Source organism: Pseudomonas sp. SWRI50, from assembly GCF_014269095.1.
In the GTDB taxonomy this organism is placed as follows: domain Bacteria; phylum Pseudomonadota; class Gammaproteobacteria; order Pseudomonadales; family Pseudomonadaceae; genus Aquipseudomonas; species Aquipseudomonas kermanshahensis.
This window is the reverse complement of sequence record NZ_JABWRW010000037.1, coordinates 1-41,908: the sequence shown is the minus strand read 5'-3', so window position 1 is coordinate 41,908 and position 41,908 is coordinate 1. Positions and strand designations below refer to the sequence as shown.

Sequence of the window (41,908 nt, the reverse complement as noted above, 5' to 3'; positions counted from 1 at the left end):
ATGCATCGCCGATGGTAGTGTGGGGTTTCCCCATGTGAGAGTAGGTCATCGTCAAGATTCATTTCGCAAAACCCCTATCTGCGCGAGCAGGTAGGGGTTTTGTCTTTTCCGGCTGGCAACTGGCCGTGATGATGAAACATGCGTCATCCATGCCTGATAAAACCTGAGGTAATGCTACCCTCGCGGAAATACTCAGCATGGATACCCATCATGGAAATGAACTGGCACCAGGCCTTGCAAGAGAGCCTGAGCTGGCTGGCAATCGCCTCGTTCATCACCCTGGTCTGCTTCACCGCAGCGGCGACACTCGCAGTGCGCTTCACACGCTGGGGCAGCCAATTCTGGCAGCTCGCCGGGTCGTATTTCAGCTTCAGGCGCAGCTGGCGGCCGCTGTTGGTGTTTGCCCTGTTATTGGTGATGACGCTGTTCTCGGTGCGCCTGAACGTGCTGTTCTCGTTCTGGTACAACGGTTTCTACAGCGCCCTGCAAGGCCTGGATCAGAGCGCCTTCTGGTACCTGCTAGGCGTATTTGCGGTGCTCGCCACCATCCACGTGCTGCGCTCGCTGTTCACGTTCTACGTGACCCAGGCCTTCAGCATTCACTGGCGAGTCTGGCTCACCAAGCGCCTGACGCGCGACTGGATGCACGGCGATGCTTACTACCGCGGCCAGTTCCTCGCCGAGCCCGTAGACAACCCCGACCAGCGTATCGAGCTGGACGTCAATGCTTTCGTCACCAACTCCGTGTCGCTTGCCCTGGGCGCAGTCAGTGCGCTGGTGTCGTTGGTGGCATTCACGGGCATCCTCTGGGGCTTGTCGGCACCGCTGGCAGTGGCCGGGTTCGAGGTCCCACGGGCGATGGTCTTTGCCGTGTACCTGTACGTAATCGTTGCCACTTGGATTGCCTTTCGCCTTGGGCGCCCGTTGATTCGTCTGAACTTCCTCAACGAGAAACTCACCGCTAACTTCCGTTACGCGCTGATGCGCCTGCGTGAAAATGCCGAGAACATCGCCTTCTATCAAGGCGCACGGGTAGAGCGGGGCACATTGTTGGGCCGCTTTGGCGCATTGATTGTCAACGCTTGGGCATTGGTCTTCCGAAACTTGAAGTTCAGCGGCTTCAACCTGGGTATCAGCCAGGTTGCCGTGGTGTTCCCCTTCATCCTTCAGGCGCCGCGTTTCTTCAGTGGCGCTATAAAGCTTGGCGACGTAATGCAGACCTCCCAGGCCTTTGGCCAGGTGCAGGATTCGTTGTCGTTCTTCCGCGAATCCTACGACGCATTCGCCCAGTACCGCGCCACCCTCGATCGTTTGACGGGCTTTCTCGATGCCAATGAACAGGCCAGTTTGCTGCCGCGCGTCACTACCGAGGAACAGGCGCATGCCTTGGACATTGCCGGTTTGCAGGTATTGCGCCCCGATGGCCATCCCCTTATTGCCGGCCTCAATCTGAGCCTACGCGCTGGCCAGGCGCTGTTGATCAAAGGGCCTTCAGGGAGTGGTAAAACCACCTTGTTGCGTGCACTGGCTGGGCTCTGGCCTTACGCTGAGGGTGAGGTCAGGCGCCCCGTGGGGCACCAGGCGCTGTTCCTGTCTCAGCGCCCGTACCTTCCACTAGGCGACCTGCGCACCGTTATCGCCTACCCATCGGCCAGCGCAGCCGAGCATGAAGTGCGCATGCAGCAAGCCCTGCGCCAGGTCAACCTGGCCCACCTTGTCGAACGCCTGGACGTCAGTTGCGACTGGTCGCACATCCTCTCGGTGGGTGAGCAACAGCGCTTGGCGTTTGCCCGGGTGCTGTTCAACCAGCCCCAAGTAGTGTTTCTCGACGAGTCCACCTCGGCCATGGACGAAGGGCTGGAGCATACGTTGTATGGGCTACTGCGCAGCGAGATGCCGCAGGCCCTGTTGGTGAGTGTTGGCCACCGCAGTACGTTGGCGGCGTTCCACACACATCGGCTCGAGGTGGATGGGCATGGGGGCTGGTCGGTCATGGAGCAGCAACCGGCGCACGTTCCGGTTTAGCGGAGGGGTAGGAGGGTAATGACAGCGCAGCGTCAGGGTTGATGCTCGGCATCCTGCATCACGATCAACTCGGCCCCGTCGTTGCGCACATTTCCGACAGCCTTGCTCACCGGGAACCACTCGAACGCCTCGACCGGCAGGCACCGCTCTCGTGCCAGGCGCTCGGCCTCCTCGGCGGGTACGTCAGCGTCAATCCATATGCGCGCATCTGCCGGCTCAAGCACCAGTGGCCGGCGGTCATGGATGTCGACCATGCCCTCGTCACTGGCAGCGGTGATGATCACGAAGCCATCGCCTTCGTTAGGCGCCATCCCCGAGTGCACTTCGGCCAACGCGGCCATGAACATCGGTGCCTGGGTTTTCAGGCGGATGTAGTACGGCTGCTTGCGTTTGGCGTCATGCGGGTCGGCCACCCATTCGTACCAACCATCCGCCATCACCAACGCCCGCCCCTGCGGCCACAGGGCTTTGAAAAACTTGCCGGTGGTAACCGTCTCTACCCGGGCGTTGATTGGGGCGGGGCGTTTGCCGGTGGCCCAGAACGGTGCCCAGCCCCAGTGGCAGGGGTCGACGCGCAGCCCGTCATCGACACGGTGCAGGATCAGCACCCGGCTGCCGGGGGCGACGTTGTAGCGACCGATCGGCAGGTTGTCATAGCCGCTGATCACGTCCTGTTCGGCGTTCAGTTCACGCAGGTAATCGGCCAAGCCTTGAGACTGGGCGAAGCGTCCACACATGGCATGTACCCCCACTTGTCGAAATGTCCTACGCCGAAATTGACCTGATGCTCGGTAGATCGATACTGTATCTATATACAGTTAAATTCAAGGCCGTGCCATGACTTCCATCCTGGGTCCCATCACCTGCGGTAGCGGTGCTGTTTCGCGTTATCTGTTCCGCATCCCGGCTGGCTTTCCGTCGCCGGCGGCGGACCACATGGAGCAGCCCATCTCGCTCGATGAACTGTTCAACCTGCGTGCCCCGCATATGTATCTGGTCAGGATAGACGGCGACAGCATGCAGGGCGCCGGGATCTTCGACGGCGACCTGGTGCTGGTCGACCGCTCTCTCGAAGCGCGGCATGGCCAGATCGTGATCGCAGCGGTCAATGGCGAACCGCTGTGCAAGCGGCTGCATAAGGTGGGTGGGCAGGTGGTGCTGCGCTCGGAGAATCCACGTTACCCCCCACGTTACATCCTTGAAGGCGATGAGTTGACGATCTGGGGTGTAGTGACCTTCAGCGTGCGCAGCCACGATCCGAAATAGCGGCCGTTCAGCGCAGCAAGCCAACCCCAGTCAGGGTAATCCCAGCGAACACTGCGCCCAGCAGAAAGGTGGCCTGGAACCCGACCCCATCCCACATCAGCCCGGCCACCACGCTGGCGACCAGCAGCGCAACGCCGGTCAGCAGGTGGAACAGGCCGAACGCGGTACCGCGCAGGTTGGCCGGGGCGCTGTCGGCGATCAGCGCGGCAAAGACGCCTTGGGTGAAACCCAGGTGCAGCCCCCAGGCCACTACCCCCAGCGCCAGCCCGGCCCAGCCGGGCCAAAACGCCAGCATCACGTCAGCCAGCAGCAGCAGCCCCAGCCCTGCCATCAGTACACCACGGCGGCCAAGCCTGTCCGACAGCACTCCGGCGGGGTAGGCCGACAGCGAATAGGCCAAGGCCATTACCACCAGAACCGCCGGTGCCCATAACGCGGCCAGGCCCATGTCCTGGGCGCGCAGCAACAAAAAGGCCTCACTGAAGCGTGCCAAGGTAAACACCATGGCCAATGCGATCAGTCGCCAGTAGCCGGCGCCAAGCCGCCTCAGTTGGTGCAGGGCCAGCGGCGAACGTACCGGTCGCGACGTGGCCGTGGCCTCGGGCTCGTGCACGAACACCACAAGCGTGCCGACCGCCACAAGCGCAGGGATCACCGCCACCCAGAACACCGTCTGGAAATGACTGGCCGTGAGCCACATCAGCAAGATCGCCAGCAACGGCCCAAGGAAGGCGCCGACAGTGTCCAGTGCCTGGCGCAGGCCGAAGGCGGCGCCGCGCAATTCGGGGGGCGTCACGTCGGCCACCAATGCATCCCGCGGCGCCCCGCGGATGCCCTTGCCGATACGGTCGACAAAGCGTGCCGCGATCAACCAGTCCAGGCCCGAAGCCAAGGGGAACACGGGCTTGGTCAGCGCGCCCAGGCCGTAGCCCACGACCGTGAGTAGCTTGCGCTTGCCCAGCCGGTCGCTCAGTGCGCCGGAAAACACCTTGGTGATCGATGCGGTCGCCTCGGCGATGCCTTCGATAAAGCCGACCGCCACCACCGAGGTGCCGAGCACGGTCACCATGTAAAGCGGCAGCAGGGCGTGGATCATCTCCGAGGAAATGTCCATGAACATCGACACGAAGCCCAGCGCCCAGACACTGCGCGGGATCTTTGGCAGGCCCTTGGCGGCAATCGTATGGCCGGTTTTTTCGGTGGTGCGCATTGGCCGTCTCGCGGGGGTTGCTACGTTCAGAACTGTAGGAGCCAGCGCGCAGGATGCAAATCGGATGAATGGGGGAGGCGACAGCGCGCTTATATGAGTTACTGTATGAATATACAGTCAATGTAAGCCTTCCAGATGAACCCACAGCCCGTTTATGCCCTGATCGACTGCAACAGTTTCTACGCCAGCTGCGAGCGCGTGTTCCGCCCCGATCTGCTGCGCACGCCCATCGTCGTGCTCAGCAACAACGATGGGTGCATCATCGCCCGCAGTGCCGAGGCCAAGCAGTGGGTGAAGATGGGCCAGCCGTATTACCAGGTGAAGGACCTGTTGCGCCGCCATGGCGTGGTGGCTTTTTCGTCCAACTATGCGTTGTACGGTGACATGAGCCAGCGGGTGATGGCGGTAATCGAAGGCATGGTCCCGGCACTGGAGGTGTATTCCATCGACGAAGCCTTCGCCGACCTGACCGGCGTACCCGGAGACCTCGACTACCTGGGCCGCTGCATACGCGAGCGGGTGCTCAAGCACACCGGCATCCCCGTCGGCGTCGGCATCGCGGGTACCAAGACCCTGGCCAAGCTGGCCAACCACGCGGCCAAACGCTGGGCCGTTCACAGCGGTGGGGTGGTCGACCTGCGCATCGCTTCGCAGTGTGAGTGGGTGTTGAAGAAGTGCGACGTGTCCGAGGTCTGGGGCATCGGCAAACGCCTCACCGCGCACCTGCAGGGCATGGGAATCCGCTCCGCCTGGGACTTATCACGCGCCGATCCAGGCCTGCTGCGCAAGACCTTCAGCGTGGTGGTGGAAAAGACCGCGCGCGAACTGGCGGGCACGCCGTGCCTGCAACTGCAGGACATCGACCCGCCACGCCAGGAAATCTGTTGCAGCCGCATGTTCGGCAAGCGCCTGACCGAGCTGGCACCCATCAAGGAAGCGGTGGCCACCTACGTGATGCGCGCCTCGGAGAAGTTGCGTAGCCAGCGCTCCCTGGCGAGCAAGATGCGCGTCAGCATCCGTACCGGTATGTTCAACCCGGACGAGGCCAAGTACGCCAACGGCGTGGTGGTGCAGTTGCCGTATCCGACAGATGACGTGCGGCTGCTCACACGCATGGCCCTGGAGGCGGTGGGGCGTATCTATCGGCAGGGCTTTCGCTACAGCAAGGCAGAAGTGTTGTTGCTGGAGCTGTGCCAGCGTGGGCAATTCACCGGCGACTTGTTTGCCCCGTCGCAGACGGTACAGGCGGAGCGGGTAATGGGTGTGATTGACGGTGTCAACGCACGTTGGGGCAGGGGCACGCTACGCAGTGCAGCGGTGCCGGCGGCAGCGGAATGGGCAATGCGGCGCGAGTTGATGAGCGCAGGCTTCACGACGCAGATGGCCGGGTTATGGCGGGTTAATCGCTGAACACGGATTGCAACGTACCTCCTGTAGGAGCGGGTTCACCCGCGAACCAGGGCGTAGCCCTGGCCAGGCACCCTGTCCAAATTATCGCAGGTCAACCCCACAGGCCTGGGCGCCTAGATACTCAACCGCACCGCCAAAGCCGCCAATGTCACCAGCAACACCGGCACCGTCAGCAACACCCCGACCTTGAAGTAATACCCCCAGCCGATGCTGACCCCTTTGCGCGCCAGCACATGCAGCCACAGCAGCGTGGCCAGGCTGCCAATCGGGGTGATCTTTGGCCCCAGGTCACAGCCAATGACGTTGGCGTAGATCATCGCTTCGCGCACCACGCCTTGGGCCTCGCTGGCATGGATCGACAGCGCACCGATCAGCACGCTGGGCAGGTTGTTCATCACCGACGACAACAGCGCGGCAATCAGCCCGGTACCGAGCGAAGCCGCCCACACCCCATGGCCGGCCAGCCAGTTCAGCACGCTGCCCAGCGAGTCGGTCAGGCCGGCATTGCGCAACCCGTAGACCACCAGGTACATCCCCAGCGAAAACACCACGATCTGCCACGGTGCTTCGCGCAGTACGCGGCGTGTGGAAATCACGTGACCACGGGCAGCGACGGCGAACAGTACGGCCGCGCAGGCCGCGGCCACGGCACTGACCGGAATACCCAACGGCTCGAGCACGAACAGGCTGGCCAGCAGCGCCAGCAGCACCACCCAACCGACACGAAACGTTGCGCGATCGCGGATGGCCATGGCTGGCAGCTTGAGCTCATCGGTGGCATAGCGCAGCGGGATGTCGCGGCCAAAGTAAACCCTCAGCACCAACAAGGTGGCTGCCACGGCCACCAGGTTCACCGGCACCATGACCGAGGCATAGGCGTTGAAACCCAGGCCGAAGTAGTCCGCCGAGACAATGTTCACCAGGTTCGACACCACCAGTGGCAGGCTCGCAGTATCGGCGATAAAGCCCGCACCCATGACGAAGGCCAGGGTGGCGGCTGGCGAGAAGCGCAGCGCCAGCAGCATCGACATGACGATGGGGGTAAGGATCAACGCCGCGCCGTCATTGGCGAACAGCGCCGAAACAGCGGCGCCCAGCAGCACCATGAAGGCGAACAGGCGGCGCCCGTCACCTCCCGCCCACCGCGCCACGTGCAGCGCCGCCCACTCGAAGAAGCCAGCTTCGTCCAGCAGCAGGCTGATGATGATGAGGGCGATGAACGTCGCCGTGGCGTTCCAGATGATGGCCCAGACCGTGGGGATGTCGTGCAGCGACACCACCCCGCACACCAGCGCGAGCACGGCGCCCAAGGTGGCGCTCCAGCCGACGCCCAGGCCTTTGGGCTGCCAGATAACCAGGGTCAGGGTGAACAGGAAAATCAACGCGGCTGGGAGCATGAACACAAGGTCTCGAAGGGCCAAAGAAGCCGCCACAGAGTAGGGCAAGCACGGGCGTTTCCGCAAAGTTCCGTTACAAACATGTAAGTTTCGTAAATAAGATTTAAACTCATTTGAGAATCACTATATTTACCACCCCTGTTGGCCTCCACTTTGTCGTTGCGAGGCCGGTGGGCGAGGGCTCGCCGGCTTCCTGGCAGGGATGCGCCTTTTCGCTCATGAATCGCAGGAGATGTACCGATGCAATCCAGACCTTCACCCAACAGCCTGGCCTTGGCGTTCGTTGCGTTGGCCTCGCCGGCCATGGTCGCGACTGCCGCCCAGGCCGACGAGCAGCGCGCCGGTGAAGTGCTGGAGGTGCCTGCTGCGCAAAGCGCGCTGGTCATTCAGGACACCCTGGTCACCGCCGAACGCGAAGCGCGGCAGGCACTGGGTTCGTCGATCATCACCGAAGAGGACATCAAGCGTCATCCCCCGGCCAATGACCTGTCCGAACTGATCCGCCGCGAACCTGGGGTCAACCTGACCGGCAACAGTGCCAGCGGTGCGCGCGGCAACAACCGGCAGATCGACCTGCGCGGCATGGGGCCGGAAAACACCTTGATCCTCATCGATGGCAAGCCTTCCAGCGCGCGCAATGCGGTGCGCTATGGCTGGAACGGCGACCGCGATACCCGTGGCGAAACCAACTGGGTGCCGGCCGAAGCGGTCGAGCGCATCGAGATCCTGCGGGGGCCGGCGGCGGCGCGTTACGGCTCTGGCGCCATGGGCGGGGTGGTCAACATCATCACCAAGCGCCCGACCGATGAGCTCAAAGGCAGCGTCAGCCTGTACACGCAGATGCCCGAAGACAGCGCCGAGGGGGCCAGCCGTCGTACCAACTTCAACCTGGGGGGTGGCCTCACCGAAAACTTGGGTTTCCGCCTATACGGTGGCCTGGCCAAGACCGACGCCGACGACCTGGACATCAACGCCAGCCATGCCAACAGTGCGCTGTCGGCCGGCCGCGAAGGCGTGCGCAACAAAGACATCAACGGGATGCTGAGCTGGAAACTCAACGACGAGCACCGCTTTGAAACCAGCGCCGGCTACAGCCGACAAGGCAACATTTATGCTGGCGACACCATGAACAGCAACGGCGGCAGCAATGTCGATCTGATCTCCAGCCTGTATGGCCACGAGACCAACGTGATGCAGCGCAACACCTACGACCTGACCCACCTGGGCGATTTCGCCTGGGGCACCAGCAAGACCACGCTGGCCTACGAGTACGTGCGCAACTGGCGCCTCAACGAAGGCCTGGCCGGGGGCCCGGAAGGCGCGATCAACGACAGCGGCGCCGCCATGTCGCGGCTGCGCAATACTCGTCTGAGCAGCGAAGTTAACCTGCCATTCGCCATGGGCAGCACCGAGCATGTACTGACCCTGGGTGGCGAATACCTGTACGAGTCGCTCAACGATCAGGGCTCGTTCCGCCCGCAGAGTTTTGATCCCAGTGGCGGTGGCGACGACGCGATCAGCGGCTTCGACCGCAGCAACTCGAAGCTGACCGCCAAGAGCTACGCGCTGTTCGTCGAAGACAACATCATTGTCGGCGACACCACCGTCACCCCAGGCCTGCGCTTTGACCACCACGAGACCTTCGGCGACAACTTCAGCCCCAGCCTTAACCTGTCGCACAAGCTGACCGAGGCGCTGTCGGTCAAGGGCGGTATCGCCCGCGCCTACAAGGTGCCGAACCTGTACCAGTCCAACCCCAACTACCTGCTCTACAGCCGTGGTAACGGTTGCAGCGTGCAGCAGACCAACTCGGGTGGTTGCTACCTACAGGGCAACGCCGACCTCAAGCCAGAAATCAGCGTCAACAAAGAGATCGGCCTGCTGTACGACCGTGGCACCTGGCGTACCAGCGCGACCTACTTCCGCAACGATTACAAGAACAAGATCATCGGCGACACCGATGTGCTCTACACCATCAACAGCGGCCGCCGCGTGACGCAGTGGGAGAACGCCGGCGAAGCGCGCGTGGAAGGGATCGAGGGCAACTTCTTCATCGCGCTGAGCCCGACCCTGGACTGGAACACCAACCTGACCTGGATGCTCGACAATGACAACCGCGAGACGGGCGAGCCGCTGTCTGTGATCCCGGAGTACACGGTCAATACCACCCTCGATTGGCGCGCCACCGACAAACTGTCGTTCCAGGTGGCAGGCACTTACTTCGGCAAACAGAAGTCGCCGACCTACAACTACCGCACCCAGGAAAGCTACGACCAGGAGGCGCAGCAGGATGTCGAAGCCTACGGCCTGGTGGACGTGAGCACAGGGTACAAGTTCAACGCCAACTATGACGTGCGGGTGGGGGTGAACAACGTGTTCGATAAGCAGATCCTGCGCGGTGGCAATGCCAGCAGCTCGGGGGCCAACACTTACAACCAGCCGGGTCGGGCGGTGTTTGCTTCGTTGAATATCACCTTCTGATCCCGGGGCCGCAGTGCGGCCCAATCCCCTGTAGGAGCAGCCTTGTGCTGCGAAGAGGCCGGTATTAGCAGCGAAGACTCTCGGGCTATCACCGGCCTCTTCGCAGCACAAGGCTGCTCCTACAGGGCGATTGGGTTGCGCAGCTCCCACCCAAGACCCTCGAGGAGCTTCCGATGATCCAAGCCCCCGCCTGGCTGCAGATCTTCTCCCGCAGCACCGCGGCGTTGCTGGGCGGTTATGCGTTCAGCTACGCCGCCAGTGCCTGCCTGGCCCGGTTGCTGCCGCTGTCGTCCGCCGACGCGGTCATTGTCGCGACCCTGCCAGCCTTCATCTTCTACACCGGCGCAATCCTCTGGGCCTTTGCCAGCCGTGATGCCGTGCGTGCCTGGGCGCCGCTGGTGCTTGCTGCACCGCTGGCACTGATCGGCTTCTGGCCGCAGGCACTGAGGTGGCTGGCATGAAGAATACCTTCACTCAATCGATGGCCTGGTTGCACACCTGGGCCGGGCTGATTTTCGGCTGGCTGCTGTTTGCCATCTTCGTCACCGGCACCCTGGCGGTGTTCGACAAGGAGCTCGATCACTGGATGCAGCCGGAGGTCCCGGCAACCGAGGTGTCCCAGGCCGATGCCGCGCGGCGGGCCGTTGCCTATCTGCAAGCCCACGAACCGAAGGCCGGCAACTGGGGCATCAGCCTGCCCACCGAGCGTTCGCCCGGGTTGCGGGTATCAACCGGCGAGCGTCGCCATGGCGGTGGCGTGCTGCTCGACCCGCGTACCGGCGAGGCCATCGAGGTGCGTGACAGTGTTGGCGGCAACTTCTTTTTCCGCTTCCATTTCACCCTCGACTTGCCGCGCAACTGGGGCATCTTCGTGGTCGGTGCGCTGGCGTTGGTGATGCTGGCGGCACTGGTCACGGGCATCGTGATCCACAAAAAGATCTTCAAGGAGTTCTTCACCTTCCGGCCCAACAAGGGCCAGCGCTCATGGCTGGACTTTCACAATGCCAGCGCCGTGCTGTTGCTGCCGTTCCACCTGATGATCACCTACACCGGTTTGGTGATCTTCATGCTCATCTACATCCCGGCAGGGGTCGATGCATTGTTCGAAGGCGACAGCCGCGCGTACTTCCAGGCGCAGGGCAATGCCCGCCTGGAGCAGCCACGGCAACTGGCCAGGCAGCCGGGCGAACTGGTTGATGTGGCGCCGTTGCTGGCTCAGGCCGAGGCGCGGCTGGGGCCGATTGGCGGCTTGAACATCCGCAACCCCAACACCGCAGGCGCGCGTATTGAAATCCGCCCCGAACTGGGCAACCGGATCGCCCTCGCCAAAGGCCAGGCGATGGTCTTCGATGGCGTCAGCGGCGAGCTGCTTAGCGATGTGCCTGAGTGGCGTGCGGCCCCGCTGACCCAGCGGGTGATGGTCGGTTTGCACTTTGCCCAGTTCGGCGGCTACCCGATGCGTTGGCTGTACTTCATTTGCGGGGTGGTCAGTTGCGTAATGATCGCCAGTGGGCTGGTGCTGTTTTGCGTCAAGCGTGGGCGCAAATATGCCAGCGCCACGGCGCAGCCTTCGGCGCGGCGCTGGTACCGGGTAGCCGAAGTGTGCAATGTCGGCTTCGTCAGCGGGTTGTTACTGGCCTGCGTGGCCCTGCTGTGGGCCAGCCGCTTGTTGCCGGTTGAGCTCGTGCAACGGGAAAGCTGGGAGGTGCGCGCGTTCTTTGGCACGTGGCTGCTGGCGCTGCTGCACGCGGGGGTGAGGCCGGCACGGCGCGCCTGGGTCGAGCAATTGCTGTTGGTGGCGCTGCTGTGCATCAGCTTGGCCGCGTTGGGTGGCATGGCTGACGCGATGCGCCTGGGTGTGGTGGCGTGTGCGATGGTGTTGGGCGTGTTGCTGGGGCTGGTGGCTTGGCGGGTACGTCAGGCTGCGTCGGCGCCGCAGAAGACCAGGGCAGGGCGAAGCGTGGAGGCGGGCGCATGATGATGTGGGTTACAGGCGGTATGTTGTTTGCCTACGTCGGGATGCTCGGGTTGTGCCAGGGCTTGGAGCGGCATTACAAGCATGTCTGGAATCGGCCCTGCCCACGTGGCCTACGCCTGGGGTTGCGTGGGGCAGGGTGGCTGGCGCTGCTGGTCAGCCTGCTGCTGTGCGCCCAGGCCTGGGGTTGGGCCATGGGGCCGGTGGCGTGGTTCGGGGCGCTGTCGCTGGCAGGGATGCTGCTGGTGATGCTATTGCCCTACTGGCCGCGGCTGGCCGTCGGCTTGTCGGCGGCAGTGCCGGTGTGGGGTGTGATGTTGCTGCTGGCTTGATCTGCACAGGCCAGGCGCATTTCGTCGCGCAAAAAAAGTGACGGCATGCTAAACCATCCGCTCCCGCCTGCCATGAAGAGAGCACCGGTGAAAGCCGTTCGCCTGACCCTCGTTTGCCATGCCCTGACCCACGCGCAGAAGACCGGCTGCCTGCCCCGGCCGGAGGACGGCATCCTGGCGCTTGAGCAACCGCCCGTGTCAGCTGGGCCTGCCGTGCAGGTGCTGAGTGCGCCGGAGCGGCGGGCCTGCGAGACGGCGGCATTTTTATCGGCGCAAGCACGGGTCGAACCGGCATTGGCGGATTGCGACCTGGGGTGTTGGCAAGGCTTGTCGCTCAAGCAGTTGCAGGCAGCTCATCCACAGGCGTTGTCCGAATGGCTGGAAAACCCCGACAGCACACCGCATGGCGGCGAATCGTTCGCCCAGCTGTGCCAGCGCGTAGCGGTTTGGCTGGCGGCGTTCGACACGCCGGGTGAATGGCTGGCGGTGACTCACCCCATGGTCATCCGCGCCGTACTGGTCCAGCTATTGGGGTGTCCGATGAGCGCCCATCAGCGCATTGATGTGCTGCCGCTATCGCGCCTTGAACTCAGCTTCGCCGGGCAGTGGCGTCTGCGTCTGGGTTGATAGCGGTGGCAGTCAGAAGGCCAGTTTGTAGCCGATCAGCAACAGCATCGCGGCCAGGCACGGGCGCAGCACGCGGTCGGAAATCCGCCCGGTAAGGTGGCTGCCCATGTAGATACCCGGCAACGAACCGAGCAGCAGGTAACCCAACAGCGACCAGTCCATGTTGCCCATGCCGGCGTGGCCCAGGCCCGCGACCAAGGTCAGCGGTACCGCGTGGGCGATTTCGGTGCCGACCAGGCGGCGGGTCACCAGGAACGGGTAAAGCAGGAACAAGGCCACGGTGCCCAATGCGCCAGCGCCGATGGAAGTCAGGGTGACCATGACGCCCAGCACGACGCCGGTGAGCACGGTCAGCGTGTTCAGGCTGCGGTCGCTGAGGTGATAGTGGTCACCGGCATGACGGCTGGCGAATGCCTGCAGGCGCGATTTGAACAGAATGGCCAGTGCGGTGAGGATCAACACCACGGCCAGGCCTTGTTTGATGATGGCGTTGAGCGCCGAGGTGTCGGTATGCAGGGTGCTGAGGAACCACAGGGTGAGTGCGGCGGCGGGCACGCTGCCCAGGCTCAGCAGGCCGGTGATTTTCCAGTCGATGTTCTTGTTGCGGGCATGCACCCAGACGCCACTGGCCTTGGTGATGGCGGCATAGAGCAGGTCGGTGCCGACAGCAGTGGCCGGGTTGATGCCAAACCACAAAAGAATAGGGGTCATCAGCGAGCCGCCACCTACGCCGGTCATACCGACGATGAAACCCACGACCAGCCCGGCAAGGGTGAAACCGAAAGAACCTACATCCATACGCTACTCGACTGCCCAACTTTGCCCGTTATCGGATGGAAGCCAGCATATAGAATTTTTAATAGCCAAATAGACTAGTTCGTTATTAGGTTATAACTGCGTGTTGCCTGTACGGCACCGCTCAGCGGTCCGTCATGACCACCATCACCTGCGCATCAGCGCCGTCTTCGCTTTCCGACAGGTAGATATGCCCCACCTGGCTATTGAAGTAGGCCGTCTCTTGCGGGCCGATGCTGACGGCTTCACCCGTCTCGAACTCGATGCGCACACGCCCGCTGAGCACCAGTGCGAACTCTTGGCCTGGGTGGCGGATAAAGTCGTCGAACTGCCCGCGCTCGCGGGCGATGATGCGGGCATAGGCGGGTGTCATGCGCCGCTCGGGGAATGCACCGGCGATCGGGTGGTAGTCGTAGGTACCCGTCGCGTAGCCTGCCACCGCGGCCAGTGAGTCCACCACCACGGTGACCGGCACCGGCGTATCGGCCGTGCCGCTGGCACGGAACAGCTGCGCGATATCGACATTCAGCGCGCGGGCAGCGGCGGCCAGTTTTTCGTAACTCACCGAGACCTGGGCAAGCTCCATTTTCGACAAGGTCGACACCGGCACGCCGCTGGCTTCGGACAATTGCTTGAGGGTCAATTGGCGCGCCTTGCGCACTTGGCGCAGGCGCCTGCCGACGGCGGCGCGGTCTAGCAAGGGCAGTGCATCGGGACGGTCATCGGGCATTCGGGGCACTCGGCATACGGCGTTGGTCGGGCATATTACCTTGGACCCTTGCGCATTTCTAAATTCTCATATATTAGAATTCTCATAAATGATAATTATCGAAGCAGGAGCGTGCATGACCCCGATCTACGACACCCTGATCATCGGCGCAGGCATTGCCGGCGCCTCCTTGGGTTATCGCCTGGCTGGCCAGCAACGGGTGCTGCTGCTCGAGCGCGAGTCACAGCCGGGCTATCACTCGACCGGGCGCTCGGCTGCCATGTTCATGGAGGCCTACGGCACGCCGCAGATTCAGGCACTGACCCGTGCCAGCCGAGCGTTTTACGAAGCGCCGCCCGCAGGCTTCTGCGAACACCCTTTGCTTGAGCCGCGCGGCTGCCTCTATGTCGCCAGCCATGAACAACAGCAACTGCTCGAACAGACCCATGCACAGAACCTGGCCAATGGCACCGAAGTCAGCCTGCTCGACCGCGACGCGGCGCTGGCGCTGGTGCCGAGCCTGCGGTCCGAGGTCGTGGCCGGCGCGGTGCTGGAGCCAGGCGCCATGGACCTGGACGTACACGCGCTGCACCAAGGGTTTTTGCGCGGCTATCGGGCTGCCGGGGGTGAACTGCGCTGCAACGCGGAATTGGCCAAGGCCCGCTTGCTCGATGGCGTGTGGCAGGTGGAATTGAGCGATGGCAGCTGTGTCCAGGCTCATCAACTGGTCAATGCGGCAGGTGCCTGGGCCGACCACGTCGCCGAGCAATGCGGCGTGGCGCCCATCGGCCTGCAGCCGTGCCGCCGCAGCGCGTTTACTTTCCCCGGCCCCGCCGAGCAGGACTTCGCCCGCTGGCCAGCGGTGATTGGCGTCGACGAGAGCTTCTATTTCAAGCCCGACGCCGGGCAACTGCTCGGCTCGCCCGCCAACGCCGACCCGGTCGAACCTCAAGATGCCGCGCCCGAAGAGCTCGATGTGGCGGTGGGCATCTACAACATCGAAGCCATGACCACGCTGACTATCCGCCGCCCAAGCCACAGTTGGGCCGGTTTGCGCTCGTTTGTTGCCGATGGCGACCTGGTGATTGGTTTCGATTCGCGCATGCCTGCGTTTTTCTGGCTGGCGGCGCAAGGTGGCTATGGCATCCAGTCGGCCGCAGGTGCTTCGCGCCTGGCAGCTGACCTGCTGCTGGGCCAGCCGCTGTGCCCTAGCCTTGTCAGTCAGGGGGTGGCGCCTGAACGCCTGTCCCCGGCACGTTTCCAGCAACCGTGAAAGGAGCTTTCCATGAGCAATGATATCCAGCGTTTTCCCAGCAGCCTGCCATTTCCGTTTTCCCGTGGGGTAAAAGCCGGCGGCTTTCTGTTTCTGTCTGGCCAAGTGCCGATGAGTGCCGGCGGCGAAGTGGTACGGGGTGACATCCAGACCCAGACCCGAGCGGCCTGCGAACGCATCGCCGAGAGCCTGGAGGCGTGCGGGGCACGCTTCGACCAGGTGGTGAAAGCCACGGTGTGGCTGTCGGACATGAGCCACTTCGCCGGCTTCAACGAGGTTTACAAGGAATTCTTCGGCGCCGCCTTGCCCGTTCGTTCAACGGTGGCCTCGGCGTTGGCGCTGGGGGTGGATGTGGAGATCGAGGTGCAGGCGTTTATCGGCCAAGCGTAACCGTTCACTGATCCAGCAGGAAATTGTAGGCGCAGCCTTGTGCTGCGTAAGGGCCCGGATTGCCCATGGCATTGCTGTGGTGCTGCTGGCCTCTTCGCAGCACAAGGCTGCTCCTACAGGGGTTCTTTGCCGCAGTGACACACAACAACAATAAAACCAGAGGTTCACATGCAAGAGCAGCTGAAAATCGCCGGCGCCTTCGTTGGCGTGATCGTGGGGGCGGGCTTTGCTTCGGGGCGGGAACTGTTGTTGTTCTTTGTCGATTTCGGGGTGTGGGGGCTGGTCGGCGCGCTGGTCAGCGCCGCCTTGTTCACCTTCCTCGGCATGGCCCTGGCGGGCTTGGGCAACCGGCTGCGGGCCACATCGCACAAGGATGTGATACAGGCCATCTGTGGCCGTCACCTGGGCCTGTTCGTCGACTGGCTGATCACCTTCTTCATGTTCGCCGTCACCGTGGTCATGCTGGCCGGTGGGGGGGCACTGCTGGAGCAGCAGTTCGGTATCCCGGCGTTGACCGGCAGCGTGCTGATGACGGTCGTAGTGGTCGGCATCGTGTGCCTGGACGTGCGCAAGGTGATCCTGGCCATCGGCGCGATCACCCCGTTGTTGATCCTGGTGGCGTCGGCGATTGCACTGTACGCAGTGTTCACCCGCGAGCAGAGCTTTGCCGACCTCGATCACCTGGCGAGCCAGCAGCAGGCCGGTACCCGTCATTGGCTGTTGGGCGCGTTCTTGTATGTGTCCTACAACATCGTTGCCGGTGCGCCGATCCTGGCCATTCTGGGGGGCTCGGCCAAGGGCGAGAAGACTGCGGTGTGGGGCGGGTTGCTGGGCGGTGCAGCGCTCGGTGGCCTGATGTTGGTGATGAGCGCCGGGCTGTTGTCGCGCCTGGACAGTGTTGCCGATCTGCCGATGCCGATGCTGTCGATTGCCAATGAGGTGTCGCCACTGTTGGGGCTGGTGATGTGCCTGATCATTTTCGGCATGATCGTGAACACGGCGGTGGGCACTATGTTCTCGTTCCTTTCGCGGCTGTTGCCGGCGGGCACGGCGACGTTTCGCTGGGGCTCGGTGGTGACCGGGGTGGTGGCGTTTGGCTGTAGCCTGGTGGGGTTCATCAGCCTGGTGGGCGAGGTGTATCCGCTGTTTGGCTACCTGGGTTTTGTGCTGATGGCGGCGGTGTTGCTGGCCTGGGTGCGGCGGGGTAAGGCGGTAAAAGCGGTGGTGGTTTAGGGGGGGGCTGTTGCGCAGCCCATTCGCCAGCAAGCCCGCTCCCACAGGGGGAGAGGGCTTGCTGGCGAACGTGACACTTAGATTCTGAAGCTGCCCACCAGCTGCTTCAATCGGCCAGCCTGTTGGGCCAACTGATCGCAGTGCAGCAGTGTCTCGTTCAGGTTCTCGACGCCTTGCTGGTTGAGGGCGTTGATCTGGGTGATGTCCAGGTTGAGGCTCTCGACCACGGCAGTCTGCTCTTCAGTGGCAGTGGCCACCGACTGGTTCATGCCATCGATCTCGCCAATGCGCTGGGTCACGCTGGCCAGGCGCACACCGGCCTGGTTGGCCACCTGCACGGTCTGTTCGCTGGAGACCTGGCTGGTGTTCATGGTGTGCACCGCCTCGCGCGAGCCCACTTGCAGGCTGGTGATCATGCGATGGATCTCTTCGGCCGACTCCTGGGTGCGGTGCGCCAGGTTGCGCACCTCGTCGGCGACCACGGCGAAGCCACGGCCGGCTTCACCGGCACGCGCGGCTTCAATGGCGGCGTTGAGCGCCAGCAGGTTGGTCTGCTGGGAAATGCCTTTGATCACATCGAGAATCTTGCCGATTTCGTCGGTGCTGGCGTTGAGCGTTTCAATCTGCGCGCACGATTCGCTGATGCGCTGCGACAGGGCGGTCATGGCACTGATCGCTTCCTCGACCACTTCGCGGCCACCGTGGGCCTGCTCGCTGGCGCCGCTGGCATGCTGCGAGGCGTCGGCGGCGTTGCGCGCGATCTCTTGGGTAGCAGCGCCCAGCTCGTTGATGGCTGCCGCCACACTGTTGGTGCGCATGCTCTGCTCTTCGGAGCCGATGATCGAAGCGTTGGAGGCGTTGACGACCTTTTCCGACAGGTCATGCACCAGCCGCGTAGCCGACGACACTTCACTGATCGAGGCATGGATGCGTTCAACGAACCGGTTGAACGACATCGCCAGTTCGCCGAACTCGTCCTTGTTCTGCACAGCCAGGCGGCGGGTGAGGTCACCTTCACCTTCAGCGATGTCGCGCATGGCACGGCCCATGGTGGTCAGCGGTTGCATCAGCACCGGGATCAACAAGCCCAGCAGGCCGGCGATGGCGGCCACGGCGATGAGCATGGCGATGATCGCCGAGGTGCGGAATTGGCTAAGGGCGGCGTAGGCCTTGTCCTTGTCGATCGACAGGCCGATGTACCACTGGGCCGACGGCAGGCCGTTGACCGGGGCAAAGGAGATCAGGCGGTCCTGGCCATTGAGGGTGACATCCTGCATGCCCGAGGCGACGCGCAGGCCACTGCCGGGGTAGATGTCCTTGAGGTTTTTCATCACCTGGTCTTTGTCCGGGCTGACGATGACCTGGCCATTGCTGTCAGCAAGGAAGGCATGGCCGATGCCGCCGAAATCGACCGAGTTGATGATTTCGACCAAGGTGTCGAGGGTCACGTCGCCGCCGACCACACCGATCAGTTCACCGTTGCCTTTGCCCTTCACGGGGGTGGCGATGGTGACCATCAGGCCGCCGACGGCGCCTTGGTAAGGTGCGGTCAAAACGGTCTGCCCGGCGCTTGCCGCGGTGCTGTACCACGGGCGTTGGCGGGGGTCGTAACCAGCGGGCATCTGCGCGTCTGGGCGCTGGGTGAATGCACCGTTGGCCTGGCCCAGGTAGGTGAACAGGAAATTGCGCGTATAGGACGGCTGCTCGACCAGGCCGTTCAGGGTATCACCGGCGCCTTGCTGGCCGATGTCCTGGGCCAGGTTTTCCAGCACCAGGATGCGCCCGCTCATCCAGTTCTGCACGCTGCTGGCGGTCAGTGCGCCGGATTGCTGCACCGAGGACTCGATATTCTGGCGAATGGTGTTGCGTTGCAGGTAGTCGTTGTAGAGGGTGAACAGGGCAAAAGCCAGGACCACGACGCCGCACGCGCTGAGCAGGATCTTGTGGCGAAATTTCAGGTTCATGTTTCGAGACCTTGAGCCAATCAGGGGGGAGGGCACAGCGCACTCATGACGCGCTGCGCCCTGTCGTCTGGCTATCGGCTTGAGGGGTAAAAAATTGAAACACTTAGCGAAATTTCTTTAGGCCGTTTCGACGAACGGCATTCAGCGTTTACACAGCTGCTCGATCAACAGCCGCGCTGCCTGGCGCAGCGGGTGCTGCTTGCGCCACAGGATGTGCACGGGCAACTGCAGTTCATTACGGGTATTGCGAAACTCTAGCTGCACCAGCCGCCCGGCCGCCAACAGCGGTGCAATGCGCGAAAGCGGCAGGTCACCCCAGCCCAGGCCGGCCTCGACCATCTGCAGGGCGACGTCAAAGCTGTCGGTGGACCAGTGCGTGGCCCCGATCAGGGCGCGCGGGTCGGTCAGCGGCAGGTCGCGGCTGCGCACCAGGATCTGGCGCACATTGATCAGGTCTTCAAGGTAGTGAATGCGTGCGTCGAGCAGCGCCGGATGGGTGGGTGACAGGGTAGCCACCAGCGACTCCATGCCGATGTACTGGAAGCCGCGACGGGCATCGACCTGCAGGCCGGCGAAGGCCACGCAGAGGTCGGCGCGGCCACTGTCGAGCAAGTGCAGGGCTTCTTCCTGGGGGGCGCTGAGCAGCGCGATGTCCAGCAGCGGGTAGCGCTCACCGAGCTGGGCGATGGCGCCTAACAGCGGGCGATGGTCGACGTCGGGGACCACCGCGATGGTCAGGCTGCTCTCAAGCCCCTGGGACAACTCCAGGGCATGCACCTGCAGCAGCCCGAGTTGTTCGGCGATCAACCTGGCGTGGGGTTCCAGGGCCAAGGCCTGGGCCGTCGCCCGCACTTCGCGCGGGCCGCGTTCGAACAGGCTGTAGCCAAGCTCTGCCTCAAGGTTACCGATGGCCATGCTCACGGCCGACGGCACCCGGTGCAGGGCGCGTGCGGCAGCGGAGAACGAACCGCGGTCGAGCACGGCGAGAAACAGTTGAATATTGTCGCTGGAAAAGTTCATGGCAGCCTCCTGTCAGTGGATCTGACAGCTGCTGACTTTTACTGTCAAGAAGATTGAAGCATGCTCGCCCCTTCGTTTTTTTTGACTTTGGAGGCAAACCCAGGTGCAAGGGCTCAAACGCAAACTGGTCTATGTGACTTTCTATGAACTGATCGGGTTGTGCATGTCCACCCTCGGGCTGGCGTATCTGTCAGACACCCAGGCTTCCCACACCGGGCCATTGGCCGTGATGATCACCACCATCGCGATGCTCTGGAACTTGATTTACAACACCCTGTTCGAGCGCTGGGAGGCCCGCCAGGCCAAACGCGGGCGCAGCGTGGCCCGGCGCGTGGCGCATGCCATCGGTTTTCAACTGACGTTGGTGGTGTACCTGATTCCGCTGATTGCCTGGTGGCTGGACATGAGCCTGGTCGAGGCGTTTCTGGTGGACCTGGCGTTCATCATCCTGGTGCCGTGCTACACCTTTGCCTACAACTGGGCATTCGACAGGCTCTTCGGCTTGCCCACCTCGGCGCTGGCCACTGCCTGACAGGTTGCTGAAACGCCCCTTGTAGGAGCAGCCTTGTGCTGCGAAGAGGCCCGCACAAGCAACCCCTAAGGCGGCAGGCGTATCAACAAAGGCGCCTGCCGCTGTTCCGCCTGCGGCGCTATCGGCTGCTCCACCGGCCGCGGCGCACTGGCCAGCAAACTGTCCTCGACCTGCCCCGACAGGTAATACACCCCCGCCATCGCCCCGCTCTGGCGGTTCTCCATCAACTCCTGCCATTCCTGGTTCAGCGCCACGTTGAGGATCACCCGCAACTGTTCGACCATCTGCGGTTGTTCACGGCCGTGGGTGATCATGCCGTACCCGGTTGCCGCCACCGAGATCATCGCCCCAGCCACCTTGCCCACCGCAGAGGCCACGGCACTGGCGATGCCGCGTGGGGCCAGGGTGGCGCCGAGCTTCTCGCTGGCGCGGGTGGCCACCGACGACAGGCCCACGTCGGTCTGCCCCGGGCCTTTGCTGGCTTGTTGGTGCAAATGCTCACGCATGGCTTGCCAGGCCGGTTGTTGGTCCAGCGACTTGGCCCGCAGCAGTTGGTAGAGGCTGGCGTTGCGTGCAGCGGGCGGGCCCAGAGCGATGGCAGGTATCCGGTTGAGGCGCTGGCTGAATTGCTCAGCCGGTGCGTTGTAGCGGGCGATGATGCCAGGCAGTTGCTGGCCGAACAGTTGCACGTACAGTTCACAGGCGCGGTCGCGAATACCCTCGGGGTTGATCTGCTCGGCCACGTGCTCGATCACCCGTTCGTGGTACTGCTCCTGCAGGTATAACGCCAGGCGTTTTTCTGCAGGCTCACGGCCCTCGCCACTGTCGATCTTGTACCAGGCGACCTTGAGGGTCAGCCATTGTTGGGTCCAGTAGCCGGTGAACCAGGGGATGAAGTCGCTCTCGGTGCGTTGCTGCACCTGCTCCTTCCACACCCGCATCGAGCGGCGGGCGTAGTCGTTGGCCGACCCGGCGGCACCGACCGAGGCCTCGATCAGGTCCTGGTCGATGCGCTGCCAGGCAGCGGGGGTGAGCACGGCGGGCGGTGGCGGGGCGGGCGGGCGCTTGCTCGCACAGCCGCCGAGGGCCAGCAACAGGCACAGTAGCAGTAAGGGGATACGCGAGCTCACGCGGCCGCCTCCCTGGGTAGAGGCTGGGGTGGTTTCTCGAGTATAGAGAGAAGGCTGCCAGTAGGAGCGGCCTTGCGTCGCGAAAGGGCTGCGAAGCAGCCCCAGGATTTCAGCCTCACCGAAACATTGCAGGGGGCCGCTTTGCAGCCCATTCGCGACGCAAGGCCGCTCCTACAACGACGAAAAACTCAGCCCAGGTCGAGCTTGTCTTGCAGCCGGTCCAGGTGCTCGTGCATCAACGCCAACGCTGCGGGGGCATCACCTGCCTCGACCGCATCGATGATCGCCGCATGTTCTTCCCAGGCACAGTGGTCGCAGCAGGGCGACTCATAGCGGGCGATGATCAGCGAGGTCATCGGCACCAAACCGTTGAGAAACCGCGCCAGCGGGGCGTTGGCGGCGACCTGCGCGAGCTTCAGGTGAAACTCGCCGCCCAGGCGGATGGCCGCGCAGCGCTCACCGTTTTCGTGGTGCTGGCGCTCCCGCTCGACCAGCAGGCGCAGCTGGCGGATCTGCGCCGGCCGGGCGCGTTGCGCGGCGAGGGTGATCAAGGTGGTTTCGGCCAGGCGCCTGGCACTGAGCACCTGGCGCGCCTGGTCGGGGTCGGGTGCGGCCAGGTGCGCGGTGTGGCTGGGGCGCTGAACCACCACCTGTTGGTCCGACAGGCGGCCGAGCACCCGGCGTATCACCGTGCGGCTGACACCAAAGGCATGGCCCAAGGCCTGCTCGGGCAGCAGCGCACCTGGCGGCAAGCGCTGTTCAAGGATTGCGTCGAACAGCCGTGGGTAGATCTGGTCGGCCGACAGGCGAGTTTCGCCGGCGGCGAGCAAGGCAGGCAGGCGGGGGGCGGCGTGGGCGCAGGCGGTCATGGTCGCTCTCCTGGGTCAAGGGCGGGGGTGTTCGTCCGGGATGTTGAGTTGGATGCCCATGCGCTGGCCTTCGGCAAGGATGTGCTGGCGCATCTGGGCGCTGGCCTCGGCGCTGTTGCGTTCGCGGATGGCGCGCACCACGGCATCGTTTTCCTTCAGCCGTGCGGCCAGGTGTTCGGGCGAGTTGCGCAGCATGTCGGCGCTCTGCTTGAGGGCGTTGCTGGTCTGCTGCACCACGCTCTGGAAGATCGGATTGGTGGTCAGGGCGAACAGCGCCTCATGCAAGGCGATGTAGGCTCTGACCCCGGCTTCGCTGTCATCGGCCTCCAGCGCTTCGCGCATGTCCATCAGCGTCAGGCGCAATTGGCCGATGTCGTGGCTGTTGGCCGATTGCGCGACCAGGCCGACGATGAAGGGCTCGAGGGTGTAGCGCAGCTCCAGTACATCGGCCAGGCTGGCCGACGCGCTGGTGTCGATGCTCGGCTCCTGCATGGCAGCATCGGCATCCAGCACCAGCACGCCTTTACCGGGCAGCGCGCGCACCAGGCCCAGGGTTTCCAGCACGGTGACGGCTTCGCGCAGGCTGGGGCGGCTGATGCCCAGTTGTTCGGCCAGTTCGCGCTGGCCAGGCAGCATATCGCCGGAGCGCCACTGGCCTCGGGCCAGGGCTTGGCGGAGTTTTTCCACCACTGAGTTGACGACGGTCGATGAGCTGATCACGGTTCGCTCCTGGAAGGGCCGGCGTCATCGCCGGCCGCGTTCGATCAGAATTCCTGTTGATGGATGTTGGGCTGCTTGCGGGGCGTGTGGGCAAAACCGGGTTTGCCAGCGAGTACGTTCTGCGCGCGCTCCAGGTCGATGTCCTTCTCCCAGCGCGCGATGGCCACGGTGGCCACGCAGTTGCCGATCAGGTTGGTCAGTGCCCGGCCGATACCCATGAACCAGTCCACCGCCAACACCAGCACCAAGCCCACCACCGGAATCGCCGGCACGGCGGTCAAGGTGGCAGCGAGGATCACCAGCGCCGAGCCTGGGATGCCATGAGCGCCCTTGGAAGTCACCAGCGAGACCAGCAGGATGGTCAACAGGTCGGTCATCTCCAGTGGCGTGCCGGTGGCGTTGGCGATGAACACGATGGCCAGGGTCAGGTAGATGGAGAAACCGTCGAGGTTGAACGAGTAGCCGGTCGGGATCACCAGGCCGACGGTGGAGGTACCGATGCCCAGGTGCTCGAGCTTGCGCATGATCTGCGGCAGCACGGCGTCGGAAGAGGCGGTGCCGAGGACGATGGTCAGCTCTTCACGCAGGTATTTGATCAGGGGCAGCAGTTTCAGCCCCGACAGGCGCATGACTGTACCGAGGACAATCAGCACGAAGCCGGCGCAGGTCAGGTAGAACAGTGCCACCAGGCCACCCAGGTGTTGCAGCGACTCGAGGCCATATTTGCTGGTGGTGAAGGCGATTGCGCCGAACACACCAATGGGCGCCAGGCGCACGATCATGCCCATGATACGGAAGATCACGTGGCTAAGTTCGTTGATCAGCCGCGAAATACCTGCCGCCGAGTCGCCCACCAGGTTCAGCGCGCTGCCGAACAGCACCGAGAACAGCAGCACCTGCAGGATGTTGTTGTCAGCAAAGGCGCCGATCACCGACGTCGGGATCAGGTCCATGAAGAAGGCGGTGGCACCATGGATGTGCTGGCCGCGCTCGGCCAGGCTGCTGGCGTCGGCGCTGGACAACTGGTCCAGGTGGATGTTGGCACCGCTGCCAATGCCGCTGGTGAAGGCGAACACCAGGCCGATCACCAAGGCGATGGTGGTCAGTACTTCGAAGTAGATGACTGATTTCAGGCCGATCCGCCCAACCTTTTTCAAGTCGCCAGCACCGGAGATACCGCTGACCACCACACAGAAGACGATCAAGCCGATGAGCATCTTGATCAGCTTGATAAAGCCGTCACCGAGGGGTTTGAGTTGCAGGGAGACTTCGGGGAAGCTGAGGCCGCAGGCAATGCCGAGGGCAAGGCCCAGCACGACTTGCAGGAAGATCGAACGCGAGCACCATTTGAGCATGGGAGTGATCTCTGGTCGGTGTCCTTGCTTCGATGCCGCGAGGGTCAAAGAGCGCAGGACTTAATTATTGTGGTCTTACCGGTTTGTTCAGCGCGAGGCCATAAAAGCGCGAAAAATCCTACATTGCAAGTGATTTTGGCCTTACCGGTCTGACCAGTTGTGGGGCAATTGGCCCTGCCAGGCTCTAATTCGGTGCATGCCATTTATCGGGGCTGAACAGCGCCCCCAGGTTAACCGATGAATCAGGTCAGGGCTTGGCCAACGCCTGGTCCACTGCTGCAATCAGCTTGCCAAGATCTTTGGGCGGGGCGTTGTGGATGACACCGAACAGATAGGCGCGCTGCTCCTCTTCGTCGTCCGGTTCGGCGAAGAAGTCCTTGGGTTTGATACCCAGTACGCCTGCGAAGGCCATGAGCGCATCGACGCTGGGGGTGTAGGCGCCGGTCTCGAAACGGCTGATGGTCTTGGGGTCGAAGCCGGTTCGCTCGGCGAATTGTGCCTGGGTCAGACCCGCCAGCTTGCGGTAGCGGCGCAGGGCAAAACCCAGAGCTGATCTCGTCATCACTTAATTCCCATTTAGAATCAAGAACTTAACGATATCTATCCGCATGGCGCAACGCCATGATCGATCACCTTTATTTGATTTATGTGATGAATTTCGTAGAATTCGCGGCTTGACCGGACAGTCATCGTCGAGTTTCCAGTGTCATTCGGCCTCATGCCGGTATGGCTGGAAGCGCATGTGCACATTGGAGCGGATCGCTGCGTATCGGTTCCGATGGTCGTCGATGGGAAGGGTGCCGGTTCGTCAGTGAATGGAGTCTCATCGTGCGTCTCAATCTCCCGGTAACCCCGGTCGAGCAACGTTTCCCCTCGGGTCAGCGGCTGATTTCCGCCACCGACACCGCCAGCCACATTACCTACTGCAACCCCGAATTTGCCGCCATCAGCGGTTACAGCGAGGCCGAGCTGATCGGCAGCCCGCACAACCTGGTGCGCCACCCCGACATGCCGCCAGCGGTGTACGCATTGATGTGGCGCTACCTCAAAGCCGGCAAAAGCTGGATGGGCATCGTCAAGAACCGCTGCCGCAATGGCGACTTCTACTGGGTCAATGCCTACGTCACGCCGATCCTTGAAGACGGCCGGGTGATCGGCTACGAATCGGTACGGGTCTGCCCGACTCGCGAACAAGTCAGCCGTGCCGAGGCCCTGTATGCGCGACTGCGTCAGGGCCAGGCGCCGCTGTCGTACGGCCGCCGCCTGGCGTTGCTGGGCCAGGCCATGGCCTTGCCGCTGCTGGGTGGGGTGTTGGCGGTGAGCGCCAACCAGTTCTGGCCAGGCTGGCCCGGGCAGGGCCTAACCCTTGCGTTGTTCGCGGCCTATGGCCTGTGGATGCGCAACGACTTGGGCCGCCAGTTGCGGCGGGTCATCCAGGGCGCCGAAGGCACCTTCGCCGACCCCACCGCGGCGTTGACCTACAGCGACCTGCCGGGCGCCGCCGGGCAACTGCAGCTAATTTTGATTGGTGAAGAGGCGCGCCTGAAAACCGCGTTGACCCGGCTCAGCGACCTGGCCACGCAGATGGCAGTAGCCGCGCACGATGCTGGGCGTCTGTCGCGCGGTACCGAAACGGCCCTGCTGGAGCAGCGCGCCGAAACCGACCTGAGCGCAACCGCGATGGCCGAGATGACCGCCTCGATCGGCGAGGTGGTCAACCATGTGCAACTCACCGCCGCCGAGGCGCATACCGCGCACCTGCTGGCCGAGCAGGGCAGCCGCGTGGCCGATGCCAGCGGCACGGCGATCCGCGCCCTGGCCGGCACCGTGGACCAAATCAACCAGGCGGTCACCCACCTGGCTGGTCAGACCGGCGCCATCGCCGAGGCGACGGGGATGATCCGGGGCATTGCCGAGCAAACCAACCTGCTGGCGCTCAATGCCGCTATCGAGGCCGCCCGTGCCGGTGAGCAGGGCCGTGGCTTTGCCGTGGTGGCCGACGAGGTGCGGGCGTTGGCCGACAAGACCCGGCAGTCGACGTTGCATATCCAGGCCATTATCGATGGCCTGCGCAGCGGTGCTGAAGAAGCCGTGGCCATTGCCAGCCAAGGCATTCAGGGCGCCGAGCAGGGCGTTGCCCAGGTGCAGGAGGCCCAACAGGCGCTGCACGGTATTCGTGAAGCGGTGCAACGCATCAGCGGCATGAGCCAGCAGATGGCCACAGCCTCGCAGCAGCAGTCTGCCGTGGCTGAAGAGGTGTCGCGGCAGATCAACGGTGTGGCGGGCATTGCCCAGCACAGCGCCCATAGCGCCAACGCTGCCGCCTCGCGCGGTGCCGAGCTGGAAGAGGTGTGCGCCGGATTGCGCGCCCTCGTGGAGCGCTTCAACCGTTAGGGCAGGATGCTTATGGACGATAACTATCGCGCGGCCGTGGACGCGGCCGCGATCTTTTCCGAAACCGACCTGCGTGGCTGCATCACTTACGTCAACCAGCAGTTCTGCAGCATCTCCGGTTACAGCCGCGACGAACTGCTGGGCGCCAACCACCGCATTCTGAATTCCGGCCTGCACGAGCCGGAATTCTTCCTCGGCATGTGGCGGGCGCTAACGGCGGGCAAGGTGTGGAAGGGCGAGATCTGCAACCGCGCCAAGGACGGTTCGTTGTACTGGGTCGACAGCACCATGGTGCCGCTGGTCGACCCGCTGACCGGCAAGGTGCGCAAGTATGTGTCGATCCGCTTCGACGTCACCGAGAAGCGCCAATTGCTGCACACCTTGCAATGGCGGGTGGGGCACGATGTGCTGACCGGGCTGCCCAACCGCGCCTACCTGTCCGACCTGCTCAATCAGGCACTGGCGTTCTCGCGCCGTGAAGACATCCCGCTGGCGGTGTGCATGCTCGACCTGGATGGCTTCAAGGCGGTCAACGATGGCTACGGGCATGCCACTGGCGACCTGTTGCTGGTCGAAGTGGCGCAGCGCTTGAAGGGCATCTTGCGCGGGGGGGATGCCGTGGCCCGGTTGTCGGGTGACGAGTTTGTGCTGATCCTGCGCAATGTCAGCGACGACCGCCAGTTGCATGCGGCCCTGTGCCGGGTGCTGCGGGCGCTGGCGGCCACCTATGTGGTGCGCGAGCACACCCTCTCGTTGAGCGCCAGTATTGGCGTCACGCTGTACCCGCTCGACGATGAGGACGCCGATACCCTGGTGCGTCACGCCGACCAGGCCATGTATGTGGCCAAGCAGCGTGGGCGCAACCGTTACCACGTGTTCGATGTGTCCCAGGAGCAGGAACTCAAGGCCACCCACCAGACTGTGACACGGGTGCGTCGGGCACTGCGCAATCGCGAGCTGTGCCTTTACTACCAGCCCAAGGTCAACCTGCGCAGCGGTGAGGTGCTGGGTTTCGAGGCGTTGCTGCGCTGGCAACGGCCGGGCCGTGGCCTGGTGCCGCCGGGCGAGTTCCTGCCGTTGGTGGAACAGACCGACCTGATCATCGAAATTGGCGAATGGGTGATCCACCAGGCGCTGAGCCAGTTGCAGACCTGGCAAGGGCAGGGGCAGCCGTGGTCGGTGAGTGTCAACATTGCTGCGCGGCATTTGCAGCGCAGTGATTTCGTCGAACGCCTGGAACAGTTGCTGGCGGAGCACCCCGGGGTTGACCCGGCCCGGCTGGACTTGGAAATCGTCGAGTCGGTGGCCATCGACAACCTGCAGCATGTCAGCCGGTGCCTGGATGCCTGCCGGGCCTTGGGCGTGCGCTTTTCGCTGGACGATTTCGGCACCGGCTATTCGTCGCTGAGCTACCTCAAGCGCTTGCCGACCCAGACCATCAAGATTGACAAATCGTTCGTGCGCGACATTCTCCATGACCAGGATGACCTGGCCCTGACCGGGGCGGTGATCGGGCTGGCGCGTGCGTTTGGCCGCGAGGTGGTTGCCGAAGGCCTGGAGAGTGTCGAGCATGGGCGGGTGCTGATGGCACTGGGTTGCGAGCTGGCGCAGGGGTATTTCATCGCCAGGCCGATGCCGGCGAGTGAAGTGCTGGCCTGGGCGCAGGGGTATCGGCAGCCTGAGCAATGGCGCAGCGTTAAAGGCTGAAGTCCAAGCGCTTGCAGCCGAATCGGCTGCGGGCGACACGCCCTGCAGGGGGCCTGCCACCCGCTGTACGTCAGGCGGCCTGGAACAGAGCCTGGGTCAACTGCCGGTAGAGCTGGTCTCGCGCCTGCTGGCGGGTGCTGAGCAGCAGGCGGCCAGCCAGCGCGTAAAGCTCGTCTTCGCCACTGTAGCGCCCCGACACCAGGTCGATGCGCTGCAAGGTGCCCTCCACCCGCCATGCCAGCCCCGGTACGGTGTGGGTCTCGCGCTCCAGCGCGGTGATGAACGCCAACGGAACAGCGGGCCCGCGGTAGGCACCGGGCGCGGTGGTGGGTTCACTCAACTCGGTGTAGTACTCCGAAGCAGCCTCCCAGTCACGTGCGAGCGTTTCGAATGGCTCAGGCCGTAGCCGCCGAACCCAGGCGCGCCAGAAGGGTTGCTCACTCGTCCAGCGTGCCAGGAAGGCAGCATCCGCCTCAGTTTCGACTGCCAGGGCCAGGCGTTGCAGGGTGGCCTCGCTCAGTTGCGCCAGGTAGCCAAAGGCGATCTGCCCAGGTTGTTCGGGCAGGCCCAGGCGTTCGCGCAGGGCGATGCGTGCGACCAGGGCGATTTCAATTTCGTCGGGCGGTGTTTGTGGGTCGCTCAGGTGTGCATCGCTCAAATCGTCTTCCGCCACCAGGGCTGGTGCGGCCTGGCGTTCGCTGTCGTTTTGCGCATCGCTCAAGGCCTGCCGGCGTGCCCGGCGAGCGTTGTACAGGGCGCCTATGCGTTCATCCAGGCGGCCCTGGCGGGCCAGGCCAGTGGCGACGGACACAGCGACCGCTTCGTCGGTGGCGCCGGGGTGTGCGGCAGCCACGCTACGCCACACCGACACCTGCGTTTCGACCCGCTGGAACAGCAGGCTGGCCTGGTCCACGCAGGCCTCGGCTGCGTCGTTGATCTCGGTGAGTACTTGCTCACGCAGTTCGGCGAGGCCCCAGCCCGCGTCACCGACGTCTTCGCGGGTGAGCGTGCGCAGTACATGCACGATGCGCTCACGCGTGCGCACCGGGTTAGCCAGGTACTCCGGCGTTTGCGCCATGCGTTCGGTCAGGCGGTACACGGGCGCCCACTCAGCGTCTTCGGCATTGGCCTCGCGGTGTGCCTCAAGCTCGGGGGGCAATTCGATCACCCAGGCCTCGTCCTCCAGGGCTTCTATGTCCGGGATGGCCGTCAGCCCTGCGCCGAACAGGCTGCGTTGAGCCTGCTCACTGAAGGGGTTGTCGTCGAAGTCGTAATAGGTGCCTTCATCCCCGCTACGTATCGCTTCAGCGAACGCCGTGTCGTGCAATTCGGGTGCATCGACCAACCGGTTGCCACTGAGGTCGAGCGAGCGCAGCACGAGTGGGCGTTGATTCATCAAGCCTGGCAGGCCTTCGGGCCATTGGGTGATACCGGCGCGGTCGAGGTCTAGGGTTTGCAGGTGCTGCCAGCCGGTCACGTCGGGTGCCAACTGCAGTGGGTTTTCCCCTAGGCGCAGCGAGTGCAGCTGGTTGAGGCGGCCCAGCGCCGCGCGGCTTTCTGCGGTGAGGGTGATTTCGCACGAGCCCAGGCTCAATTCGGCCAGCGCGGGCCAGCCTTGCAACGCCTCGAAGTGTTCGGTTTGCAGTGCGAGCCTGTTCAAGTCGGCCCTCAGCGCGTACAGGTGCTGCAACTGGCCGAGCCGCTGCAGAGCGGCGACCGGCAGGCTCTCCAGGCCGCCAGAGAGGTTGAGCCGCTGCAGGCGGGGCAGGCGCGTCAGTAGATCGATATTGTGTGCCTCCTGCAAAGCCACGACGTTGCACTGCAGGTCCAGGGTTTCCAGTTCCGCCATCTGGGCCAGGGCGCCGGGCAGCAAACGCAGCCTGTTGCTGGCCAGGTCCAGGTTACGCACGCCAGGGAAGGCCTGCAGGAAGCCATCGAGGTTGATCGCTTCGCCATGGGGTGAGTCGACGACCGTCAGCCACCGGACGTGCTCCAGGCGCGTGGGTAAGGTCGGCAAGGCGCCCAGGTCCTGGGCTTCCAGTGCCAGTTCCAGCTGATCGGCCTCCACGCCTTCCCTGCGCCAGGCCTGGCGTATGCGCCGTGCGGCCTCCGTCCGCGCAGCGGTGCGTTGTTCGAGGGTGTCCATCGCCAGGCCTTCTGTGTCATTTACCCAGCCATCCAGTGTGGTGTTCAGGCGCTGGTACTCTTCGCGCAACTGTTCGAGCAGCCGGGTGAAGGCGCCTGGGCTTTCACCGGCCTCCAGGCGCAAGCGCTGGCGCAGCCACTCGCGGTCACCGGGGTGGCGGCTGGGGTACAGCGTGTCGAACAGCTCGTCGTCATTCAGCCAGCCCCGGCCACGGCCGCTGAGGGGGTAGCCGACACGGCCGCCCGGCGCGAGCCGTGTGGGCCGCCGATACAGGGTGCGCACAGGCGCCATACCTAATTGCTTGGCGGCGTACGTGCGGTTGCCGGCGGCCTGTTCGAACAGGGCGTCACGCAAGGGCAGCGGGTCATGTATCTGCAAGCCAAGGGCGATGCGCTCGCTGTCAGGCAGGGCGTTGAGAATGGCCTGGTAGAGCGTCGTGTGGCCGGCCAGCGGTTGGCCGTGTTCGTCGTAGGGTTGGTAGCCCCGATCATCGCGCACCACGGTTTTGCCGTCTCGTCCCTGGGCGTCAGTGCCCTGCAGTCGTGGGCCTTGCAGGTTGCCCTCTCGCAATTCGAGGTACACCTCGCCCGTCCAACCCGCTAGCCGTCGCAGAAAACCCACGGCCAGGGCATCACGGTCCTGCACCGGGCCGCTGTGCTGATAGAAGCGCAGCAGCGCACGGTCCAGACGGGCTTCGTGCTGGTAGGCACGGGCTGTTTCGGCTACCGAGAGCGGCAATCGGCCCCTTCGTTGGCCAAGGGCCAAATCCTTGGTACGGGTGTTGGCAAGGATCTCGGCCTTGGCTCTGCGGCTAAGGGACGGGAAGTCCCGGCCAAGCAGCAAGGTGGCGGCGTCAGTGCTGGCTGCCGAGGGGGTATCGGTGGCGCCCAGTGCTTGCAAACAGTCGAGCAGCAGGGCGGGGGCGGCTTCCTGATCGACCACCACGCGGCGCACGGCTGCTTCGCTGAAACCACTGCAGTGCAGTGCGCGCAGCAGGGTTTCATCACTCACCGCTGGGCCGCTGTTGGCGATGCGCCGCACCAGTTTGGCCGCGTCCCACGCCAAGGGCTGTTCGTGCTCCAGCAACCACGGCACCTGGCCATTGCCGAGCAGGCGAGGGGCGCGTTGATGGCCTTTCGCGTGTGCCAGCTGCCAGCGACTGTCGGGGGCTTTTTCCAGCGGCATGGCCTTGCCCTCCAGGTTGATCCACGGTTGGCCCTGCCAGTGGTGCAAGCCATCCGCTCCAGGGGTGCCTGGCGGCCAGGGCGCCTCGCGGGTGAAGGGGCGCAGGTCGCCGTGCCACAGGCGCTGGCCTGTTCTGCCGGGGAGGCGTGTCCAGTTTTCAAGGGGGCCTGCCAGCTGGACCGCGCTGTGCACGGCACCCAGTGCCGCAACCTGCAGCAGGCTGTTGAGCACACCGAACAGATGGCTGATGGCGGCCTCGGTTTCGCCTTCGTTCAGCGCATGGACGCCTTCGAGGAACTCGCCCACGATTTGCGCCCCGCCGACCACTAGCATCACCTCGCCCAAGGCAGGCACGAAGAAGCTGGCCACATTCAGTACAGTCAGCCCCACACCCAGCCAACCGAGCAGCCGGGCAGTTTGCGCCGCCGCGTCGAACTGCGCCGTGGGCACAGCCAGTGTCACGGCATCTGCCAAGGTGGTTTGCACCTGGTTGCTGGCCCTGGCGGTGAAGCATTCGCCGGGCCACGGCGTGAAGTCCAGTGGTAGGCGGGCGTTCTTATCCAGGGTTTCTTGCCACAGGTCGTGGGGCGAGGGGAACAGCCGGTTGATCCAGTTGAATGACTCACCTTTCTCCAGTGTAGGCGGGGTCGGGTACAGCGCTGCGTAGGGGTAGCGCGGGTAGAGTATGTGCCGCAAGCGGGCGGCGAAGGCGGGTTGCTGCGCGTGGCTGACAAAGCGTTTGAAATACACACGAAAAGGCTCCTCCCATAGCCGCTTCGTGAGTGCTGTGCCGACGGCCTGCAAGGACGAGTACTGGTGCAGGGCGCCTTGGGTGTCCCCGGGCAGGTAAAGCAGGCACGGTTCGGTCTGCCCGTGTGGCTCGAGTCGCAGCAGCAGGGCGCCACTCAGCGGGAAACCGAGCAGGCTCAGGTAGCCACATTGCAGGCGTCTCGCCCCGCCGAGCGTCTGTACCTCGCGCGCGCCAGCAAGCGCGGCCTCGCCCAAGGCTTCGCCGCGGCTGTCGATGTGCCCTTGCAGCTGCGCTGATAACAATTCGGCCGCGAAGGCGGCGCGGTCCTGCTCACGCAGCAACGCGCGAAAATCAGCGGTGTCGACGTGCTCGCGCAGGTGGTCCAGGTAGCGCTGGCCAAGGTCGAGGCGCCGTACGCCTTTCACGAATCGCACGGTGTCGAGCTGTTCCAGTTCAGGCGCATCCTGATTGGCATAGAGGCGTACCGGCGTGTCCGCTTGCAGGTTCTGCAGGGCGGCTTCCAGCCAGGACCGACTGCGCAGATGGCCCGTGGTGCGCTCGGTCAACACGGTGGTATCGAGTGGGGGCAGCGACACGCCGGGGTACCAGTGAGCGAGTGCGTCCTTCAACAACGGTCGGCAGAACGCCTCTACCGATTGCAGCGGGGCAAGGGCCTTCTGCAGTGCGCGTGTGGCGCGGTGGCTGTGCAGCAAGTGGGTTTTCAGGGCCTCGCGCTGATGCGGGGAAGTCTGGCGAAGCCAGCCGGGCAGGCGCTGTTGAATCAGGCCTACGTGATGGGGGTGCAAGTGGCTCATGGGCTGCTCCTGACAGGTTGGAGCAGCGAGGGTAATGACCCGCATTAGCCCGGCTTCAGTATGCTGATAGCACCTTCAGCGCCCACCCTGCAGGTGGGCGGGTTCGAGCCCCTGTTCACGCAAGCGTTTGTACAGGGTGGTGCGGCTGATGCCGAGCAGGCGTGCCAGCGATGAGATATTGCCGCCACAGCTGTGCAGCAGGTTGGCCAGGTCCGTGGCAGGGGCGGGTGGCGGGCAAGCGCGAGGTGTGCCAGCCTGGGCAAGGAAACACGCTGAAAAGTGTTCGGTGCCGATGGGCTGGCTGCCAGCGAGGGCCAGCGCCACCTGCACTACGCTGTTGAGCTGGCGCAGGTTACCTGGCCAGGGGTGGTGCAACAGCAGGTCGAGTATGTGCGGGGGCAGTTGCCGGGGTTGCCCGGGGGCGAGGTGCCGGGCGTGCACCTGCTCAATCAGCGCGCGCCGATCACTGCGTTCGCGCAAGGCGGGCAACACCAGGGTCAACCCGGCCACGCGGTAGTAGAGGTCCTCGCGAAACTGCCCGTTGCGCACGGCTTCGGCCAGGTCGCGGTTGCTGGCCGAAACCACGCGGATGTCCACGGTCACCGGCTCACCGCTGCCCAATGGCTGGATGCTGCGCGATTGCAGCACACGCAGCAGCCGGGCTTGGGTCGGCAGCGGCATGTCGCCGATTTCGTCGAGAAACAAGATGCCGTGGTCGGCCTTGCGGATCAGCCCGGGGTTGCCCTTGTGGTGGGCGCCGGTAAAGGCCCCTTTGTCATAGCCGAACAGCTCCGACTCGACCAGCTCGGCGGGGATCGCCGCGCAGTTGACTGCAATCAGCGGCTGCCCGGCGCGGCGGCTGGCGCGGTGCAGGGCCTCGACGAAGACTTCCTTGCCAACCCCGGTTTCGCCCTGGATCAACACCGGAATGTCTTTTTCCAGTAACAGGCTGGCCTGGGCCAGGGCGTTGTCCATACGTGGGTCGACAGGGCCAGGGGCCGGGCGCTTGGGGCTGTGGCGCGGCGCTTGCCACTGGCAGTGGAAGCGGTGGCGCCCGGCGGCCTGCAAGGCGAAGGGTTGTTGCGGCGGCTGGGCTAGCAACTGCTGCAACGGGACTTGGAACAGTTGCTCGAGGTTTTGCCGCAGCGGGTTGTCGCCGAGCAGGCTGTCGGCCCGGTGATTGGCCGCAATGACCTGGCCGCGCTCATCGAACACCAACAAGCCCGCCCAGGGGCTGTCGAGGTTGTCGGAGGCGCTGTTGAACAGCAGTTGGGCGTGGTGGTCGGCATGCTGCGCCAGTATCAAACGGTTCTCCAGGCTCTGGCCCATCATCCGTACCAGGCCGAGCGTCTGGCTGGCAGGCAAGTACCCGTCGCTGGCCACATCGAGCGCGCCGACCAGCTGCCGTTCGCCATCGAACACCGGCGCCGCAGCGCTGCACAGGTAGCGGTTCTGGCGCAGGAAGTGTTCATCCTGGCCCACATGAATTGCCTCGGCGCAGACCAGCGCCGTGCCGAGTGCGTTGGTGCCCACACCGCGCTCGTGCCAGTGCGCGCCGGCACTGAAGCCGTGGCGCTGGCGCGGGTCGACGAAGCGCCGCGAACCCCAGCTGTCGAGCAGGCAGCCACCGGCGTCGGCCAGCATCACCAGGTAGCTGGCGTTGCCCAGCAGGTGTGCGTACTGCGGCAGCACCTCATCGCGTGTCAGGCGCAGCAGGGCCTGGCGGCGCTCCAGCAGGGCGCTCAGTTCGGCCGGCGGCAGGCAATCGAAATCGGGTGGGCTTTGCGGTTGCAGGCCGTGGTCGCGACAACGCGCCCAGGATGCCTGGATCAGTTGGGCATGCGGCGAAGCGGATGCGGCCATGGGCCTGTCCTGTGTGATTGTTGTTATCAGCCGACCGCTGTTCAGTGTTGTCCACCGTTGTTCATTGTCAAACCTTCGCGTGTTCAGTTGTGCAGCGAATGTGTTCAGCTGTGAACAGGCCATGGCTGACCTTGCGCGGTGAAGGCGCGCGGCAGAGCGTTCAGGCCGGGCTGGCACGAAACTCGCTCTGCCCAGCGGACAACAATCCTAAAAAGGCCACGCCATGTCCTTGGTGCTGGAGCAGGTCAGCCGCAGTGTCGATAACCAGGCCTGCATCGTCGATGCGTCCCTGCGTTTCGAGCCGGGTTCGTTCAACGTTTTGCTCGGCCGCACCCTGGCCGGCAAGACCAGCCTGATGCGCCTGATGGCCGGGCTCGACCGCCCGGACCTAGGCCGTGTGCTGCTGGACGGCAACGATGTCACCGGGGTGCCGGTGCGCCTGCGTAACGTATCGATGGTGTATCAGCAGTTCATCAACTACCCGACCTTGAGCGTGTACGAAAACATCGCCTCCCCGCTGCGCCAGGCGCGCCTGGCCGAAGCGGAAATTCGCCGGCGGGTGCAGGAAACCGCCGAGATGCTGCGCATCGAAGCCTACCTGCAGCGGTTGCCGCTGGAGCTGTCCGGCGGCCAGCAGCAACGCACGGCGATGGCCCGGGCGCTGGTCAAGGACGCCTCGCTGATCCTGTTCGATGAGCCCTTGGTCAACCTCGATTACAAGCTGCGCGAAGGCCTGCGCCAAGAGCTGCGGGCGTTGTTTGCGGCGCGTAATTGCATTGCCGTGTACGCCACCACCGAACCCAACGAAGCGCTGGCGCTGGGCGGCACCACGACGATCCTGCATGAGGGGCGCATCGTGCAGAGCGGCCCGACCGCTGCGGTCTATCAGCAACCCAGCAGCGTGCTGGCCGCCGAGCTGTTTTCCGAGCCGCCGATCAACCTGGTGCCTGGGCGCATCGCCGGCAACGAGGTGAGCCTGGCGCAGGCGGTACACTTTGCCCGCAATGCCGACCTGCAGCGCCTGGGCGATGGCGACTACCGCTTTGGCGTGCGGCCCAGCCACATCACCCTGGTGCCGACCCATGATGATGACCTGGAGCTGGCGGTGCTGGTGGAGCTGGCCGAGATCAGTGGCTCGGAAACCTTCCTCCACGTGCGCAATGAACACTGGCGGATGACCCTGCACCTGCCGGGTGTGCACGAGTACCAGGTGGACACCCCGATCCGCGTGTTCATCCCCACGCACAAGCTGTTTGTCTTCGACGCTGCCGGAGCCTTGGTGCAGGCTCCAGGCGTGCGTCAGGCGAGGAGTCGCTGATGGCCGAGATCCGCCTGCGCCAGCTGGCGCACAGTTACAGCCGTCAACCGACCTCGGAGGCGGACTACGCCCTGCACGCGCTGGAGCATGTGTGGGAGCAAGGCGGCGCCTATGCCTTGCTCGGGCCTTCCGGGTGCGGCAAGTCGACCTTGCTCAATATCATTTCGGGGCTGCTTACGCCCTCCCATGGCGACGTGCTGTTCGACGGCAAGCCCGTGAACGCGCTGTCGCCGCAGGCGCGCAACATCGCCCAGGTGTTTCAGTTTCCGGTGGTGTACGACACCATGACGGTGTTCGACAACCTGGCCTTCCCCCTGCGAAACCAGGGCGTGGACGAGGGCAGGGTGCGTGCCCGGGTCGAAGAGATCGCCGAGGTACTCGACCTGTCCGCTGTGCTGAAAAAGAAGGCGCGCAACCTCAGCGCCGACGAGAAGCAGAAGGTTTCGATGGGCCGTGGCCTGGTGCGCGATGACGTGTCTGCGATCCTCTTCGACGAGCCGTTGACGGTGATCGACCCGCACCTGAAGTGGAAGCTGCGGCGCAAGCTCAAACAGATCCATGAGCAGTTCAACATCACCATGATCTACGTCACCCACGACCAGTTGGAGGCTTCGACCTTCGCTGACAAGATCGCGGTGATGCACGGCGGGCGCATCGTCCAGTTCGGCACCCCGCGCGAGTTGTTCGAGCGCCCGCGGCACACCTTTGTCGGCTACTTCATTGGCAGCCCCGGCATGAACTTCATCGACGTGCGTGCCGAGGCCGATGGCGTCAGCTTTGATGGCTTGCACCTGACGCTGCCCGAGGGCCTGCGCGAACGCATGGCGGCAACCGCCGGCGGGCGCCTGCAAGTGGGCATCCGGCCGGAGTTCGTGCAGCTTTGGGACGGCCCGCTCGACAACGCGTTTGCCGTGCAGGTGCTGGATATCGAAGACCTGGGCACCTACCGCATCGTCACCTTCCAGCTCGGCAGCGCCACGCTCAAGGCGCGCCTGGGCGAGGATCGCCCGCTGCCGGCGGGGCAGGCCTGGGTCACCCTGCCGAGCCAGTGGCTGATGCTGTATGTCGACGATGTACTGCTGGAGGCCGGACCATGAACAAGGTGCGCAACAACAAGGCGTGGTGGCTGGTACTGCCGGTGTTCGTGCTGGTGGCGTTCAGCGCCGTGGTGCCGATGATGACCGTGGTCAACTATTCGGTGCAGGACATCTTCGACCAGTCCAACCGCTATTTCGTCGGTGCCGACTGGTACCGCCAGGTGTTGCGCGACCCGGCCTTGCACGATGCCTTGCTGCGCCAGTTCATCTATTCCGGTTGCGTGCTGTTGATCGAAATTCCACTGGGCATCGCCATCGCCCTGACAATGCCGACCAAGGGGCGCATGGCCTCGGTCTGCCTGATCGTGATGGCTATTCCGCTGCTCATTCCCTGGAACGTGGTCGGCACCATCTGGCAAATCTTCGGCCGCGCCGACATCGGCCTGCTCGGTGCCACGCTGGCCAAGCTTGGGGTCAACTACAACTATGCCGGCGACCCGTTCGATGCTTGGCTCACGGTGCTGGTGATGGACGTCTGGCACTGGACGTCGCTGGTGGCGCTGCTGTGTTATTCGGGCCTGCGCGCCATACCGGATGTCTATTACCAGGCTGCCCGCATCGACCGGGCTTCGGCCTGGGCAGTGTTCCGCCATATCCAGCTGCCAAAGCTGAAGAACGTGCTGCTGATTGCAGTGATGCTGCGTTTCATGGACAGCTTCATGATCTACACCGAGCCGTTCGTGCTGACCGGTGGCGGGCCCGGCAACGCCACCACCTTCCTCAGCCAGACCCTCACGCGCATGGCGGTAGGGCAGTTCGACCTGGGGCCGGCCGCGGCGTTTTCGCTGGTGTACTTCCTGATCATCCTGCTGGTGTCGTGGCTGTTCTATACCGCCATGACGCACGCCGACAAGGACTAGGCCATGAGCGCGCGCAAAGCAGTGCCACTGTTGCTGTACTTCTTCTTCCTGCTGGTGCCGATCTACTGGCTGCTGAACATGTCGTTCAAGAGCAACACCGAAATCCTTGGCGGCCTGACCCTGTGGCCGCAGGCATTCACGCTGGACAACTACCGGGTGATCTTTACCGATGCGAGCTGGTACAGCGGCTATATCAACTCCCTGTACTACGTGTGCCTGAACACAGTCATTTCGCTGGCGGTGGCGTTGCCGGCGGCCTATGCCTTCTCGCGCTATCGCTTCCTCGGCGACCGTCATCTGTTTTTCTGGTTGCTGACCAACCGCATGGCACCGCCGGCGGTGTTCCTGCTGCCGTTTTTCCAGCTGTATTCCTCGATTGGCCTGTTCGACACGCACATTGCCGTGGCGCTGGCCCACTGCCTGTTCAACGTGCCGCTGGCGGTGTGGATTCTTGAAGGCTTCATGTCGGGGGTGCCGAAAGAGATCGACGAAACGGCCTACATCGACGGGTACAGCTTCCCGCGCTTCTTCGTGAAGATCTTCATCCCGCTGATCGGCTCCGGCATCGGTGTGACGGCGTTTTTCTGCTTCATGTTTTCCTGGGTCGAACTGCTGCTGGCGCGCACCCTGACTTCGGTGAACGCCAAACCTATCGCAGCGGTGATGACCCGAACCGTGTCCGCTTCGGGGATCGACTGGGGCGTGCTGGCGGCGGCCGGGGTGTTGACCATCCTGCCCGGCATGCTGGTGATTTGGTTTGTCCGCAACCATGTCGCCAAGGGCTTTGCCCTCGGCCGAGTGTGAGGAGGGGAGCACATGGAATGGATGGCCTGGACCTTGCCCACGGCGCTGTTCTTCGCGGCCGTCGGCGTGCTGCTGTTGTGCATGACCCTGCTTGAACTGCGCCGCCCCTGCGTGGAGCGGCGCGGCTTCCTGCCGATCGTCACCAGCCGTGGCGACCGGTTGTTCATCGGCCTGCTGGCCAGCGCCTACCTGCACTTGCTGGTAGTCGGGATCAGCGACTGGCCTTTGTGGGTGGCCTCGCTGCTGTCGCTGGGCTGGCTCGTGGTGGTGTTGCGCTGGGGCTGAGCGACGGCTCCGGGAATAACTCAATCGGGAGATCACAATGTTCCACAACAATCACAAACGGCGACATTTGACCCTGGCCGCGTTGCTGGTGCTGGCCAGCGTGCACGGGATGGCGTGGGCCGACCAGTACGAAGACGCGGCGAACAAGTGGATCGGCAGTGAGTTCAAACCGTCGACCCTGACCCCTGAACAGCAGTTGGCCGAACTCAAGTGGTTCATCAAGGCTGCCGAACCGTTTCGTGGGATGAAGATCAACGTGGTGTCGGAAACCATCACCACCCATGAATACGAGTCCAAGGTGCTGGCCAAGGCATTCAGCGAGATCACCGGCATCCAGCTGACCCACGACCTGCTGCAGGAAGGCGACGTGGTGGAGAAGCTGCAGACACAGATGCAGTCGGACAAGAACATTTATGACGGCTGGGTCAACGATTCGGACCTGATCGGCACGCACTTTCGTTATGGCAAGGTCGAGTCGATCACCGACCTGATGGCCAACGAGGGCAAGGCCTACACGTCGCCGACGCTGGACTTGAAAGACTTCATCGGCATCTCCTTCACCACCGCGCCGGATGGCAAGGTCTACCAACTGCCTGACCAGCAGTTCGCCAACCTTTACTGGTTCCGTGCCGACTGGTTCGAGCGGCCTGAGCTAAAAGCCAAGTTCAAGGAAAAGTACGGCTATGAACTGGGCGTGCCGGTGAACTGGTCAGCCTACGAGGACATCGCCCAGTTCTTCACCGAAGACGTCAAGGAAATCGACGGCAAGCGCGTGTACGGCCACATGGACTACGGCAAGAAAGACCCCTCGCTGGGGTGGCGCTTCACCGATGCCTGGTTCTCGATGGCCGGTGGTGGCGACAAAGGCCTGCCCAATGGTTTGCCAGTGGACGAGTGGGGGATTCGCGTCGAGGACTGCCACCCGGTGGGCTCGAGCGTTACCCGAGGCGGTGACACAAACGGCCCCGCGGCGGTCTATGCGACGCAGAAGTACGTGGACTGGATGCGTGCCTACGCGCCCAAGGAAGCCCAGGGCATGACCTTCTCTGAGGCGGGCCCGGTGCCGGCCCAAGGCAACATTGCCCAGCAGATCTTCTGGTACACGGCTTTTACCGCCGACATGACCAAACCCGGCTTGCCGGTGGTCAATGCCGACGGCACGCCGAAGTGGCGCATGGCGCCGTCGCCGAAAGGGCCGTATTGGGAGGAGGGGATGAAGTTGGGCTATCAGGACACGGGGTCGTGGACCTTCTTCAAATCCACCCCGGAGAAGCAACGCCTGGCCGCCTGGTTGTATGCGCAGTTCGTAACTTCCAAGACCGTGTCGCTGAAAAAGACCATCGTCGGCCTGACGCCGATTCGTGAGTCGGACATCAACTCCCAGGCCATGACGGACCTGGCGCCCAAGCTGGGTGGGTTGGTGGAGTTCTACCGCAGCCCGGCGCGGGTGCAATGGACGCCCACCGGCACCAACGTGCCCGATTACCCGCGGCTGGCGCAGTTGTGGTGGAGCCATATTGCCGAAGTGGCCAGTGGCGAAAAGACCCCGCAGGAGGCGCTGGATGGCCTGGCCCGCGATCAGGACCGCATGATGGAACGGCTGCAGCGTTCCAACGCACAGGCGACCTGTGCACCGAAGCTCAATCCAGAAAAGGATGCCCAGTACTGGTATGACCAGCCGGGTGCGCCGAAGCCGAAGCTGGCCAACGAGAAGCCCAAGGGCGAGACGGTGAGCTACACCGAGTTGCTGAAGTCGTGGGAGGCAGCGCGCAAGTAATCGGCTGATGACCGCGTTGGCCTTTTCGCGGGGCAAGCCCGCTCCCACAGGTTCATCGCTGTCTTGAAGCCAGGTGCCGAACTTGGACTGCCCCCAAGAAGTTGGACACCAATCCAACCCTTGGGGGATCTATGGGCAAGTACACCGAGCAGTTCAAGCTCAAGGCGATTGCAGCCTACCTTGATGGCAGCCA

The 41,908-nt window shown here is 63.8% G+C and carries 34 protein-coding genes and 1 pseudogene; 21 read left to right on the top strand and 14 right to left on the bottom strand.

Annotation, left to right across the window (positions count from 1 at the left end; genetic code table 11):
* The first annotated feature begins 210 nt into the window (after window positions 1-210).
* Window positions 211-2,025: an ABC transporter ATP-binding protein/permease gene (locus tag HU750_RS25795; protein ID WP_186683140.1), complete on the top strand. Its 1,815-nt coding sequence runs from the start codon at window positions 211-213 to the stop codon at window positions 2,023-2,025.
* Window positions 2,026-2,057: 32 nt separating this feature from the next.
* On the opposite strand, the gene HU750_RS25790 is transcribed toward HU750_RS25795, so the two are convergent.
* Window positions 2,058-2,762: an SOS response-associated peptidase family protein gene (locus HU750_RS25790; protein ID WP_186683138.1), complete on the bottom strand. Its 705-nt coding sequence runs from the start codon at window positions 2,760-2,762 to the stop codon at window positions 2,058-2,060.
* Between the two features lie 100 nt (window positions 2,763-2,862).
* Here HU750_RS25790 and HU750_RS25785 point away from each other — a divergent pair, with 100 nt between their 5' ends.
* The gene (locus HU750_RS25785; RefSeq protein WP_027593988.1) at window positions 2,863-3,291 is read left to right on the top strand and encodes a LexA family protein; all 429 of its coding nucleotides are present in this window, start codon (window positions 2,863-2,865) and stop codon (window positions 3,289-3,291) included.
* A gap of 7 nt (window positions 3,292-3,298) precedes the next feature.
* Here the strand turns inward: HU750_RS25785 and HU750_RS25780 are convergent, their stop codons facing one another.
* A complete protein-coding gene (locus tag HU750_RS25780; protein ID WP_186683136.1) occupies window positions 3,299-4,501 on the bottom strand; it encodes an MFS transporter in 1,203 nt (400 codons plus the stop codon).
* Window positions 4,502-4,636: 135 nt separating this feature from the next.
* Here HU750_RS25780 and HU750_RS25775 point away from each other — a divergent pair, with 135 nt between their 5' ends.
* Window positions 4,637-5,911, top strand: a complete 1,275-nt coding sequence (locus HU750_RS25775) for a Y-family DNA polymerase (RefSeq protein WP_085273218.1) — start codon at window positions 4,637-4,639, stop codon at window positions 5,909-5,911.
* A gap of 113 nt (window positions 5,912-6,024) precedes the next feature.
* On the opposite strand, the gene HU750_RS25770 is transcribed toward HU750_RS25775, so the two are convergent.
* Window positions 6,025-7,308, bottom strand: a complete 1,284-nt coding sequence (locus tag HU750_RS25770) for an arsenic transporter (RefSeq protein WP_027593985.1) — start codon at window positions 7,306-7,308, stop codon at window positions 6,025-6,027.
* 240 nt (window positions 7,309-7,548) lie between these two features.
* On the opposite strand from HU750_RS25770, the gene HU750_RS25765 reads away from it, so the two are divergent.
* From HU750_RS25765 to HU750_RS25745, 5 genes are all read left to right on the top strand, one after another.
* The gene (locus HU750_RS25765) at window positions 7,549-9,789 is read left to right on the top strand and encodes a TonB-dependent siderophore receptor (RefSeq protein ID WP_186683134.1); all 2,241 of its coding nucleotides are present in this window, start codon (window positions 7,549-7,551) and stop codon (window positions 9,787-9,789) included.
* 173 nt (window positions 9,790-9,962) lie between these two features.
* Entirely contained in the window at window positions 9,963-10,250 is a 288-nt protein-coding gene (locus HU750_RS25760; RefSeq protein WP_027593983.1) for a hypothetical protein, read from the top strand.
* On the top strand, window positions 10,247-11,767 hold the full coding sequence (locus HU750_RS25755; protein WP_186683132.1) for a PepSY-associated TM helix domain-containing protein: 1,521 nt from the start codon (window positions 10,247-10,249) through the stop codon (window positions 11,765-11,767). Before HU750_RS25760 ends, HU750_RS25755 begins: the two co-directional genes overlap by 4 nt.
* On the top strand, window positions 11,764-12,096 hold the full coding sequence (locus HU750_RS25750) for a DUF3325 domain-containing protein (protein WP_186683130.1): 333 nt from the start codon (window positions 11,764-11,766) through the stop codon (window positions 12,094-12,096). The genes HU750_RS25755 and HU750_RS25750 overlap by 4 nt, the downstream gene beginning before the upstream one ends.
* Before the next feature lie 87 nt (window positions 12,097-12,183).
* Complete coding sequence (locus HU750_RS25745) at window positions 12,184-12,723, top strand: histidine phosphatase family protein (RefSeq protein WP_085273221.1); 540 nt, start codon at window positions 12,184-12,186, stop codon at window positions 12,721-12,723.
* 12 nt (window positions 12,724-12,735) lie between these two features.
* Here HU750_RS25745 and HU750_RS25740 read toward each other — a convergent pair whose 3' ends face one another.
* Window positions 12,736-13,521 carry a sulfite exporter TauE/SafE family protein gene (locus HU750_RS25740; RefSeq protein ID WP_027593979.1) on the bottom strand — a complete coding sequence of 262 codons (786 nt, stop codon included), beginning with the start codon at window positions 13,519-13,521 and terminating at the stop codon, window positions 12,736-12,738.
* 121 nt (window positions 13,522-13,642) lie between these two features.
* Window positions 13,643-14,248: a helix-turn-helix domain-containing protein gene (locus HU750_RS25735; protein ID WP_085273222.1), complete on the bottom strand. Its 606-nt coding sequence runs from the start codon at window positions 14,246-14,248 to the stop codon at window positions 13,643-13,645.
* 115 nt (window positions 14,249-14,363) lie between these two features.
* Between HU750_RS25735 and HU750_RS25730 the strand changes: the two genes are divergently transcribed.
* From HU750_RS25730 to HU750_RS25720, 3 genes are all read left to right on the top strand, one after another.
* Window positions 14,364-15,500: an NAD(P)/FAD-dependent oxidoreductase gene (locus HU750_RS25730; RefSeq protein WP_186683128.1), complete on the top strand. Its 1,137-nt coding sequence runs from the start codon at window positions 14,364-14,366 to the stop codon at window positions 15,498-15,500.
* Between the two features lie 12 nt (window positions 15,501-15,512).
* On the top strand, window positions 15,513-15,890 hold the full coding sequence (locus HU750_RS25725; protein ID WP_027593976.1) for a RidA family protein: 378 nt from the start codon (window positions 15,513-15,515) through the stop codon (window positions 15,888-15,890).
* 168 nt (window positions 15,891-16,058) lie between these two features.
* Window positions 16,059-17,123 (top strand): YkvI family membrane protein, encoded by a 1,065-nt coding sequence (locus HU750_RS25720; protein WP_099429949.1) that lies wholly within the window; start codon window positions 16,059-16,061, stop codon window positions 17,121-17,123.
* Window positions 17,124-17,200: 77 nt separating this feature from the next.
* Here the strand turns inward: HU750_RS25720 and mcpA are convergent, their stop codons facing one another.
* Together mcpA and HU750_RS25710 are read right to left on the bottom strand one after the other, a co-directional pair.
* Complete coding sequence (gene mcpA, locus HU750_RS25715) at window positions 17,201-19,087, bottom strand: methyl-accepting chemotaxis protein McpA (RefSeq protein ID WP_186683126.1); 1,887 nt, start codon at window positions 19,085-19,087, stop codon at window positions 17,201-17,203.
* A gap of 141 nt (window positions 19,088-19,228) precedes the next feature.
* A complete protein-coding gene (locus HU750_RS25710) occupies window positions 19,229-20,107 on the bottom strand; it encodes a LysR family transcriptional regulator (protein WP_027593973.1) in 879 nt (292 codons plus the stop codon).
* A gap of 103 nt (window positions 20,108-20,210) precedes the next feature.
* Here HU750_RS25710 and HU750_RS25705 point away from each other — a divergent pair, with 103 nt between their 5' ends.
* Complete coding sequence (locus tag HU750_RS25705; RefSeq protein WP_027593972.1) at window positions 20,211-20,639, top strand: PACE efflux transporter; 429 nt, start codon at window positions 20,211-20,213, stop codon at window positions 20,637-20,639.
* A gap of 65 nt (window positions 20,640-20,704) precedes the next feature.
* Here the strand turns inward: HU750_RS25705 and HU750_RS25700 are convergent, their stop codons facing one another.
* From HU750_RS25700 to relB, 5 genes are all read right to left on the bottom strand, one after another.
* Entirely contained in the window at window positions 20,705-21,769 is a 1,065-nt protein-coding gene (locus tag HU750_RS25700) for a hypothetical protein (RefSeq protein WP_186683124.1), read from the bottom strand.
* 188 nt (window positions 21,770-21,957) lie between these two features.
* Window positions 21,958-22,638: a GntR family transcriptional regulator gene (locus HU750_RS25695; RefSeq protein WP_027593970.1), complete on the bottom strand. Its 681-nt coding sequence runs from the start codon at window positions 22,636-22,638 to the stop codon at window positions 21,958-21,960.
* A gap of 15 nt (window positions 22,639-22,653) precedes the next feature.
* Window positions 22,654-23,358 (bottom strand): FCD domain-containing protein, encoded by a 705-nt coding sequence (locus HU750_RS25690; protein WP_186683123.1) that lies wholly within the window; start codon window positions 23,356-23,358, stop codon window positions 22,654-22,656.
* Between the two features lie 44 nt (window positions 23,359-23,402).
* Window positions 23,403-24,713, bottom strand: coding sequence for a C4-dicarboxylate transporter DctA (locus HU750_RS25685; protein WP_027593968.1), 1,311 nt, complete (start codon window positions 24,711-24,713; stop codon window positions 23,403-23,405).
* A gap of 247 nt (window positions 24,714-24,960) precedes the next feature.
* Complete coding sequence (gene relB / locus HU750_RS25680; RefSeq protein WP_186683120.1) at window positions 24,961-25,275, bottom strand: type II toxin-antitoxin system RelB family anti-toxin; 315 nt, start codon at window positions 25,273-25,275, stop codon at window positions 24,961-24,963.
* Between the two features lie 164 nt (window positions 25,276-25,439).
* Between relB and HU750_RS27685 the strand changes: the two are divergent.
* From HU750_RS27685 to HU750_RS25670, 3 genes and pseudogenes are all read left to right on the top strand, one after another.
* Window positions 25,440-25,871: pseudogene (locus tag HU750_RS27685) on the top strand (PAS domain-containing protein); the annotation flags it as partial.
* Window positions 25,872-25,997: 126 nt separating this feature from the next.
* A complete protein-coding gene (locus HU750_RS25675) occupies window positions 25,998-27,107 on the top strand; it encodes a methyl-accepting chemotaxis protein (RefSeq protein WP_371097562.1) in 1,110 nt (369 codons plus the stop codon).
* Between the two features lie 12 nt (window positions 27,108-27,119).
* Complete coding sequence (locus HU750_RS25670) at window positions 27,120-28,814, top strand: putative bifunctional diguanylate cyclase/phosphodiesterase (protein WP_186683118.1); 1,695 nt, start codon at window positions 27,120-27,122, stop codon at window positions 28,812-28,814.
* Window positions 28,815-28,884: 70 nt separating this feature from the next.
* On the opposite strand, the gene HU750_RS25665 is transcribed toward HU750_RS25670, so the two are convergent.
* Window positions 28,885-33,711 (bottom strand): dermonecrotic toxin domain-containing protein, encoded by a 4,827-nt coding sequence (locus tag HU750_RS25665; protein WP_186683116.1) that lies wholly within the window; start codon window positions 33,709-33,711, stop codon window positions 28,885-28,887.
* Window positions 33,712-33,786: 75 nt separating this feature from the next.
* Window positions 33,787-35,574, bottom strand: a complete 1,788-nt coding sequence (locus tag HU750_RS25660) for a sigma-54-dependent Fis family transcriptional regulator (protein WP_186683114.1) — start codon at window positions 35,572-35,574, stop codon at window positions 33,787-33,789.
* Between the two features lie 223 nt (window positions 35,575-35,797).
* Here HU750_RS25660 and HU750_RS25655 point away from each other — a divergent pair, with 223 nt between their 5' ends.
* Genes HU750_RS25655 through HU750_RS25630 form a run of 6 tightly spaced genes read left to right on the top strand, consistent with a single transcriptional unit; the run spans window position 35,798 to window position 41,715 of the window.
* Window positions 35,798-36,892 (top strand): ABC transporter ATP-binding protein, encoded by a 1,095-nt coding sequence (locus HU750_RS25655; protein WP_186683112.1) that lies wholly within the window; start codon window positions 35,798-35,800, stop codon window positions 36,890-36,892.
* On the top strand, window positions 36,892-37,989 hold the full coding sequence (locus tag HU750_RS25650) for an ABC transporter ATP-binding protein (RefSeq protein WP_186683110.1): 1,098 nt from the start codon (window positions 36,892-36,894) through the stop codon (window positions 37,987-37,989). The genes HU750_RS25655 and HU750_RS25650 overlap by 1 nt, the downstream gene beginning before the upstream one ends.
* A complete protein-coding gene (locus HU750_RS25645; RefSeq protein ID WP_099453466.1) occupies window positions 37,986-38,849 on the top strand; it encodes a carbohydrate ABC transporter permease in 864 nt (287 codons plus the stop codon). The genes HU750_RS25650 and HU750_RS25645 overlap by 4 nt, the downstream gene beginning before the upstream one ends.
* Before the next feature lie 3 nt (window positions 38,850-38,852).
* The gene (locus HU750_RS25640; RefSeq protein WP_027593960.1) at window positions 38,853-39,653 is read left to right on the top strand and encodes a carbohydrate ABC transporter permease; all 801 of its coding nucleotides are present in this window, start codon (window positions 38,853-38,855) and stop codon (window positions 39,651-39,653) included.
* Between the two features lie 12 nt (window positions 39,654-39,665).
* Window positions 39,666-39,938 (top strand): DUF2160 domain-containing protein, encoded by a 273-nt coding sequence (locus HU750_RS25635; protein ID WP_186683108.1) that lies wholly within the window; start codon window positions 39,666-39,668, stop codon window positions 39,936-39,938.
* 37 nt (window positions 39,939-39,975) lie between these two features.
* Window positions 39,976-41,715, top strand: a complete 1,740-nt coding sequence (locus HU750_RS25630) for an ABC transporter substrate-binding protein (protein WP_027593958.1) — start codon at window positions 39,976-39,978, stop codon at window positions 41,713-41,715.
* The last annotated feature ends 193 nt before the right edge of the window (window positions 41,716-41,908 follow it).

Bases quoted from the DNA above. Each gene is read 5' to 3' on its own strand.
- HU750_RS25785 (WP_027593988.1), top strand. From the start codon at position 2,863: ATGACTTCCATCCTGGGTCCCATCACCTGCGGTAGCGGTGCTGTTTCG.
- HU750_RS25720 (WP_099429949.1), top strand. From the start codon at position 16,059: ATGCAAGAGCAGCTGAAAATCGCCGGCGCCTTCGTTGGCGTGATCGTG.
- relB (WP_186683120.1), bottom strand. From the start codon at position 25,275: ATGACGAGATCAGCTCTGGGTTTTGCCCTGCGCCGCTACCGCAAGCTG.
- HU750_RS25650 (WP_186683110.1), top strand. From the start codon at position 36,892: ATGGCCGAGATCCGCCTGCGCCAGCTGGCGCACAGTTACAGCCGTCAA.
- HU750_RS25775 (WP_085273218.1), top strand. From the start codon at position 4,637: ATGAACCCACAGCCCGTTTATGCCCTGATCGACTGCAACAGTTTCTAC.
- HU750_RS25780 (WP_186683136.1), bottom strand. From the start codon at position 4,501: ATGCGCACCACCGAAAAAACCGGCCATACGATTGCCGCCAAGGGCCTG.
- HU750_RS25795 (WP_186683140.1), top strand. From the start codon at position 211: ATGGAAATGAACTGGCACCAGGCCTTGCAAGAGAGCCTGAGCTGGCTG.
- HU750_RS25770 (WP_027593985.1), bottom strand. From the start codon at position 7,308: ATGCTCCCAGCCGCGTTGATTTTCCTGTTCACCCTGACCCTGGTTATC.
- HU750_RS25640 (WP_027593960.1), top strand. From the start codon at position 38,853: ATGAGCGCGCGCAAAGCAGTGCCACTGTTGCTGTACTTCTTCTTCCTG.
- HU750_RS25655 (WP_186683112.1), top strand. From the start codon at position 35,798: ATGTCCTTGGTGCTGGAGCAGGTCAGCCGCAGTGTCGATAACCAGGCC.
- HU750_RS25760 (WP_027593983.1), top strand. From the start codon at position 9,963: ATGATCCAAGCCCCCGCCTGGCTGCAGATCTTCTCCCGCAGCACCGCG.
- HU750_RS25740 (WP_027593979.1), bottom strand. From the start codon at position 13,521: ATGGATGTAGGTTCTTTCGGTTTCACCCTTGCCGGGCTGGTCGTGGGT.
- HU750_RS25735 (WP_085273222.1), bottom strand. From the start codon at position 14,248: ATGCCCGATGACCGTCCCGATGCACTGCCCTTGCTAGACCGCGCCGCC.
- HU750_RS25645 (WP_099453466.1), top strand. From the start codon at position 37,986: ATGAACAAGGTGCGCAACAACAAGGCGTGGTGGCTGGTACTGCCGGTG.
- HU750_RS25750 (WP_186683130.1), top strand. From the start codon at position 11,764: ATGATGATGTGGGTTACAGGCGGTATGTTGTTTGCCTACGTCGGGATG.
- HU750_RS25790 (WP_186683138.1), bottom strand. From the start codon at position 2,762: ATGTGTGGACGCTTCGCCCAGTCTCAAGGCTTGGCCGATTACCTGCGT.
- HU750_RS25635 (WP_186683108.1), top strand. From the start codon at position 39,666: ATGGAATGGATGGCCTGGACCTTGCCCACGGCGCTGTTCTTCGCGGCC.
- HU750_RS25630 (WP_027593958.1), top strand. From the start codon at position 39,976: ATGTTCCACAACAATCACAAACGGCGACATTTGACCCTGGCCGCGTTG.
- HU750_RS25695 (WP_027593970.1), bottom strand. From the start codon at position 22,638: ATGACCGCCTGCGCCCACGCCGCCCCCCGCCTGCCTGCCTTGCTCGCC.
- HU750_RS25755 (WP_186683132.1), top strand. From the start codon at position 10,247: ATGAAGAATACCTTCACTCAATCGATGGCCTGGTTGCACACCTGGGCC.
- HU750_RS25725 (WP_027593976.1), top strand. From the start codon at position 15,513: ATGAGCAATGATATCCAGCGTTTTCCCAGCAGCCTGCCATTTCCGTTT.
- HU750_RS25710 (WP_027593973.1), bottom strand. From the start codon at position 20,107: ATGAACTTTTCCAGCGACAATATTCAACTGTTTCTCGCCGTGCTCGAC.
- mcpA (WP_186683126.1), bottom strand. From the start codon at position 19,087: ATGAACCTGAAATTTCGCCACAAGATCCTGCTCAGCGCGTGCGGCGTC.
- HU750_RS25665 (WP_186683116.1), bottom strand. From the start codon at position 33,711: ATGAGCCACTTGCACCCCCATCACGTAGGCCTGATTCAACAGCGCCTG.
- HU750_RS25675 (WP_371097562.1), top strand. From the start codon at position 25,998: ATGGCCTTGCCGCTGCTGGGTGGGGTGTTGGCGGTGAGCGCCAACCAG.
- HU750_RS25685 (WP_027593968.1), bottom strand. From the start codon at position 24,713: ATGCTCAAATGGTGCTCGCGTTCGATCTTCCTGCAAGTCGTGCTGGGC.
- HU750_RS25765 (WP_186683134.1), top strand. From the start codon at position 7,549: ATGCAATCCAGACCTTCACCCAACAGCCTGGCCTTGGCGTTCGTTGCG.
- HU750_RS25730 (WP_186683128.1), top strand. From the start codon at position 14,364: ATGACCCCGATCTACGACACCCTGATCATCGGCGCAGGCATTGCCGGC.
- HU750_RS25670 (WP_186683118.1), top strand. From the start codon at position 27,120: ATGGACGATAACTATCGCGCGGCCGTGGACGCGGCCGCGATCTTTTCC.
- HU750_RS25660 (WP_186683114.1), bottom strand. From the start codon at position 35,574: ATGGCCGCATCCGCTTCGCCGCATGCCCAACTGATCCAGGCATCCTGG.